Genomic DNA, 57,671 nt, shown 5'->3' with positions numbered 1-57,671 from the left:
GCAAGAACTCGGCAGGGACCGTTCCTTGCTGGCATTTCCGTTCGGCTCCTATGACGAGCTCGTTTTGGAGGAAGGGGCAAAAGCAGGGATCGAGCTGTTCTTCTCCGTGGAGGAGGGCATTAACGTTCCCGGAAGCCGGATCGTTAAACGAATCAATGCCGGAGAGCCCTATATGACATCGGATTATTTGTGGAACCGGCTAACTGCATTTTTTTGAGTTTATCAGAAGTATAACGCCTTAGACGAATAAAAAAATTTGAACCGCAAGCGGCTCTCTTGCGCCTATATAGAGAGACTGGGGGAGTTGCAATGGATTTGGAGCTCGAGCGGCGCTTGATTGAGGATATTCGAGGCGGGAGCCAGGAGTCGTTCCGGACCCTGGTAAATCCGCTGATCGCCAAAGCGTATCGGTCGGCCTTGGCGATTTTGGGGTCGTCGCCGCTGGCGGAGGAAGCGGTGCAGAACGCGCTGATCGAATCGTATTCCATGATCATGAGCGGAAAAGAAATTCGCCATTTTCAAGGATGGTTCAGCCGCGTCATCGCTCACCGGGCGCTCGATACGGCGAGAAAAGAAAAAAATTACAAATACAGTCTCGACATTCAGCAGCTGGACATCCGGGATCATGCTGATTCACCGCTGGAAAGCATGCTCAAAAAAGAGCAGTCCGAACGGCTGATCGAATCCGTCATGGCATTGGAGCTGGAACAGCGCGCCGTCGTCGTGATGTACTATTTTCAGGAGCTCAAAATCGAGGAAATCGCCGAGCTGCTCGGCTTAAAGGAGGGCACGGTGAAATCGCGGCTGTATTACGCCAGATTAAAGCTGAGCCGAAAGCTCCATAGCGCGGATTTGATGCCGCAAACGAGGGAGATGATGATATGAAACGGGATGATAAGCTGAAACTTCAAGTCGAACGATCCATGGAGCACATTCCGGTTCCCGATTCGTTATTCCGGTTTGCCGAGGAATTGCCCGATAGGTTCGCGAAGGGGGAGCTGGAGCTCGATTCCGTCTCAGTCGCCTCCGCATCTGCGCCTGTCGAACGCCGCAATCGGCGTTTACGGCCGATGATTTACAAAAGCGCGGCGGCTGCCGCGATTCTGCTGTCCTTTTTTACGGCGGGAATCAAGATTTCGCCTACTTTTGCCGAACTGGCCAAAGGGGTACCCGGCATTGATATCGCAGTGGAGTGGCTGAACCGTGCGAGGGAGCATGACGGCGTCCAAACGGCGATCGATAACGGCTACATGCCGATAGAGCCGGTTACGAAACAGGTCGGCGGGACGACGATTACGATCGGGGATATGTATTTGACAGACGAGGAGCTGCTGTTCAAAACGTTTATCAAGAGCGACGATTTCGATGTAGCCGACGCCGGCGGAAATGCTCGTTTGTTTGTGTATCCGGAAAACTTGTTTGGGGGCGGCTCGACGACAGCCTCCTCGGTCATCACGACTACGGACGGCAGCGGTGAACTCGTCCTGCAGGAAACCTACAAATACCAGCTGAAGGACGGCGCGGCAAGGGCGTTTTTGAAAAAGGGAGAAGAGCTTCTGCTGTCCGTAAACAAACATACGGCGGATATTGCGGTAAAGCGGAGCGAGACGATCCATATCGCGCAGATCGGCGTGCCGATCGAACCCGGCAAGCTGCTGCATGACCGTGTGCTCGAGCCGAACCTGACTCTCCCCTTTGCCGATGGGGATTGGAGTAGTCTGACCTTGGAGAAGCTGACGATTCAGCCGACGACGATGAACCTCGTTTTGAACGGGCAAAAGGGATGGAGCTACGATTTTCCGAGAGAGGACGGTGCTGCTCCTTACTTGAAAGACGATAAAGGGAAGGTGTACCGCTTTGATCCGTCCGGTCCCGGGCTAATATTGGAGGAAGGGAAGCTGCAGCTGCCTTTTTCGTCTTCCGTGTATTTCGATCGAGACGTCAAGTCGCTGACCTTGCACATCGGAGAGATGACCGTCAGCGAATGGGAGCCAAGCGGAACCTTAGAGTTGAAGCCGGACGGGCCGTTTCCGCAGAAGGTTTCGTTCAAAGGCCGCGAGCTCGTCATCGAAGGAGCCGAATACGTGCAGGAAGGGTATCTCCGTTTGAAAATTAAGAAACAATTTCCCGACCAGCGGTATTTGGACGGCGTTTTCTTCGATATTGCCGAGAAAGAGGATTTGAACGAGAAATTCGAGAAAGATCCGGGGGCGTACGACGCCTATGTCCTCAAGCATAGGAAGGACAGGGAAACGTTCAACGTAAGCGGCTTCGGAATCGCGGAGGACTACCACATGAGGCCGTATCTGAGCGTGTTTATTCCGGGGCCCAAGCTTGACCGGTATACCGTAACGCTAGCCCGTGCCGGCGATAAGATCGATATCGACCGTGATTATACGATTCCGCTCAAACGTTGAACTGAACGCGCATCGATTATTTCAAAAGCCCGGCGGTTATCCTCCGGGCTTCTTAATCGTCTTTACAAACTCTTCATAATGCGATGACAATTCCTTAATAATGATGGATTATGATGGTTTTCGAACATAATTCGCTACATCAGGAGGAACACATGAAGGGGAAAATCGGAAAGGTCATCGTTTCCACGGCTGCCGCTATCGGCGTAATGGCGAGCCCGTTTTACGGCTTGCTGCAGCCCGAACCGAAAGCAGTCGCGGCTTCGTCACCGGATATGCTTATTACGGAGCTGTCTCCGAATAATTCCGGCGCCGACGATTACGAATTTATCGAACTGTACAACCGCTCCGACCGAGACGTGTCGCTGTCGGATTTTTCGGTCATTTATAGGGCTCCGGGATCGGACAGGCAGCTGACGTTACCGGCAAGAACGATCAGGGCTAACGATTCGGTCGTGCTTTGGTACAACAAATCGTCCAAGACGGCTGCGGATTTTAACGCGAAGTACGGCGTGAGCTTGCCGGACGAACGGCTGATCGCCTTTACGCAATCCGTGCCCTCGGGCTTCGCCGGCATGTCGAATACGGGCAGTCGCTCCGTAATTGTTAAGGATGCCGCCGGCAACGAGCTCGTCTCGGCCGATTACAATGACGGAGAGACGAACGATAGCGGCTTGGACGTCCACTATAAAATACCGGGCGACGGCTACAAGACGATGGCGAAGCTTGCCGTTCTTGGAGCTCCTACGCCTGGAACGGTCGATCCGCGCCAATATGCGCCCAATATGCCGCCGATCATCGCGCACACGCCGTTTGCAAACGGCAGTGCCGATCATGATGCGCGCATTCAAGCGGATATCACATCGGACGACTTGATGCAGGCCAAGCTTTATTATCGCACGGCTGCGGACATGCAGTACCGTTCCGTCGCGATGACTAGCGTTACCGGCATTACATATGAGTCAATCGTGCCGAAGGAGCAGCTGTGGACATCGTCGCTCCAATATTATATCGAGGCGACGGACAACGCGAATCCGGCTGCTTACGGACATACTGCGGCGAATCCGGTTTCGGCGGTTATCGCGCCTAGTGTCTCCGTCCCCGATTACAATGCCCTTCCCAAGCTGCTTGTAACGGAACTCGTGCCGGACGGAGCCAATATCGGAAGCTCGGACGCCTACGAGTTCATCGAAATCTATAACAATACGGACAAGCCGGTTCGCATGAACGATTATCAAATTTTATACCGGTATCCTGCTGCCGACAATAAGGCCGACGTGAAGCTCGAGCTGACGGAAAACAAAATCGTCGGTCCGAAGGAAAGCTTCGTCGTCTGGACCAAGCCGTCCGTCACGCCGGAACAAACGTTGGCCGATTTCAACGCCGCTTACGGGACGTCGCTGGATGAAGGGCATGTAACGGCGATAAGCTGGGCCGGCATGCATAACACCCAGGAACGTACGGTCATTCTTGCCGACAAGCTTGGCAACGAGCTTTCCTCCGCACGGTATTTGGAATCGGCGGACGCGAACGAAGTAGCGGAAGGCAAAGGAATCGTTTATAAATACCCGAATGGCAGCATCGCTTCGATCAAGCTGGGCACGATGGAAAATGCGACGCCGGGACGCGTGCTGGAAGGTCAAGTGCCGGCTGTGCCGGTAGCCGTGCCGGATGCGCCGAACCCCGCTCCGGTTATCGGCCATACTCCGGTAACAGCCGTATCGGGCGACCGGGATTTAGCCGTAACGGCTCAAGTAACGGACGACGAGCAGGCTGTGCAGCTCAAGCTGTTTTACCGCTTGGATTCGCGTTCCGCTTACAAGTCCGTCGAGATGACGGCGAAAGACGGAGGACAATACGAGGGAATCGTGCCGAAGGCGGAGCTGTGGTCGAATTCGTTCGCTTATTACGTAGAAGCGAGAGACGCGGCGAATCGGGTTACGGCACCGGCAAACGATACTTTGCCGTATACGGCGCCGATTTCGCATGAAGGCGATGCGGCCGATACGGACAAGCTGCCGAAGCTTCTCATTACCGAGCTTGTGCCGGATACGGTCAACGTAGGCGGTTCCGACGCTTACGAATATATCGAGGTGTACAACAATACGAACGGTACCGTCAACATGAAGGACTACCAAATCGTATACCGGTATCCGGAAGCCGATAAGAAAGCGGACGTTCGGATCGATTTGACGGAGGATAAAATAATCGGTCCGCAGGAAAGCTTCGCCATATGGACCAAGAACGACAAAAACACGTCCCTGACGGCTGCGGACTTCAACGCCAACTACAAGTCCTCGCTGGATAGCGGTCATTTGACCGGCGTAACATGGGACGGCATGGCGAACGGCTCGGAGCGGACCGTCATCATCGCCGACGATTTCGGCAAGGAAATCGCTTCGGCAGCTTATAACGACGGGACATCCGACGTTGCCGAAAATAAAGCGATCGTCTACAAATACCCTGCCGAGGGCAACCGGATGCTGAAGGTGGAGACGAAGGCAGCCGCCACGCCGGGAACGATGCTGGACGGCCAAGTGCCGGCGAAGCCGGTATCGGGCTCGCAGGATGGTGTCCCGCCGGTCGTTGCGCATGAGCCCGTTACCTCGGTTGCTGCCGGGGCAAAAGCGTTCTTCACTGCGAACGTTACCGACAACAGCAAGGTGGAGCGCGTGACGCTTTATTATAAGCAGACCGCAAACATGCCTTTCGAAACGGCTCAGATGAAAGAGGATCCTGACCGCAAAGGCGTATTTACGGCTGAGCTGCCGGCCAGAATGCTGTGGACGAACGAGCTGACATACTTCATCGAAGCGTCGGACGGAAGCAACTTGACTAAAACCGCAGAAGCGGTCGCTAGCGTAACGCACGGGGAAACGGATTTCACGAAGGTGCCTCAGGTGCTTGTAACGGAAATCGTTCCGGATTCCGCGAATGTCGGCGGCTCGGACGGTTATGAATTCATTGAGATTTATAACAATACCGACCGGGATTTGAAGCTGGACGATTACAAGATTCAATACCGTTATCCGGACGAAGGCGCAGACGGCGATTTGATTTGGGCGCCGGACACGGACGGCCTCGTGCTGAAATCGCAGAAGACGATGGTATTCTGGATCATCAACGGTCCGAACGAAAGCAAGACAGTCGCGGATTTCAACGCCAATTACGGATCTGCGCTTGTCGAGAACGCCGATATCGTGCGGATGCACAATAACGGCATGGCGAACGACAGTCATCGCGGCATTGTCGTGGCGACGAACATCGGCAAGGAAATTTCCAAAGGTTTTTATTGGGATGAGCATAGCGACGATACGAAGGAAAACAAAGGCATTCTGTTCAAATATCCGGTTGACGGAACGAACAATTTGATCAAAATCAGCAGCGGCCAGCAGCCGGCGACGCCAGGCAGCTTGCTTGCCGGACAGGTTCCGGACTTGCCGGTCATGCTGGCGGACGACAAGGTGCCGCCTACGGTTACGGATAAAACCTCGCAAACGGAAGCCGCTGAGACGGACAACATTGGGCTATTTGCGGCCGCTCAGGACGATGTGGCCGTCAAAACGATGACGTTGTTTTACAAGACCGACGATCAAGCCGATTTCACGAAGGCGAACCTGCGGCAGGATTACGGGGACAAGCAGTACTACTACACGATCTACTCCCCCGAGCTGCTCGGCAAAAGCTCGGTAACGTATTACTATGAGGCGAGCGACGGCACGAATACGGCGCGCAGCGGGACGAAGACGATCGCGATCCGTTCCGACCGGAGCGAGAAACCGCTCAGGCTGAACGTTAAAGCGGATCAGGTCGTGACGGGTACAACGCTGCTCAAGGGGACGTCGTCGGAATCGTCTCCGGAGTCTCTGGAGCTTTATGTAGACGGCTCGAAGATGGACTCCACTTATGGAGCTTTGGAAAGAGAAGCGTATTTCGCCTTCGAATTAAAGAAGACGAATCTCTTTTTCAAGAACGGCGTTACGATGGGGAACGACATCCTGAAGATATACGATGACGGTACGGATCAATACGTGACTTTGTCCGTTCCGGTGGAGCCGGAGCGGCTGGTCAAAGGTGAGAGAAACGTCATCTCGATCCGCTCGGGAACGAAGGTTTCTCCGTTCGACACCGATTCCGAAGAGAATCGCGACGATTTCTATGTGCGCAACGTACGGCTGGTGCTTGCGGACGGAACCGTTATAAGGGATTCGGCTTATGCCGATCCGAATAAGGAATTGTCCGTAGGCGACGGGGCGGGCGCCATGCCTGTAGTCGATTTCGGCTTTACGATACCGGACGGGAAGTTCAATTCCAAAGCGTTTATGTGGGATACGAAGCTGGTTGCCGAAGGGCCTCATACCGTTAAAATCGCAGATCCGACACAGCAGCCTGCCGGTGAAGAGATTGCGACGATAATGGTGGATAATACGGCTCCCGTCATTATCCCGAGTCTTGTAGAGGGCGGCGAGTACAAAGGCCCGATCGTTATCGACGCACAGGTAACCGACGCCATCGCCGGAGTCGGCAGCATTGAAGCGACCCTGGACGGCGAAGCCATCTTGCTGCCGCTGCAAACATCGTCCGCTTTGCTTGCTCCGGGCAATCACACGCTGGTCGTCAAGTCGACAGACAAGGCAGGCAATAAGGCGGAAGCGGCCGTTCAGTTCCGCGTAGCCGAAGAGATGCCGCATAAACCGCAGCTCGTTTCGCCTAAGGCCGGCAAGTCGATTTCCGGAACCGCCGCCGCCTTGCAGGTGAAGGTAACGGATCCTACGGGCGATGCGATGGACGTTTCGTTCTATCAAGGCTTTCATTACGATGCGAACGATCGTGCAAGCGTCAAGGCGTACGCCAACGCCGTAGACAGCGAGCCGCCGCAGCAGCAAAGTCCCGATGGGGAGGCCGCGTTCTCGGACGAGGAATATCGTAAAGTACAGGCGCTTGACAACGATTATTTGGTCAGCGATTCGATGACGCAATTTCCGTACCAGCGGTTCGAGGTGAAGCTCGACCAGGCGGTCGACGAGACGGACGATGTCGAGCTGATTTGGAAAGGAAAATCGCTGGATGGCCGCAAGGTGACCATGTATGCCTGGAACCTTAAGGAAGGGCGCTGGATCGCGATCGATCACCGCGTTGCCGGCACTGAGGATTTTACGCTGCAAGGACATGTGAAGACGGCTGACTACGCAATTGGACAGACGATCAACGTGATGGTCCAGGACGAAATCCCTAGCAGTCCGGACCAATACGATTACACCTTCGTGTGGATGTCGGATACGCAGTATTATTCGGAGAGTTATCCGCATATTTACCGCAAGGAAGTAGAGTGGATCAAGGATAACAAGGATAATATGAACATCAAGTACGTGTTCCATACGGGGGACATCGTCGATAAAAGCTATCAGGAATTCCAATGGATCAACGCCGATACCCAAATGAAAGTGCTGGACGAGGCGAATATTCCGTACGGCGTTCTTGCCGGCAACCATGACGTCAACCATAAAGATGAGGACTATACGAAATATTCCCAATATTTCGGAGAGGAGCGTTTCAAGGACAAGCCCTATTACGGGGACTCTTACAAAAACAACCGCGGTCATTATGATCTGATTTCGACCGGAGGCAACGATTATATCATGCTGTACATGGGCTGGGGGATTACGGACGAGGATCTCGCCTGGATGGATAAGGTGCTGAAGGATTATCCGGACCGGAAGGCGTTTCTCAATTTCCACGAGTATTTGCTTGTGTCGGGCAACCGCAGTCCAATTGCCAATAGCATTTACGAGAAAGTAGTACTGCCGAATCCGAACGTTATCGCCGTTCTCAGCGGTCATTACCACGACAGCGAAATGATGGCGGACGAGATCGACGACAACGGCGACGGCAAGACGGATCGTACTGTGTATCAAATGCTGGCCGATTACCAAGGCGGTCCCGAGGGCGGCCAAGGGTATATGCGCTTGCTGCATTTCGATGTCAAGAATAATAAAATCATCGTAAATACGTATTCGCCGTATATGAACGATTACAATTTCTACGATACCGACCAGTATCCAGGCAAAGACGAGTTTACGATCGACGTCGATCTTCAGCCGAAGCTGAAACGCGTGGCAACCGACTACTTTGCGGTCAACGTGTACACTGACAAGTCGGTCGGTCAAGCGGCCCAGACGGCAAGCGGCGCCGTCGCTTCGGCAAACTGGACAGGTCTTGCGGCGGGCAAAAAATTCGAATGGTACGCTATTGCGGCCGACGGCTTCGATGGCGCGGCGCGGTCGGACATCTGGAGCTTTATCGCCGGTGACGGAGGCTCTAACGGCAGCGACGGAGGCACGAATAACGGTACCGGCGGAAAGCAGCCGGATCCGAAGCCCGAGGGCAACGAAACGGCGATCCGGATAGACGACAAAGCGGAGATCGCGAAGCTGGAAGGCTTGACGGACGAACGCCTCGTAATCGAGCTTGGATCGGCGGTTCATGGAAGTGCTCCGGTCAGCATCGAAATCGGAACGGCTGTACTGAAGGCAGCCGGAGATAAAGAGGTCGATATCACGTTCCAAGCCGGGAGCTTCTCAGTTACGATTCCCGCGAACGCAATTCCGGCGGACAAGCTGGCATCGGGAACGCTGAAGCTGGTAATCGACGTTTCGGGGACGAACGCGCAAGCGCAAGCTGTGATCGCTGAAGCAGCTGGCCGGGATGGAGCTTACCGTCCTACCGGAAGCTTTATCGATTTGAAGCTGTTCGCGGGCTCCGAATCGATCGCCAAATTCAGCCGGAAGCTGACGGTGGAAATCGAGCTGAGCGAAGAGATTTTGAACCGTATCAATCCGGATCTCGCAGGAGTGTACTTTGTGAACGGCGGCAAAGTCGAATATGCCGGGGGCAAAATCGAAGGCAAAAAGGCGCTCTTCCAAACGGACCATTTCTCGACGTTCGCCGTTATGGAATACGAGAAGCAATTTGCCGACATGGCGGGTCATTGGGCGGAACACTACGTCCGGATGCTTGCGGCCAAGCATATTGCCCAAGGTACGAGCGAACGGACGTATGCGCCGGACGCAACGGTTACGCGAGCTCAATTCGCCACGCTTATGGTGCGTGCGCTAGGCTTTGTGCAGCCGCCTGCATTTGAGGCTGCGTTCGAGGATGTGGAAGAAGGCAGCTACTACGCGGGTTACGTTTCCGAAGCGGTGCGGCTCGGAATCGTCGAGAAGGATACGGCGTTCCGTCCGGAGAGCTCCGTTACCCGCGAGGAAGCGGTCGTCATGATGATGCGGGCTTATGCGCAGCTAGTCGGACATCCTGCGAATAAGGTGCGGGACGCCGATTTTGCAGATTGGGGATCTCTCTCCGAATGGGCGCAGGATGCCGTAGGCCAAGCGAAAGCTCTCGGCATTTTGGAAGGCAGAGGGGGAGGCGTCTTCGCGCCGAAAGCGACGCTTACCCGCGCCGAATCCGCTAAGTTGATCTTGGAACTGCTGAAGCAGAAATAAAGGTTTAACGGTTGACGTAATAGGATCAGGGGCGGTGCCGATAGTTTATTGATGACTTCTGGCATCGCCCTTCGATATTGCTCATCGCAAGCGGATTTTTCAGATGCCGTTCGCCGGAAAGATCCGTTGAAACGATTGTCCCCGCTTGACTTCCTTCCGTATCTTCGACTATGATGAGCGTAACCACAATATCGGGGGAATTTTGATGTCTGCGTTGGTTCTTAACTAATTAGAATTTCATAGGTTGACGCGGTTTTATGCTGCATGAAGCTAAGCGAGGGCCCTAATCCGGCCGAGGCTGCATACGGGAAGAGGCCGGTTGCGATGTAATTATTTATTGGCGCAATCGGGCGAATTTTTCGGGATACCTGCACCTTTCTTTCGCCATGCTTTCGCCGGCGTTCTCGAGTCAACGGAAATTAGTTAAGAATAACGGTTCATGACGAAGCCAGGATATTGCCTATCGTGAGCTAGCCGTGCGTTCTTTGCGCATGGCTTTTTACATTTTTGCGGGATTTTTGCGTCCTTGCGGAGCGATTGGCATTCCCCCAAACAGGCAGAGGATGACACTGTTCATCTTTCTGTCTATTTTTTTGCCCAAAATTGAAGAAACGAAGGAGCGAACCCGAATGAACGCCAACACGATGAAACGTTTGGAATACGACAAAATCAAAGAAAAGCTGGAGGAATACGCCATCTCCTATATCGGCAAATCGCATGTCCGCATCATGGAGCCGTCGGACGACAAAAAGCGGGTCGAACGGATGCTGAACGAGGCGGATGAGGCAAGGATCGTCCTCGACCATGGCGCCAGCGTGCCGATCCCGTCGATGGAGGGGCTGGAGCCGGTCATGCAGCTGATCGGAACCGGCTACGTGCTCAGCGAGAACGAATTGACGCTCGTCGCACGGCTTATCGAAAGCACGGTACAACTGATGCGGTTTATGGAGAAACGGGAGCCGGTCGCCCCGACGGTAAGCGGTTATGCCAAGTCGCTGCACGAGCTGAAGGGGCTGCGAAGCGAAATCGAGCGCTGCATACGCCATGGACGGGTCGATGACCATGCGAGCAAGGAATTGGCCAAAATCCGCAGCAAAATTACGATCGCGGAGGAGCGGGTCAAGAAAAAGCTCGAAAGCGCGATGAACAAATACCGCTCCTATTTGCAGGAAAGCGTTGTGAGCATGCGGAACGGGCGCTATGTGCTGGCGGTCAAGAAGGAGCATCGCAAGCTGGTGGCGGGAACCGTGCTGGACGAATCGGCAAGCGGGCAGACCGTGTTCATGCAGCTGCACGATATCGCCGGGCAGCAGCTGGAGCTGGCGGAACTCCGGGCGGAGGAGGCGATCGAGGAAGGCAAGGTGCTCGGCATGCTGACGGGGCTTGTTGAAGAGAGCAAACACGAGCTGTCCGTCAATATGGAGACGCTCGGCTATTACGACTTCCTGTTCGCAAAGGCGAAGCTGGCCAAAACGTATGACGGACGCAAAGTGGCCCTCAATACCGAGGGGCGCATGGCGATCAAAAGCGGCCGGCATCCGCTGCTCGGCGGGAAAAGCGTGCCGCTCGATTTCCGGATCGGCGGCGCGTACCGGACGTTAATCATCACAGGGCCGAACACCGGCGGCAAAACGGTCAGCTTGAAAACGATCGGGCTGCTGACGCTTATGGCCCAATCCGGCCTGCTCGTGCCGGTCGGCGAAGGCAGCCGGCTTGCGGTTTATACGCATGTAGCGGCCGATATCGGCGACGGTCAAAGCATCGAGCAATCGCTCAGCACGTTCTCGTCGCATATTCGCAACGTGATTGAAATTTTGAAGACGGCAGGGCCGTCCACCCTTGTGCTGCTTGACGAGCTTGCGACCGGTACCGATCCGGGCGAAGGCGTCGGCTTGTCGATCGCCGTGCTGGAGGAGCTTCATCGACGGGGAACGACTGTCGTGGCGACGACGCACTACAACGAAATCAAAAATTTCGCCGAACGCACGCCGGGTTTTCAAAACGCTCGGATGGAATTCGACACGGAGACGCTGCAGCCCCTATACAAGCTGCGCATAGGCGAAGCCGGGCAGAGCTACGCGTTTTTTATCGCGCAGAAGCTGGGCATGCCGGAAGCGATCGTCGAACGCTCGCGGGAAATTGCGGCAGGCGCAGGCGCTGCAGCGGCGGCCGATAGAGGCGGGGAAAGCGAGAGACTTTCAAACGGGGCGGACGCGGAGCGCGCCTCGCAGGACGGCGATTGGCCGGAGAGCTGGGAGGATGACGGCGAAGCCGCGGAAGCGGATGCCGGATCGGCGGACGCTGCAAAAGCGGAACCTGCGGAAGCCGCGGCTGAAGAGAACGAATCCGCCGATCGGCCGCTTCAAAAGGGCGATTGCGTGTGGATTCAGTCGCTCGGCCGCACGGGGATCGTCAGCGAGCTGCCCGATGCACGCGGCAATGTTATCGTCCTCGTGCAGAAGCAGCAGGTCAAAATAAACGTCAAACGGATTTCCCTCTACATCGAAAGCAGCAAGCTTTATCCGGGCGACGATTACGATATGGACATCGTCTTCGAATCGAAGGATGTCCGCAAAAAGCGCAAGCTGATGAGCCGCAAGCATGTCGAAGGACTGATGATCGAGAAGCCCTACGAAAAATAAATTTTATAGGAAATCGGCAGGAAAAATAGGCTCCCATAATGAATTGGTATAGCTGTATGAAACTGGGACGTTAGTCCCGGTTTCCGCCTATGCTACCCTTAAGCAGGAGTCGATTATCGTCCATGAAGCCATCCGTTTTTGAAGCGCCCCTGCAGGCGCTGCTTCGAAGGTTTTCGTCAGACCGCGAGGAATATGCCAAAGCGTTCCTCCTGTTCGGCTATTTGTTTTGCGTCGTTTCAGCGTCTACGATCGGCAGAACCGCGGCGGATACGCTGTTTTTAAGCCATTTCGACGCTTCGCGGCTGTCTTTCATGTATTTGCCGCAGTCCGCCGCGCTGCTGCTTGCGGGGATTGCCTATCAGCGCTACAGCGGCAAGCTGCGTCCGGACCGGCTGAACCTGACCGTCATCCTGGCGGTTTCGGGACTCGTCATCGTCACCCGGATGCTTGCCGGCATCGGTTTCAGCTGGATATATCCGGCGATGTACATCGGTTACGATGTGTTCAATTTTCTCATGATCGTCTGCTTTTGGCAGCTTGCGACATCGGTGATGGACCAGCGCAAAGCGAAGCGGATGATCGGCATCGTGGGAAGCGGGGGAATCGTCGGCGGAATCGTCAGCGGCTTCGGCCTGAAGGCGCTCGTTCACCCGCTCGGGACGTTGAATCTGATTTTCGTCTACGCGGCCTTGCAGCTGCTTTGCTTGCTGTGGGTGCGTTTGCTCGTCCGCCGTCTGTCCGATCCCGCAGCTGTGTCCATGGCGGCGGCGAAGCCGGCAGACCGCAAGAGGGAGAGGGCCAAACGCAAGCGCGAGGATAACGGCGGCTTGTTTCGCAGCGTGCCGCATCTCAAATATGTCGCTGTCATAGCGGCCGCTCTCGTGCTCTCGCTGACGATTGTCGACTATCAATTCAAGGTCGTTCTGCGAAGCACGCTGCAAAATGAAGCGTTAGCCGGGTTTATGGGTAATTTTTACGGCATATCCGGTATTTTGGCGCTGCTCGTGCAGCTGTTCGTCTCCGGTAAAATCATTTCCCGTTTCGGGGTGATGACCGCATTACTCGTGTTTCCGGCCGTTTTGCTTGTCGGCGCCTCCGCTCTGCTCGTTATGCCGGTGCTGGCCGTAGCGGCGGCAGTCAAAGGCAGCGACAAGGTGATCGGGGATACCGTCTACTCGTCAGTCAGCCAGCTTGTGCTGTTCCCGATTTCTCCGGATCACCGAAGCCGTTCCAAGGCGTTTTTGGACGGCATCGTCCGGAACGGGGCCAAAGGGATTGCGGGTGTGAGCTTGATGATCCTGCCGGCTTTTTTGGACATTCGGGAGTTCAGCTTCATCGTGCTCGGGTTGCTAGCGCTGTGTATTCTCGCCGCTGTCAAAGTCAAACGGCCGTATATGGAAACGCTGCTTTCGTCGCTGCAAACGAGGGAGCTGGATTTCCAAGAGACGGACGTCGATTTGATGGACGGCGCCAGCCGCAAAGTGCTCACCGATGCGCTGCAGAGCCGGGATCCCATTCAAGCGGCATACGCATTCAAAATATTGCAAAGCATTCATGCATTCGACTTGGCGCCATATGTGCCGGATTTGCTCCGGCATCCCGCGGCTGAGGTTCGGGTGGAAGGGCTGAAATGGATCGAGCGTCACGCGACGCTTGGTATGGAGCCGCATGTGGAAGCGGTATGGCGGTCGTCCGATACCGGTGTAAAACCTTATGCCGTAATGGCGCTTGCTGCATATGGCCATGCGGAGCAATTGGAGCGAATTGCCGCTCTGCTTGTAGAAAAAGAAGTAAGGATGAAAGCGGCGGCGATCGCCGGACTTATCAAATATTACGGAATCGAGGGCATGTTCCGCGCCGTCGGCCCGTTTCGCTCGATGCTGGAAAGCGAGAGGGAGGAGGAACGTGCGGAAGCCGCGCTTATTTTCGGCCAAATCGGAATCGCCGGTTTCTACAAGCCGCTTCTCAATCTTCTTTCGGACCGATCTTCTAACGTGAGAATGGCCGCGCTGGAGTCGGCGGGCTTGCTGCGCGTCCCGGATATGATTCCGGCGATCGTTCCCCTGCTGAAGCGGAGCGAAACGCGCGACCAAGCCGCGCAAGCGCTTGCCGGCTACGACGAGAACGAGCTTCTTCCCAGGCTTGAGCTTTATATGAGACAGGGAGCGGACGAGGGCCAGACTTCGGCGGATATTGCCGTGTATTTGCCGAATGTGCTGGAGCGGGTCGGGACGATTCGCGCCTTCGAGCTGCTGCTCGGTCACTACGAACAGGCGACGGCGGAGCTGCGTTCCGTTTATTTAAGCGCTTTGACGCGTCTATTCCGCCGCGTGAGCGGAATAGACCGCGTCTTCGTCGAGCGGCTTGTTTTGCAGGAGGCGGCCTTGTTCGCCCACTATGCGGAACAGGGCGAAGGCCTGCAGGGAATAGAGAGCTTTCGCTACGCAAACGAGACCATACAGGCGAACAGGCTGCAGACGGTTCGCCGCGTTTTTCAACTGCTCGCTCTACTGTATGATCCGAAAACGGTGCAAGCCGTTCATACGGGCTGGGAAAAGGGCGATGCACGCAGGCAGGCGAACGCGGCCGAAGTGGCCGACCAGCTTCTGCACGGCGCTGTCCGGACGGCGGTTCTAAACATGCTGGCCTACGCTCCTGCTCCCGAGCGGCAGCTGCCCGCCAAGGCTGTCGACAGCCGGTTGGCCATGCTGTATGAAAGGGATGGCGAATGGCTGCGGACTTGTATCGCGTACGGCGTTTTCAACTCGCCGGACAGCGGCGCGTGGACGGAAATCGGACGGCACTTGAAAGACTTTCCGCAAGAAAGCCGGGAGCGGATAGTCGAGCAGGTCGAACAGGTTGCGCTTCTGCGGAACGTCGGCATCTTTGCCGGCTTGTCGGGTAAAGACTTGTCGGTGATTGCAGCCTGCTTGCAGCAGATCGATGTGGAAGCGGGAGAAGCGATCATTCGCGAATTGGAGGAAGGCGACTCCTTGTATGTCATTCGCGAAGGGACGGCGGTCGTTTCGAAAGGGGGGACGGCGCTAGGTACGCTGCAGCCCGGCGAGTGCTTCGGTGAAATGGCCGTACTCACGCATAGCGTCCGAATGGCTACCGTGCGGGCGGAATCCCCCATGCGGCTATGGCGGCTGGAGTCCGAGGCGTTTTACGGGATGGCTTTCGACAAGTCGGAAATCGCGCTTGAGCTCATGCGATTATTATCCGGCAGGCTGCGCACCGTAAACCGGAAAATCGGAAGTTCGCAAAGCCCTGTGATGCCGGAGGATGCGTCGGCCGGTTCCTTCGCGGCAGCGGCCGCGGCGGGCATATCCGAAGAGGCGGGCAAACGCGAGCGGCCGGCGGAGCAGCCGCAAACGGATAGCGGCATTTTGCTGCGGCGCATGCTTGTTCTGCAAAAAATCGCGCTGTTCGCTCATGCGTCGCAGGAAGACATCATACGCCTGGCGCACATGGTCAAGGAAACGGTTTACGAATCCGGCGAGACCGTTTGCGCCGCAGGCGAAGAAGGCGACGCGCTGTTCGGCATTATCGAGGGCGGCGTCCGCGTTCATCGCGGAGCGGAGACGCTGGCCATGCTCGCAGTAGGCGAGAGCTTCGGAGAAATGGCGATCATCGACGACGAGCCGCGTTCCGCAGACTGTACGGCCGAAGGCCGGACCGTACTGCTGGAGCTGACCAAGGAGCAAGTGCTGGCTTTTTGCTTCCGTCATACGGGCGTTTTGAAAAGCATGATGCGCGTGCTCGCCGAACGGCTGAAAGATACGCAATCACGCAGTTGAACGTGAGAAACCGTTCGGTTTGAGGGATTGGACACCCCCTTGGCCGAACGGTTTTTCAACATACATATCCTCCGCTGCTTGTTCGTGCTTTTTCCGCCTTTGAAAGGGGCTGTCCCAAAAGGAGCAAGCCTAATAGCCCGAAAAAGTCGGGCTAAATCGTAGCCGCAGCTAGGAGCGGGCCGAATAGCCCGAAAAAGTGGGGCTAAATCGCTGCTGCAGCTAGGAGCAAGCCGAATAGCCCGAAAAAGTCGGGCTAAATCGCAGCCGCAGCTAGGAGCGAGCCGAATAGCCCGGAAAAGTGGGGCTAAATCGCTGCTGCAGCTCGGAGCGAGCCGAATAGCCCGAAAAAGTCGGGCTAAATCGTAGCTGCAGCTCGGAGCGAGCCGAATAGCCCGAAAAAGTGGGGCTAAATCGCTGCTGCAGCTAGGAGCGAGCCGAATAGCCCGAAAAAGTGGGGCTAAATCGCTGCTGCAGCTAGGTTCAAGCCGAATAGCCCGAAAAAGTCGGGCTAAATCGCTGCTGCAGCTCGGAGCGAGCCGAATAGCCCGAAAAAGTGGGGCTAAATCGCTGCTGCAGCTAGGAGCAAGCCGAATAGCCCGAAAAAGTGGGGCTAAATCGCTGCTGCAGCTAGGAGCGAGCCGAATAGCCCGAAAAAGTGGGGCTAAATCGCTGCTGCAGCTAGGTTCAAGCCGAATAGCCCGAAAAAGTCGGGCTAAATCGCTGCTGCAGCTCGGAGCGAGCCGAATAGCCCGAAAAAGTGGGGCTAAATCGCTGCTGCAGCTAGGAGCAAGCCGAATAGCCCGAAAAAGTGGGGCTAAATCGCTGCTGCAGCTAGGAGCGAGCCGAATAGCCCGAAAAAGTGGGGCTAAATCGCTGCTGCAGCTAGGTTCAAGCCGAATAGCCCGAAAAAGTCGGGCTAAATCGCTGCTGCAGCTCGGAGCGAGCCGAATAGCCCGAAAAAGTGGGGCTAAATCGCTGCTGCAGCTAGGTTCAAGCCGAATAGCCCGAAAAAGTGGGGCTAAATCGCTGCTGCAGCTAGGCAGCTCAGAGCGGGCTGAATGAGGCTGAGTGAAAAATCAGCAAACAAATAAGCTTCCAATCCCACATTTGCAGTGGAATTGGAAGCTTATTTGTTTAATTTTTGGGACTGGCCCATTCTGCACTACCCTTTTGGGACAACCCCTTTTTTGTATTCGCTCGGGGTCAGTCCGGTTATTTTTTTGAACACCGTGCAGAAATGAGGGTAGCTGACGAACCCGATCTTCTCCGCCAGCTCATAGTTTTTGAATTTTGCCGATGCCAAGTATTCCTTGGCTTTTCCGATGCGCTGCAGCGTGACGAAGTCGAGAAAATTGTCCCCCGTCGCTTCTTTAAAAAGATGGCTCAAGTAGCTTGGGTTCATATGGATATGTTCGGCGACCCGCGTTAAGGTGAGGTTCTCTCCAAGATGCAGGAAGATAAAATCGACCGCCTTCTGAATATCGGGGTGAAGCCCCTCGTACATTGCCGATGCGCTGCGGGGCAGCCTGACCAGAAGCGTCTCCAGCGTTTCGAACCAAGTCTCCATGGCGGAATTGTCGGCAAGCGCAATCCAGTCGTTGCGGTTTAAGGAAATCGAGCCCGTTTCTTCAAGCCACTGCGCCACTTTTCGCTTTAATTTGTCAGGGTGCGGACGACGAGCATCGACGAACGCCCTAAGCTCGCGCAAGCCTTCAAGCCGTTCTTCGACGGTTTGGGAATTCCATGATGCGCGGGTTTTGTTCTCAAGGAGCATCCAGTCCTGTTCGTCGATAAGGTCCCGCACTTTGGTCTGAAAGTCGATGTGCCGATGGATCAGTCCTTGCTCGTAAAAAGCGACCTCGGCGGCCAATATGGCCTCCTGGAGCGTTTTTGGCAAGGAGGCGATGCCGGAGGAGGCGGAGCCGATGCCAAAAATAACCGATACGCCGAAATACTTGTTCAGCCAATGAGACAAGCGGTTATGCAGCTGCTGCACGATTGCTTCGCTCTGCGCGTTGCCCTCGTAGGCGGGCAAGCACAGGACAAGCATCGCTTCTCCGGGCCGGTGGGGCAGAACGGTGCCGTCGGCCAGTTCCCGAACGATCTCGAATGCGGCCTGCAGCATTGTATAATCGAGCAGCGGCCGGTCCGATTCGGGGTAGCGGGCAAAGAATTGATTCCGCCGCTGCAGCGTCATGCAGATACCGATAACGACCGGTTTGGCGGTCGACCGGGCGAGCCATGGAAACAGCTCCCCGAGCTGCCGCTCGCCGATATGCATCCCTCGCAGCAGATCCCCCAATGCCCGCCGGCGAATTTCCCACATATGCTGCGCCATCATTTGCTCGGCATAGCGGGCGCGGCTGTGCAGGCTTCTCTCCATGCGGATCGTTTCGCCGCAAGCCTTCAGCGAATGCTCGATTTCCTCGGTATTCATCGGCGTTTTCAGCAAATAACTAAGCGCTTTCATATCAACCGCACGCTTGGCATAGTCGAACTCCTTGTGAGCCGTAAGGACGGCGAACCGTACGTCGGGGAAATCCCGTCTGAGCGTTGCGATCAGCTCCAGTCCGTCCATCACCGGCATCGTAAGATCAGTGACGATCAGCTCGGGCTTATACATCGCGCATTTTTCAAGTGCTTGCTTTCCGTTGGCGGCTGTGGCGACAACCTCCATCCCGAGCGTTTGCCACCGGACCTTGGAGATTAGGGTATCCAGCACCATATATTCGTCGTCAACAAGTAAAACCTTCAGCGGGGGCTCGGTATCATGGGGAGCAATCATGTGCTTGCCTCCTTCCAGGTTGTCGGTTTAGGGCGGTTTGCAAAAACGTATCGGCAGCTAGGGCGTGTCTGAAAACTCACTCAGGGTCATCTTTCACCGCCTTTTCGCCCTATGCTTCGTTCCGTTTGCTTGACGTACCCCCGGTACGCCTTCACAAACGCGCCTTGCCTAGAACAAAAATTCGGCAAAATCTGCTCCCCTCGGAGTATTCAGACACGCCCTAGCGAAGCTTTCATTCATCAGGGTCATTACGCTTGGGCACGCGCATTTCGACGACGGTTCCCCCGCCAGGCTTGCTTTTGACCGTTAATCCGTAACCCGGACCGTAGTACAGACCCAGTCGATCGTGAATGCTCCGCACGCCCATGTGATAATAGCCGGGAGTTCCGCTCCCGCTCTCCTCCGCCAGCAAGACCGACAGCTGCTCTTCGCTCATACCGACCCCATCGTCCGCCACGCGAATCAGTATGGCGCCATCCGTTTCCTCGCTGTTTACTACGATCGATCCGAGCGACATGGAAGGCAGAATTCCGTGAAAAATGCTGTTCTCGACAAGCGGCTGGACGGAAAACTTAGGCACGAGCACCTGCAGCGCTTCCTCCTCGATATCCAACTCCAGCACGAACATATCCGGGAAACGCACGGACATCAAATAGCCGTAATGCCGGACGCCTTCGATTTCTTGGGATAGCGGGACCAATTCCTCTATCTTATCCAGGTGAAACTGCAGCAACGCCACCAGGCTCGTAATCATCTGGTCGACCTCGTCCGACTTGCCGTGCCGGGACAAATAACTGATCGAATTCAATGTGTTATACAAAAAATGAGGTTGGATTTGCGATTGAAGAACTTTCAGCTCGTAATGCTTCTTAGCCTTTTCCGAGCGGATCAGGTCGTCCATCAATTGCTTGATACGCCCGACCATTTTATTGAACGTTCTGACCAAGATGCCGAATTCGTTCCGGTAGCTATTCTCCACCGTCGTCTGAAAATCGCCTTCGCTCACTTTGTTCATCTGCCGGGTCAACAGCTTCAGCGGCCGGGTAATGGATCGGGATAAGTAGAACGAGATGACGAGAGACAAAGGAATGCCGAGCAGGCCGATGGCAAAAGCATACGTACGGATCCAGCGGACCGATTGGTGGAGCTTCTCTTCCTTGAGCACGGCCATAACCTGCCAGCCCCATTTGTTGCTGGTCATTCGCGTGACGTAAAGCGGATTCCCCTCCGTGTCCCGAAATTTATGCGCCTCCCTGCTCGTCCGTTCGATCAGATCGGGAGGGAGTCCTGTAATGTCGTATTCCTTCCGGAACACATCGTACGTGACGTAAGGATTGTTGGTGGTGAGCGGCTTGTTTTTGGCGCTGAGAATAAGCAGATCCTCCCGCGAGGTATAGGTCCAATCCCCATAGGCAGCCAAAATCCCCTGAATATCGAGATCGGCGACCAGGACGCCGCGAAACTCGCCCTTGGAACCAGTAAGCCGTACGACGTAAGAAATCGTATAATCGGAAACCGGCGACATATACGGCTCCGTCCAGTAAGGCGACGCAGGACCCGTCCGATCGTTCTCGAGAATCGCCTTGACATGATCATAGCCTTTGATTTCCCATAAGTAGCCCGACGTGCCGGTCATCCTTCCATCGGGGGTGATGATATATAAATTTTTGACGTCGTAGTTCCAGAACAGCCGATAGTTTTCCAACAACTTGATTGCTTCATCCGTACGCTCCGACAGCAGCCGCTCGTCTTTGGACAAGACCAGCATGTTGGCCTGCAGATCTTTCATGAATTGGTTGAGCAGCAGGTCGGTGCGCTCGAGCAGATGGGAAACATAGCGGGTCTGTTCGTTCGTAAACTGGCGGAAAACGTACTGCTGCGAGCCGTATCCGAGCAGCAGGATCAGGCTTGCGATAGGGAGGAAGGCAAGCAGGAAAATTTTGACGCTGAGATTGGGCCGATTGAGCAGATGCATCTTCGTGCAGTCGCCTCCCCGGAATGAAGTTGATCCATTATACCTTGTATCGGAGAATAGCGGTTACGAATTTTTTAGATGTTCCTTCGCATTTTTTGGAACGTTCCGGGCCCATGCGGACATCGCGGAAACATCAAAAAAATAGAAATGTTTTCAGCAAAAATGCAAAAGTCTGCACGCTGCGCTTTCGTCTACACTGAACTCACGGACATCATACCTCAAACAAGCAAGGAGCAATTCGGATGGATTGGAATGAAGCGACGATTTCATCGAGGCAAACCTCGGCGAAGCGCAATGTTGGCAGGCGTTTTCTGGCCGTCTTGATCAAATACCGTTACCGGTATTTATTGATCGCGCCGGGGTTATTGTATGTTTTGCTGTTTCGTTACGGCCCCATGTACGGCATCATTGTCGCCTTTCAGAATTATAACGGATTCAAAGGCATTAGCGGTAGCGAGTGGGTCGGATTCAAATGGTTCCTGACGTTCTTTAACGGTCCGGATTTTTGGCATCTGATGCGCAATACGCTGGTGATCAGTCTGATGAAGATCAGCTTCGGCATGGCGCCGGACATCGTCATGGCGGTCTTGTTGAATGAGGCGAGAAGCCGCTGGTTCAAACGAAGCGTTCAGACGCTCACGTATATGCCCCATTTCTTATCTTGGATTATTATTTACGGCATTGTTCTGGCGTTTTTGTCCACGAGCTCCGGGCTCGTCAATCACTGGCTCAAGGATTCGGGCTTCAACCCGGTCCCGTTCCTCACATCTAACGAGTGGTTTCGTTGGATTCTGGTGTTCACCGACATATGGAAGGATCTCGGATGGGGAGCGATTATTTATTTGGCCGCCATTGCGGCGATCGACCCGCAACTGTATGAAGCGGCGGTTATGGACGGGGCGAACAAAGCGCGGCAAATGTGGCATATTACGCTGCCCGGCATCCGCAACATCTTTATCCTCATGCTGACCCTGAGACTGGGTAATGTGCTGGATGCCGGCTTCACGCAGATTTTTGCGATGTATAATCCGCTAGTGTACGACTCGGTGGACATCATCGATACATGGGTATATCGCGCCGGAATTATCGAGAACAGGGTCGGTCTGGCGACGGCTGTCGGTCTGTTCAAGTCGGTGATCGGCTTGATTCTCGTCATAAGCGCCAACCGAGTAGCCAAAAAATTCGATTCGCAAATTTGGTAGGAGGGGTATTGCTTGAAGGCTACGAAAGGCGAGAAGCTGTTTTACGGTCTCAATTATTTATTTTTGGCGGCATGCGGCTTGTTGGCGGTATTTCCGTTCCTTTATATCGTCGCCGTATCAGTGACGCCGTATGTGGAAGTGATCCGGCACGGCGGCTTTATCATCCTGCCGCGCCAGATCACATTCGAGGCGTATCGGCAGCTGTTCGCCGAATCGGAAATTCCGCGGGCGTTTCTCAATTCGGTATTCATCACCGTGACATCCACGGCGCTCGGGCTTGTGCTGACGACGATGCTCGCCTTCGGGCTGGCCAAGAAATCGCTGCCCGGACGTCAGACCATTTTGCTGCTGCTGCTCTTTACGATGTTTTTCAGCGGAGGGCTCATTCCGCAATATTTGCTGATGAAATGGCTGGGGCTGTTGAATACGTACGGCGTGCTGATTTTGTCAGGGACTTTGTCGGTGTTCAATATGTTCGTCATGAAAGGCTTCTTCGAGAATTTGCCCGACGGTTTGGAGGAGGCTGCGCTGATCGACGGCGCTTCGGAGCTGCAAACGCTTTGGAAGGTGATTTTGCCGCTGTCGCGGCCGGTCATGGCTACGATCGGGCTGTTCTATGCCGTAGGCCATTGGAATTCGTTTTTTGAAGCGGTTCTGTATGTCCGCGATACGGCGAAGCATCCGCTTCAGCCTGTGCTTCAGAAAATGCTGATGGTTCCCGACGCGTCAGAAATTCTTGGCAGCATTGAGGATTACGTGCCAAGCGAAGCGGTGAAAATGGCTGCCGTCGTCGTTTCGATCCTGCCGATCCTGCTTGTATATCCGTTTCTGCAAAAGCATTTTACGAAAGGGGTGTTGCTTGGCTCGATCAAAGGCTAAGATGGTTGTAACCGCAGCGTAGTGTAACAGGGGTGGAAGGTTTGGAAGGAAAGCGGATGGAATAAAATGATGATGAGCGGGGGAATGGCAGTCCATGCGAAAATCAGGTGCTGTATTGATCACAATGAGTTTGCTCGCCGCGCTTTTTGCCGGGTGCTCCGGAAGCGGCAAAAAGCCGGAGGAAACGGCGGCAACGTCTACGCCCGGCGCAAGCGCCGGCGCCGCCAGTCCTAGCCCGGCCAAGACGCTGACGCCGCTAACGGTCGAAATCGACCGGTGGTATCCGTCAACGGTGGACTTCCCGGCGCCGGAAAAAAACGTGCTGCTGCAGCAAATCAAAAAAGATTTGAACATCGATTTGAAATATACGATTACGGGCGGGAAATCCGACGACTGGCGGGCGAAGCTCGGTACGCGGGTATCCGCCAACGACTTGCCTGACGTCATCTATTTCTTCAACATGGCGGATTACCGGACGGCAAGCTCGCAAGGGTACGTTATTCCGCTGAACGACCTTTTCAACGACAAAAATTTGCCGGAAAATATGAAGTGGGTAACGCCCGCCATGTTGAACTCGATGACGGACGACAACGGCAACTATTATGGAATTCCTGTACGTCCGTCACCGGCTATTCTCGGCTACTTCATTCGCAAGGACTGGTTGGATGCGCTGAATCTGAAGGTGCCGGAGACGGTCGAGGACTTTGCCAAAGTAGCCGCCGCATTCGCCACTCAGGATCCGGATAAGAACGGGAAGAACGATACGTATGGCTTTACCGCGTCCGGCTGCATGACCTGTCAGGATTACTGGGGACTGATCGCGCCGTTCACCGGCAACATCAGCCCGGATGAGTACATCGCGGACGGCGATACGGCTATCAAAGGCGGATTTACTTCTCCAGAGCTGAGGGCTTACTTGCAATACATGAATAAATTGATGAAGGACGGCGTGCTGGATCCGGACATCGCGACCAACGACGGCAACCGCAAAACGCAAAAAATCGAGCAAGGGCAAGCCGGCATTTTCATGTACACGGGCGATTACCCGCGCGGGATCGAAGCGAATATGAAAAAGCTGAATCCGAATGCGGAGCTCGTCTACGTTCCAGCTTTGACCGGTCCTGCGGGGAAAGCGTCACCGGCGCCGAAAGCGGGCGTAGCCAATGCGATCGGCATTACGCTGAAAGCGGCGAAAGACCCTGAGAAAGTGAAGCGGATCATCGAGATGATCAACTGGTCTTACGGCGGAATCGGCCAGGAGCTGATGCTGTTTGGCGAGGAAGGCGTGAATCATAAAAAAACGAACGGCAAAGTATCGGAAATTATCGACGGCAAACAGAACGATTATTTATCCGTATACGGCTTGACCGGAGGGATTTCCACCCTGTTCGGCGATCCCGATGTGCTTAAGCTGAAATATAAAGACCCCAAAGAAATGGCGGTTATCGAGAAGATGATCGCAAGCGTCGGCAAAGTGTCGTCCGTTTACAGCATCGGGGCGAAGGAACGGCCCGACTTGATGAACGATATTAAAAAGTATCGTGAGGAGATGATGGCGAAATTCATTTACGGCACCGTTTCCACGGACGATGCGGGCTGGAACGAATACGTCAAAACGCATAACGAGAAATACAAAGGCAATCAAGTGCGCGAAGCGATGATGAACGATTTGAAAAAAGCGGGCGTCATCAAGTAGCTCACAGCCTCCAAAACCACAGGTACACAGGTACAGTGGGATTGGAGGCTTTTTGTATACGAAAGAAGCCTCTCAAACATTGTAAGAGAAATAGGCTTCCTGTAGACTGATTGAAAGGCTTGCTAAGGGGGAAAAGGAATGTCATCCATGTTAATCAGTCATGTACGCCTTATCGAGAAAGACCGTATCGTCGAAGGAAGCTTGCTCGTGCGCGGCGGGCGTATTGAGTCCGTTCATAGCGGCTCCGATTCGCCGCCGGCTGTGGCAGCGGATACCTTCATCGACGGCGAGGGACAGCTGCTCATCCCGGGCATGATCGACGTCCATATCCACGGGGCCGACGGCTTCGATATGATGGACGGTACGCTCAGCAGCGTGGAGGCCGTCTCGAAGGCGTGCGCCCGGACGGGCTGTACGTCTTTTCTCGCGACTTCCGTATCGTCGTCTCTTGAGGATCTTCTTGCAATGATCGATAACGTTGTCAAGTTGGCCGGCAAAGAACCGGGTGCCCGTATTGCGGGCCTGCACCTGGAAGGTCCTTACTTGAACGTTAAGCGCAAGGGCATGCAGAACGAGAAGCATCTGCGCCATCCTGACAAGGAAGAAATGGAGCTTGTGCTTCGCAAAGCAGGCTCCCTTGTCAAGATGGTGACGCTGGCGCCCGAGCTGCCCGGCGGGCTCGACTTGGTCCGGATGCTGACGGAGCGCGGCATCGTTGCCGCCATAGCGCACACCGACGCTTCGTACGAGGAAGCCAAGGAAGCGTTCCGCGCGGGAGCGAGCCACGTGACCCATTGCTGCAACGGGATGCGTCCGATTCATCATCGCGAGCCCGGACCCGTCGTGGCGGCGTTCGAAGAGCCGCATGTGAGTGTTCAGGCGATCGTCGACGACGTTCATTTGCATCCGGCGATGGTGCGGCTGCTGTACCGGGAAAAAGGCGCGGACCGGATGGTGCTTATTACGGACGCCCTTCAGGCGATGGGCATGGGCGACGGCGAGTACTTGTTCGGCGGGCACAAAGTGCGCGTATCGGGCGGAATCGCCACGCTGCAGGACGGCACGCTTGCTTCCAGCACGGTGACGATGAACGAAGCGCTGGCCAAAGCGGTCAAAGCGGGCATTCCTTTGCCGGATGCCGTGCGAATGGCGACGGAGACCCCTGCGGACGTGCTCGGCCTTACGAGTAAAGGACGGATCGCGCCTTTGGCGGATGCCGATCTCGTGCTGTTGAACGAGCGGTTCGAGGTGATTCGGACGATAGTCGGCGGCAAAACGGTATTCATGCGCTGATCCGAGCTTCGTCGCTAGACCGTACGGTACTTGGCGCAATGGGCGATGGTCCCCGGTAAACGGTATTCATGCGCTGATCCGAGCTTCGTCGCTAGACCGTACGGTACTTGGCGCAATGGGCGATGGTCCCCGGTAAACGGTATTAACGCGCTAGTGCGAGCTTTGTCGTTCGACCGTAGGGTACTTAGCGCAATTGACGATAGTCCCCAATAAACAGTAATCACGCGCTGGTGCGAGCTTCGCTGTGCCGATTTTGGCAAAAAGACGAAGGATCGGGACGGAAAGCCTCCCGCCGCTCAAAGTGCGCGTTTTTTGCTTTGCACGATCTTGCGGTTTGGGTGTATAGTGGAACAAGGAACTCGGTATGCCGCCAACAAACCGGTCCGTATCATAAAAGCCACTGGGAGGTTTTACGAAATGAACGAACTGAAGATGAAAATTCTTGACCTACTCAAGGAAGACGCACGCAGAAGCGCGGATTTGATCGCGACGTTGCTGGGCGTGGATCGAGCGGAGGCGGCGGCGGCGATAGCGGAACTCGAACAAGATCACGTCATAGTTAAATATGCGACGGTAATTAACCAAAGCAAAGTGGACGATGAGAAAGTCACCGCTCTGATCGAAGTGCAAATTACGCCGGAACGCGGCCGCGGCTTTGATGCGATTGCGGAACGCGTCTATTTATATCCGGAAGTGAAATCGGTCTATCTGATGTCGGGCGCATACGATCTGCTCGTCGAAGTCGAAGGCAGAACGCTGAAGGAGGTCGCTTCGTTCGTATCTAACAAGCTGTCCCCGATCGACCGCGTCCTTTCAACGAAAACGCACTTTATTCTTAAAAAATACAAGCAAGACGGCATCATCTTCGAGGATCATGAAGAGGATCACCGGATGCTGATTACGCCGTAGGGGGAATCTGTCATGGAGAAGACGAAAACCATGCAAGATTATTTATCCCCGCTCGTGCGTTCCATACCGCCATCGGGGATTCGGAAATATTTTGATTTGGCAAGCGGCAGCAAGGATATTATTACGCTCGGAGTCGGCGAGCCCGATTTCGCAACGCCTTGGCATGTCCGCGAGGCATGCGTATATTCGCTTGAGCGCGGATTTACGAAATATACGTCGAATGCCGGGATGCCGGAGCTTCGCGAAGAAATTGCGGGCTATCTCGAAGGCAACTTCAATGTGAAATACGATCCGTCGAGCGAAGTGATCGTCACGGTAGGCGGAAGCGAAGCGATCGATTTGGCGTTTCGCGCGCTTATCGAGCCGGGCGATGAAATTTTGATTCCCGAGCCCTGCTTCGTGGCGTATTCGCCGATTACGTCGATCACCGGCGGCGTGCCCGTGGGCATCGAAACGTTCGCGAAGGACGGCTTCAAGCTGACGCCCGAAATGTTGAAGGCGCACATTACGCCGAAATCGAAGGTGCTGCTTCTCAGCTACCCCAGCAATCCGACCGGCGGCATCATGACGTATGAGGAAATGCTGCCGATCGCGAAGCTTGTCGAAGAGCATGACCTGATCGTCATTTCGGACGAAATTTACGCGGAGCTTACATACGGCCGCAAACATGTCAGCTTCGCGTCGCTGCCCGGCATGAAAGACCGGACGATACTCGTCAGCGGCTTCGCCAAGGCGTTTGCGATGACGGGATGGCGGCTCGGCTACGTGTGCGGACACCGTGAGCTGATTGCGGCGATGCTGAAAATTCATCAGTATACGGTCATGTGCGCGCCGGCGATGGCGCAGGTTGCCGCGCTGGAGGCTTTGCGAAACGGCATGGAGGAAAAGGACCGGATGATGGAGTCGTATAATCAGCGCCGCCGCTTGGTCGTGAAAGGCTTCCGCGACATCGGACTCGACTGCCACGAGCCGGAGGGCGCCTTTTATGCTTTCCCATCGATTGTCTCTACAGGAATGACCTCAGATGAATTTGCGCAGCGGCTTATTGTTGAAGCCAAGGTTGCGGTTGTTCCGGGACATGTATTCGGAAAGGGCGGGGAAGGTTATATCCGTTGCTCCTACGCTTCCTCGGTCAGCCAGCTTACGGAAGCGATCGATAGAATGGGCAATTTTTTGAAAAAACATAACTGACGATCGGCGCGTGCCGAAAGTAATGAGGATCTGTCCGCTCCCTAGCTGGGGCGGGCGGATCTTTTTTTGTAGTAGGGAATTCTCTTCGCGAGTTATGTCGCGGGTTGGTCGGCTGATGACGATTAATGTTTGATAGAGGACTTGCGCACTCGTCAAATCGATCGATATCTCTTACATTATTGGTATAAATATACATTGTTCAACAAATATTCACATCTATGAATTCATTATTCTGGCTTTTAAACTCATATTCTGGTATTTAATCCGGAAAAATGATAGAATGATTAATAGGACAAGCTCACTTTCGTTGGAAACCTATGGTTTCGCGATTCGCTCGTTCTGTACAAAATGATTAGGGAGGGGATTGCGATGGCATTGGTTCAGCATTATGTTACAGGTTCCAAGTATGTTCCTCTCATCCGCGAGAAAGACCCCCAGCCGCCTAGTTTGTACAGCAACACCGCTAGACGAACGCCGGAAGCGCTTTTGGAGGAGGAACTCGATTTTCTTCGCAACCAGCTCGCGCAGATGATCCGTAAGGAAAATTCGCTTACGTCCGAAGCCGTCGTTGAAGTGAGCAGAATGCTTGATATTAAAATCAATGAATACAATCACTACATAAATAAACGTTCAAAAAAAATCGATTAGATTTTGTCGAAGGTCCGCCCGCCGGGGCGGGCTTTTCTATGTCGAAATAGAGGCTGCTGCATACGTTAGTGCAGAGCTCCCGCTCATTGATTCGCCGGAACGGGATCATACCAAAGTCACTTGATGTGCAATAAACATATCTTTGAGATGAATGAGTCTTGCGAGATCAGCTCTTTTGACGTTCTTCATACAAATAAGCTCATCAAGATGCCTATTCCTAAAGTGAAGATGAAACGGCGGCTTTGCCCCGAACCCTCCGTAAAAACAGTCTTCGACACTGTCTAAACAAAAGCCGTAATATCCGCCCGGTCCGTTCATTGCTTCTCCCAAGGCGCAATAGAAGGATAGAATATCCGTTACATGAGTCATATCCAAATAAAAGTGTTCATTTTCGGCATCATTATTGCGGTACGTGTTGAACCGGGAGTGGAGGCGAACAACTTCCGACCAGCCTAATCTTTGTTTCTGTGACATACCGGCCCAGGTATTGATGACCGTTGGCTTTGCAATCATCCATTTCTTCCAAATTTTCATCGCTTCATAAGAAGGAGCAACCGAGAATCCGCCTGATAGCGCCAAATTCATTTTCTCCTGAAAGTTCGCGTTTTTAGGAAAAGAAAAAAGTTTGTGCGGAAAGAAACAATACGAGCCTATTCCCTTCCCGTCCTTCCCCAGTATATTTAGATTGAACCCCGATATTGTTATTTTGGATTTGGATGATAAGCAGTGCAAAATATACGCTTCGTCTACCCGCAAACCGACTAACGTTATGTCATAATGGTTGTCGGTAATTTGTTTTAGCTCGCTACCTGAAAGTCCGATAATATCCGTGCATTTCCCAATAATAAGACCGCTGACATCGTCAATAAGCAAATATTTGTTCATAACGCTCCTCCATCCGGAAAACGCGGACCGAAGATACTCGGGCAAACCTGAGGTGTAAACGAATCGCGCTGTCAACCGCCAAATCCCATATGTTACTAGTATAACGGATGCCGAGGAAAACGGTATGATAGCCCACTCAAAATTCCCCTCGTTAAATCGTGAAATTCCAAAAAAATAAGCTGCGCAATCTTACCGGGAATCAACTGGAATAATTGGCGGCGGGATGCGGATTTATGCTATTCTAGTGATAGCGGAAATTGAGGAGAAGGAGAGCATACGAGAGATGAGAAAGAAATGGCTGACGGGGGTTTTGCTCCTTGCCGTTATGGCGGTCGCGCTTGTTGGATGCGGCGGTCCGAAAGCGGATGTAATGGTTTTCATCATGACCAACAACATCCCTGTCGACGGAGACAAGCTTGCCGAGGATTTGAAGGCGAAGGTTGGCGAAACGCCGACGACCGACGTGATGACAAGCCCGATGTTTTCGATGGACAAGCTCTTTGTCGAATTGGCTGCCGGCGACAGCGATTTATTCGTCGTACCGAAGGAGCAGTTTGAAGCGTTTGCGCGGCAAGGCGGCCTTGTCATTTTGGATGAGGTTTTTAAAGCGGAGGATTACCCGGGCGGCGTCGTTGAAGCGCCGGTTGACACGGGCAGCAAGGATTCGAAGCAGGAGCCGAAGCTGGAAAAGCATCTGTACGGCATTCCGATGAACGATACGAAATGGCTTAAAGACGGCGGCTACCGCGGCAAAGAAGAAATGTATGCGTTCGTCCACCCTCGCTCCAAGCAAGTGGAGGAAACGAAGGAAATCTTGAAAAAACTGTCCGTGAAAGAGTAGACGGGCTGTTAAAATAATCATTGTCACCCATGCGGAAGTGTCCTATAATCGGGGATGAAGATTGGACGCTTGAAAGCAGTTGAATAGCGATTGTCGCCGAAAGGTGCGTTGCAGCCGCAGTTGTAACGCTTAATAGGGAAGCCGGTGGAAATCCGGCACGGTCCCGCCACTGTAATACGGGGATAGCTTCACGATGCCACTGTTCGTACCGGATGGGAAGGCGAAGCTGTCAATAAACCCGTAAGTCAGGAGACCTGCCTTTCGGAGCTAGCTTGCGAAATCCTTCGAGGAAAAGGATCCGGCTTAACGGAAAGTCTGTACGCGGCCGTAACGTTTCGCCGCGGCAGTTACTTTATCCCTGTTTTGTCGTTCCCTCTGTCCTTACGGATAGAGGGTTTTTCGTTTTAATGCTCATGCACGTTCGCACGCATTCAATCGTTTATCAGGCTCCTCTCGCCATTATAGATCGATGAGAAGGAGAGAAAGCGCGAATGAAAGAGACGAATCAAGTAACGAAGCAACAAACGCTCCCGGCTTCGGGACGCAAAAAATGGACGACCGGCAAAGCGATCATGACTGTCGTGCTTGCCCTCGTTCTGGCCCTGAGCCTGTTCGGCTGCGGCACCAAAGAGGAACCAAAAGGGGAGCTCAGCTCGCCTGGCAAGTCGGCGGCAAGCGCGTCGCCTAGCGCATCGCCAAGCGCGTCGGTGAAGCCTGCAGCTGCGCAAACGAAATATCCGCTGACGATTAAGGACGCTTCGGGCGTGGAAGTGACGTTCGAGAAAGCTCCTGAGAAGGTCGTTTCGCTCGCGCCGAGCGAGACGGAAATTATTTTCTCGGTCGGAGCCGGCGATAAAGTGATCGGCGTCGATAAATTCAGCAACTTCCCGGAGCAAGCGAAATCGAAGCCGCAGGTCGGCGACACCAATACGAACCTGGAGACGCTGATCGGAATGGCGCCGGATGTCGTATTCGCCAACTCGATCAACAAGAAAGTCGTCGATAAAATACGCGAGCTGAATATCAAGGTGTTCATGGGCGATCCGAAAACGCTGGATCAAACGATCGCTCACATCGAGGAAATCGGCACGATTATGAACAAGCAGGATGAGGGAAAAAAGACGGCCGATAAAATGCGCGCCGACAAGCAAAAAATCGTCGATGACGTGAAAAACGCGCCGAAGAAAAAAGTGTACATGGAATTCAATCCGGGCTGGACGGTCGGAGACGGCGAATTTATGGATGAGCTCGTAAGGCTTGCGGGCGGCGAGAATGTCGGCGCCGGCAAAGCGGGCTGGTACAAAATCGACTCGGAAGCGATCATCAAGAAAAATCCGGAAATTATCGTGTATTCGGCCGGCGGAAACGTGAAGGATACCGTGCTTGAAGACATTCAGAAGCGTCCGGGCTGGGATCAGGTCGATGCCGTTAAGAACAAGAAGCTCGTTCCGATTAACGAGGATATCGTAAGCCGCGTAGGTCCCCGTCTGACCGAAGCGCTTCTCGAGATCGCTAAAGCCGCACACCCGGATCTGGTGAAATAACCGAAACGATGTTGGTGACAAGATGAAAAGAAAGCTGTTTATTTACGGAGGAGCCGCTATCGCGCTCCTCTTGTTTTCCATCGTGGTCAGTTTATCGTTAGGCTCCGCCAACCTGCCCCTATCGGAGGTATGGCGCATTTTGCTTAACAAAATACCCGGACTCGGAAGTTTGATCACGCCGGATTGGCAGACAACCAGCGAAACGATTATTTTGAAGGTGAGGCTGCCTAGACTGGCGCTGGCACTGGTCGTCGGCGCGGCGCTAGCCGTGGCCGGCGCCGGCTTTCAGGGCGTGCTCCGCAATCCTCTGGCCGACCCGTATACGCTGGGGGTCGCGACAGGCGCATCGGTCGGCGCATCGGTCATTATTTTAACGGGGATGCAGACGGCTTTGGGGCAATGGACGGTCCCGCTCGTGGCGTTCGTGACGGGGATATTAACGCTCGTCATCGTATTCAGGCTTGCCGGTACGCAAGGAGTCATGCGTCTTGAGACGCTTATTTTATCGGGTGTCGTCGTGCAGGCGTTTCTCGGCGCCTTCGTTTCGTTCATGGTGACGCTGTCCAAAAGCGTCGTCAATGAAATTTTATTCTGGCAGATGGGCAGCGTTGCGATGCGCGGCTGGTCATACTCCGGCGTCGTGCTTCCTTATTTGCTGGTCGGGACGGCGATTCTCCTCTACTTCGGCAGATCGCTTAATTTGCTGGCGCTCGGCGAGCGTCAAGCGGCGCATCTGGGCGTCAACGTCTCGCGCACGCGGCTGGTCGTTCTGATCGTATCTACGCTCATGACTGCCGCGGCCGTTTCCGTTTCGGGTGTCGTCGCTTTCGTCGGTCTCGTGATTCCTCATCTTGTCAGGCTTGTGGTCGGACCGGATTATCGGCTTATTATCCCGCTGTCCACGATCGTCGGCTCCGTTTATTTGATCTGGGCCGATACGCTGGCGCGCTTGGTGCTGAGCCCGAAGGACATTCCGCTCGGAATCGTAACGGCGCTGCTGGGCGCTCCTTTCTTCGCATATTTGCTCAGCAGGCAGAAGAAACGTTTAAGCGGTTAATGATGACGAGAGAGGGGGAAAACGGATGATTTCGTTTAGCGACGTGCGAAAATCGTTCGGAGGCAGACCAGTGCTGAACAGCGTTAGCTTTAACGTGAGGCAGGGCGAGATGCTCGGCATTATCGGTCCGAACGGCGGCGGCAAATCGACGCTGCTGCGAATCATGTCCGGGGTCGATGCCCCTACGGCCGGCGAAGCCTATCTGGAAGGAAAGCCGGTCGAACGCTATAGCCGCAAGGAATTAGCCCGATTCCTTGCGGTTCTTCAGCAGGATGCGCTGCCGCCCGTCGGCTTCACGGTACGCGAAGTGATTGAAATGGGGAGGTACCCGTTTCAAAATTGGCTTGGAGACGATGAACGCGACGCCGCGGATTCGATCGATCGGATCATTGAACAGCTGGGGCTGAATGCACTATCGGACCGGACTTTGGAGCATCTGAGCGGCGGCGAACGGCAGCGGGTGGCGCTGGGCAAGGCGATGGCGCAGGAGCCCAAGCTGCTTCTGCTGGACGAACCGACAACGTATCTGGATATCGGGTATCAAGTTCAAATGATGGATTATATTAGAGGTTGGCAGAAGGAGACGGAGCTGACCGTCATCGCGGTGCTGCACGATCTGAACGTGGCGGCGCAATATTGCGACCGCCTGCTTGTGCTCCATGACGGCGGAGTCGCGGCGTTAGGGGCGCCGGGCGATGTGCTTGACGCGCCGCTCATTACACGCGTATATGGAACGGAGCCGTTGATCGTGCCTCATCCGGTAAGCGGCGTGCCGCAAATTTTGCTGCAATCGAGGCTTATGGCTTAGAATAGAAGCTGCAAGAATCGGCCAAAGGAGGAATCGATAATGACAATCGAGGAGATGATCGCCCGTATCGGCCCGTTAGATGAAGCGGCGATGGCCGAAGCGGCCAAACACGCGGATCAATTGACGAAACCGCCGGGCAGTCTCGGCAGGCTTGAAGCGGTAGCCTGTCAGGCGGCCGGAATTACGGGGGACAAAATTCCCGCCCTCGATCGCAAGGCGGTCATCGTCATGGCGGGGGATCACGGCGTTTGCGCGGAAGGGGTCAGCGCGTTTCCGGCTGAAGTAACGGGGCTGATGGTCGCGAACTTTCTGAACGGCGGCGCGGCCGTTAACGTTTTTGCGCGCCACGCCGGCGCAGATGTCGTATGCGTCGATATCGGCGTCGATGCGGACGTGAATCATCCTCGGCTCGTCTCGCGCAAAGTCAGACGCGGGACGGCCAATATGGCTCAAGGACCGGCGATGTCGCGGGAGGAAGCGATGGCGGCGATCCGGGTCGGCTACGATATTGTCGGCGAGCTGGTTGACGAGGGTTATCGGCTGTTCGCGACAGGCGAGATGGGAATCGGCAACACGACGCCGAGCTCGGCGATGCTGGCCGTGTTAGCCGGGCTCGACGTATCAGCGGCCGTAGGCCGGGGCACGGGCATCGACGAGGAGCGTTTGAAGCATAAGCAGGAAATCGTGCGCCGCGCGATCGCAATCAATAAGCCGGATGCAAGCGATCCGCTCGATGTGCTGGCTAAAGTCGGAGGATTGGAGATCGCAGGCCTTGTCGGCGTTATTTTGGGCGCTGCGGCAAGACGTTGTCCGGTCGTCATCGACGGATTTATTTCGACGGCGGCGGCTCTGGCGGCGAGTCGTCTGGCGCCGCAATCGGCGGCGTACATGATCCCGTCGCACTTGTCGAACGAGCAGGGACATGCCGCCGCGCTGGAAGCGATCGGTCTGGCGCCGATGATCCAGCTGGACCTGCGGCTTGGCGAAGGAACGGGCGCGGCATTATGTTTTCTTTTGGTGGAAGCGGCTTTGAAAATGATGCGCGAGATGGCGACGTTCGAGAGCGCGGGCATTCCGGGAGCATAAACCTGTAATGGACGCGGCGTGAACGCTTATTTTTGAGCGGAAGGCAGTAAAGGAGAGCGGTCGGAATCCCATCCCCCGTTCCTCCCCACGCGCTAACGTAATTTCGCTCCGAATACGCCGTTTTTCTTGTATAAAAGAACATAAAGTATGCCGGGAGGCTTGAACATGCTCGTATTGATAACCGGGGGCGCAAGGAGCGGCAAAAGCTCGTTTGCGGAACGTTACGCGGCGCATCTCGGCGGCAGCGGTACGTATATCGCCACCTGTCAATTGTACGATGACGAGATGCGCGAACGGGTGGATCGGCATAAGCGGGATCGCGTTACCTCCGGCTTTCCTTGGACGACTGTGGAAGAGCCGTATGATTTGGCTGCACGGCTTGACGCCATAAGCGCCGTCGGGTCGCATGAAACAAATCAACGTCCGCTCGTTCTCGTTGATTGCTTGACACTCTGGCTGACTAACTGGCTGTTGACCGAGGAGAACGATCCTGGAGCCGAGAGAACGACGGCCAAGATGAAAGAACTCGTGGAAGCGGCCGTACGTTTTGACGGAAATTTGCTATTGGTAACGAACGAGGTCGGCAGCGGCATCGTGCCGGAGTACAGGCTAGGACGGGTGTTTCGCGACTTGGCAGGGCAGCTGAACCGTCAGTTGGCCGCCGTAAGCGATCAAGTGTTTCTCGTTACCGCCGGCATTCCGCTGGAAATCAAGAGCAGGGCGTTCACCTTCGATTGACGATGGCGAATCGGCAATACGAGTAATGACAAAACGGGGAGTGGCGGCAAGTGCTGCTGTTTGGATGGAACGAAATATTATGGATGACGGCAACCGCCATCGTAATCGATATGTTGATCGGCGATCCGCGCTGGCCGACGCATCCGGTTATTTGGATCGGCAGGCTGATCAAGCGGCTGGAACGACTGCTGCGGCGGGGGCAAGAGACGACAGGCGGCGAGGAGCCCGCTGCTCTTCGCCGTAAAGGAATGATTCTCGCGGCGGTTACGGTAGGCTGCTCGGGCGCCGCCATGTGGCTTCTCGTCTGGGTTTGCAGTCTGCTGCACCCGTGGCTCGGCTATGCGGTCAACACCTGGTTCATATCGACCACGATTGCGATTAAAGGCTTGAAGGATGCCGCCTATTTGGTGTACCGTCCGCTGACTGACAACCGTTTGGAGGAAGCCCGCAAATATGTCGGTTATATCGTCGGCAGAGATACCGAGCGAATGGACGAACCGGAAATAACGCGCGCTGCCGTAGAAACCGTAGCCGAAAATATTGTGGACGCCGTCGTGTCGCCCCTTTTCTTCGCGCTTTTGGGAGGGGCTCCGCTGGCGATGGCTTACCGCGCAACCAATACGCTGGATTCGATGGTAGGTTACAAGAATGATAAATATTTGTACTTCGGCTGGTGCTCCGCCCGGCTCGACGATGTTCTGAATTGGCTGCCCGCCCGTTTGACCGGCGTTCTGCTTACTTTATTGGCCTTCGCCGACCCGCGCCTTTCCGGCGCGCGCGCATGGCGGGCCATTCGTACGTTTGCGCATCTGCACCCGAGCCCGAACAGCGGTATTCCGGAGTCGGCGGTGGCCGGGGCGCTCGGCGTCGAGCTTGGCGGACTGAATTACTACGGCGGGGTCGCAAGCGACCGAGCCCGCATGGGCTGGCCGCTTAAGGAGCTGAATCGCGAGCATATCGTCATGACAGTGCGTCAGCTGTACGGGGTCGGCTTGCTGTTATTTATGGGAGGGCTGTTGTGGGCGCAACTGCTTGGCTAAAACAATGGATGCATGCGGCAATCGCCGCTTTTCAATTGCTGACAAGGCTTCCTTTGCCAATCGCGATCGACTATACGGATGCCGTATTTCGCCGGAGCGTCGTCTTTTATCCGCTCGTAGGCGCGTTTCTCGGCCTCCTGCTGGCCGCCGCGGGCACGGGGCTGCCATATGCGCTTCCGGCTTTTCCCTCCGCAGTGCTGCTTCTCGGCTTATGGATCTATGCGACGGGAGCGCTTCACCTCGACGGTCTGATGGATACGGCGGACGGCATATTCAGCAATCGCCCGCGGGAGCAAATACTCGAGATCATGAAGGACAGCCGGGTAGGGGCGATGGGAGTCGTAGCGGGCGTTTTCATTTTGCTGCTGAAGCTGTCGCTGCTGACTGCTCTGCTGGATGCAGGCTGGCGGCAAGCTGTACCGTATATAATCTGCATCCCGCTGTGGAGCCGCGCTTTTATGGTCGTCTCGATCCGCTGCTGGCCTTATGCGCGGCAGGGGCAAGGGATGGGCTCGTATTATCGCGGCGTAGGGACGAGGCATACGGCTGCGGCATTGCTTGCAGCGGCCGCGATGACGTTCGCGATCGTTTTGACCGCGCAGTTTTGGGATATGGAGCACGCAGCGCCTGCGATCCGAACGGCCGCTTTCGTCACCTGCGGATTCGGGCTGGTTTCCTTGGCGAGCGGTACGCTGTTGAATAGGCGGATGTCCGCAAAGCTGGGAGGATTAACAGGCGACACCTACGGAGCGGGTAACGAGCTTGTGGAGACGGGCCTGCTGCTCGGTGTGGCCGTCTGGGCAAGATTGGGCTTAGGCCTATAGTTGATGGGGGCGGCTTACGCATAACAAACCGCTTCCAATCCCCGTATGCAAAGATAGTGAACGAAATTGGCGGGGTCCTGTGCGCAGGCATTTTGAATGGAGAAAGGTGGCTGCAGCATGCTGGAGCGATACGGACATGGCGGCGATTTGCTGACGGCGGCGGAGACGTTCGGTTTGTCGGCGAAAACGTTTCTCGATTACAGCTCGAATATGAATCCGTTCGGTCCGCCGGCGGCGGTAAAAACGATTTTTGAGGAGCGCTGGGCGGATATCGCGGCTTATCCAGATCCGGCTGTAAGGGAGCTGCGGCAGCAAATCGCCGACAGGTACGGGGTGCCTGCCGAAAGCGTGCTGGCAGGCAATGGCGCCGCGGAGTTGATCGATCTTGTCGTCCGCGTCCTGCAGCCGAAGGTGACGGCGCTTGCCCGCCCTTGCTTCGTGGAATACGAGGAAGCGGTACATAAAATTGGCGGAAGCGCAATTGACATCCGTTTACGCGAAGAGGAAGACTTCGAGCTGTCGGAGGCCGCGCTGAGCGAAGCGATAGAGGGCGCCGACCTGCTGTTTCTCGGCCATCCGAACAATCCGACGGGACGGCTCATTCCGCAGTCCGTTCTGGCAAAAGCTGCCGCTTCGGGCAAACGGATCGTGCTGGACGAGGCATTTATCGATTTCAGCCCGGAGGAAGAGGAGAGAAGCATGATCCGGCAAGCCGCCGTTTCGGAAACGCTGTTCGTTATCCGCTCGATGACGAAGTTTTTTGCGATTCCGGGCATCCGGCTAGGCTTTATCGTCGCCCATCCGGATTGGATTGCGAAACTGCGCGCGCTTCAGGTCGCCTGGAGCGTGAATACGATTGCGCAGCTGATCGGAACGGAAGTGCTGGCCGACCGCGATTATGCGCGCCAAACGCTGGAATGGCTGCTGGCCGAACGCCCGAGGCTGGCATCGCGGCTCGAGGCGCTCGGCATCAAGACGTATCCGAGCGATACCAATTACATGCTGCTGCGGCTGCCGCATCCCGAAAAGCTCGACGTCAAGCAGCTGCAGCGGAAGCTGGGCGGGCGCGGGGTGCTTATCCGGGACGCTTCGCTGTTTAAGGGGCTCGATCGCGCTTACCTTCGCATCGCCATCAAGCTCCGCGGCGATAACGAACGTCTCGTTTCGGAGCTCGAGCGGGAGCTGAACGGCTTGCAGTAAGGGAAAACGCGTATATGCTGCCGGAGAAAGGAAGCGGCATGTTAACGCTGCATGGGAAGTTGCGAGGTTTGACAACAGCCATGTGACCGGGTACCGCGCGACGGGAGTCGCGCACGGTACGGAAAAAACTGCTCAGATTTTCATCGTCAAATCATGATGACTTTGCAGTGATTGTAAAGGAGGTATGGAATGGACGCGTTTCACGATAAGCGCCGCGGGCGAACGCTGATGGTTCAAGGCACGGCGTCGGATGTCGGCAAAAGCGTCGTCGTCGCCGCGTTATGCCGCATATTTTTGCAGGATGGGCATCGGGTGGCGCCGTTCAAATCGCAAAATATGTCGCTTAATTCCTATGTGACGCCGGACGGCAAAGAAATCGGCCGCGCTCAAGGGATGCAGGCCGATGCTTGCCGCATTGCCGCGACAACCGACATGAACCCGATTTTGCTCAAGCCGACGAAGGAAATGGTGTCGCAGGTCGTCGTTCACGGGAAGCCGCTGAGAGATTACGATGCCAGATCGTACCGGGAACACTATTTGCCGAAGGCGGAATCGATCGTCAAAGAAGCGTTGGAAAGGCTGCGCGGCCAATACGACGCGATTGTCATCGAAGGGGCGGGCAGCCCTGCAGAAGTGAATTTGAAGGACCGCGACATCGTCAACATGCGGCTCGCCGGTTGGGCGGATGCGCCGGTCGTGCTCGTGGCCGATATCGATCGCGGAGGCGTGTTCGCCGCGATTGTCGGGACGCTCGACATTTTGGAGCCGGAGGAGCGGGACCGCGTCAAGGGTTTCATCATCAACAAGTTCCGCGGCGATGTGAGCTTGCTGAAGCCCGGACTCGACTGGCTGGAGCAGCGCACGGGCAAGCCGGTGCTGGGCGTCGTTCCTTACCTGCATGATCTCGGACTCGAGGATGAGGATTCCGCTTCGCTCGATGCCAAGAGACAGCGCGGCCAGCTGGAAGGCAAACGCCGTTCCGCAGCGTCGGATCGAGGCGAAACGGATGCGGACAATGCCGAGCGGCTTTTGGATATCGCCGTCATCAGGCTGCCGCGGATTTCGAACTTTACGGATTTCGATCCGCTGTTTGCCGAAGACGACGTTTCCGTGCGTTATGTTACCGCTCCCGAGCAGCTTGGCAAGCCCGATGCGATCCTGCTGCCCGGCAGTAAAAATACGGTGGAGGATCTGCTGTTTTTGAGGGAGACGGGGCTCGAAGCGCATATTATGAATTATGTGCTGCAAGGCGGCCGGCTTGCCGGCATTTGCGGCGGCTACCAGATGCTTGGCCGGACGCTGCATGACCCGTATGGCGTAGAATCTTCCCAAGAGACGGTATCGGGACTGGGGCTTTTTCCTGCAGTAACGACATTTGCACGGGACAAAAGAACGGAACGCGTCGCCGGTTTCGCGGACGGATGGGGGGAAGCGGCTGAGCCGCTTCCGATCGACGGCTATGAAATCCATATGGGCGAAACGCGTTTTGTCGAGCCTGTCGCTCACCCGTTTCGAGTCGGCCTGGAGCGAGAAGCCGGTCCCGACCGCGATCTGCATCCGGAAGGGTGCATGTCCGGGGACGGGAAAATATGGGGCACTTATGTCCACGGGATTTTGCATAATGACGGGCTGCGCCGCGAGTGGCTAAACCGGCTGCGTGCCGATAATGGGTGGGAGCCGCTGCCCATCACGCTTTTCTATAGGGAGAAGCGGGAAGCCGCTTTCGACAAGCTTGCGGATCATGTGCGAAGTCATTTGGACATGGAGCGCATTTATGCGATGATGGCTGTAGAAGCAACGGAATTGTAACGGTAAGGAACAACGGTTAAAGCGGTTAACAAAGGCTTCGCCGAAAGCCGATTATAACCTTGGGAGGGTGCAGACATTGAAAATATATACGAGAACCGGAGATGCCGGAAAGACGAGCATTATTGGCGGCCGCGTGGATAAAGACGACGTTCGGGTAGAGGCGTACGGAACCGTCGACGAGCTGAATTGCTTCGTCGGCCAGGCGATGTGCTTTCTGAATCCCGACACGAATGCCGACCTGCTCGGCGATTTGCTGCAAATTCAGCATGAGCTGTTCGACTGCGGGCACGATTTAGCGATTGCGAAAACAGGCGTGCGCGAATATAAAGTAACGGCTGCGATGACGACGAATCTTGAAACGCTTATCGATAAATACGATGCGATGACACCGGATATAACGAAGTTTATTTTGCCGGGGGGGAGCCGGGCTTCGGCTTCGCTGCACGTTTGCCGTACCGTATGCCGCAGAGCCGAACGCTGCGTCGTAACGCTCGCGCGTACCGGAGATATTAACGAAGACGTGCGCAACTATTTGAACCGGCTTTCCGACCTGTTCTTCACGGTGGCGCGGACGGCCAATCATCGCGAAGGCGTCGAAGACGTGAGCTATGCGCGCAGCAGCGACGTATTCAGACGGAAATAATGGAGTATTACGCGCCATTATCCTATCTTGTCCCGGCAGAGGAAGACGGCATGCTGCTGAGGACGATTTTGCAAAACCGGCTGAACGTTTCGCGCAAGCTCCTGTCTCGTCTGAAGCTGACGGAGCGGGGCATTACCGTCAACGGCGAGCGCAAATACATTACGGTTCGCGTCCAAGCGGGAGATCTCGTCGAAGTGCGCATGGAGACGGAAACGTCGGAGGATATTTTGCCTCAAGCGATACCGCTCGACATTATACATGAAGACGATCATGTGCTGATCGTTAACAAGCCGGCCGGGATGATCGTCCATCCGACGCATGGCCATTATGTCAATACGCTGGCCAACGCGGTCGTTTACCATTGGCAGGAGCGGGGCGAAGACGTCCGGTTTCGGCCAGTTCACAGGCTGGATCAGGAAACGTCGGGCGTGCTGGCGATCGCCAAAAATCCTTATGTGCACCAGCAAATATCCGATCAAATGCAGGCGAATACCGTGATGAAGGAGTATTTGGCGCTCGTACACGGCCGGCTGGACAAAGATTCGGGAACGATCGAGGGTCCGATCGACCGCGACCCGGCGGCGCCTCATTACCGGATTGTGACGCCGGACGGCTACCATGCCGTGACGCACTACTGGACGGAGGAGCGCTTCCGGGATGCGACGCTTGTCAGGCTGCGTCTCGAAACCGGCCGCACGCATCAAATTCGCGTCCACATGCAGCATATCGGCCACCCGCTGATCGGCGATAAAATGTACGGTCCAGGCGCAAGGGAAATGGCGGAAGCAGCTTTGCAGCCGGAGAATGGCGGATCTGGCACAGCGTTATACGGCGCGGGGGGACCGAACGCGGAAGGCGGCGCGGCCGGCTGCCAAGCGGAATCGGCGGCTGAACGTCCGAATGCAGCCGGGCAGTTCGGCCTCGAGCGGCATGCGCTGCACGCTTCGAAGCTGGCGTTTGATCACCCCGGTACGAGAATGCGCGTCGAATACAAGGCGGAGCTTCCTGCGGATATGCGGGAAGCTCTGGAGCGGCTGCAAAACGGCGGGGCCGACGGGACCGAATAGTCCCTTTTTCACTTGACTTTGCATGCCGAATAGCAGAAAATGGATAGAGTTTGAACGGGAAATAAAGGAGAAGTCATCAAGATGAAGCTGAAGATGTATGGATACCCGAAATGCGGGACATGCCGCGATGCGTTGAAATGGCTGCAAGGCAAAGGGCATGACGTTGACATGCACGACCTGTTCGAGCAAGCGCCGCCTGTTTCCGTATTGCAAGATTTGGTCGAGCGCAGCGGCCTGGACGTGCAGAAATTTTTCAATACGTCGGGCGAAGTATATAAAGAGATGCAACTGAAGGACAAAGTGAAGCAAATGCCGTTCGACGAGAAGCTGGCTTTGCTGGCTTCGAACGGCAGGCTGATCAAGCGTCCGATTGTCGATGACGGAACGAAAGTGACGGTCGGCTTTAAAGCCGCCGATTACGAGAACGTTTGGAGCCGGTAATCGCTCGTTTGTCCGGAACGGAGTGGAACGGAACGATTGAGAAAAGAACGCAACGCGAATAAGAAAAAGCCCTTATGGGTACTCGGTGCCATAGGCGCCTTTTTTTTGACGAAAATTAAAACGCTTCTGCCGCTCATGAAGCTCGGCACCGTCGGCGGCGCGGTTATCAGCATGATGGTTTCGGTCGGCGCTTACGCTTTGATCGCCCCGCTGCAGCTGGCTATCGGGTTCGTCCTCCTGATTCTGATTCATGAGCTCGGACATGTTTTTGCCGCACGCCAAAAAGGGCTGCCGACTTCAGCTCCGGTTTTTATTCCGCTTATCGGCGCTATCGTCAATATGAAACGGCATCCGCGCGATGCGGAAACCGAAGCCTACATCGCCATGGGCGGGCCGGTATTGGGCAGCATCGGAGCCCTTATTGCCCTGTTGATCGGTTGGCAGTGGGATATTCCTCTGTTTATGGCCCTCGCTTATATCGGCGTATTGCTCAATTTGCTCAATCTGCTGCCCATCCAGCCGCTCGACGGCGGGAAGATCGCGATCGCGGTAAGCCGCTGGCTGTGGCTGCTAGGTCTTGTCGTCGGCATTGTCGTCATCGTATGGTTAAAGCTCTATTTCTTGTTCGTTCTATGGGCTTGGTTCGCTTGGGATTTGTACCGGAAATACATAGCAAGCCGAACCGGCAAGAAAGGGCATTCGACATGGGCGAGCTTCGAGATACCGGCTTCGCAGATCGAAGAAAGGGGCGGCTTCCTTCCCGGAACGGATCATCGGCGCGATTTGGAGTTTACGACATTCTCCGAATTAAACGGAAAGCAGAAGGTTGTGCTGTACTGGGAGCAGATCGGATTTCGCGGTCTCGTGCCGTTGGCGGAGCAGGGGCTTATTACGCAAGCGTTCGTACATAGAGTCGATAGGCGGAAGAAGGAAGGCAAGCTGATGCTCGTCATCCGCGTCCAGGTCGATTACGATTCTTATGAGAACGACGCTTATTATGAGGTGCCAGTATCGTCGCGCTGGAAATTCGGCTGCGCTTATGCGCTGCTCGCATGTTTGCTGCTAATTTTGATGTATGTGGTGGCCGACATCGGCATGCCTCTGACACGCAGATAGGAAATCAGGAACGGAGGAGCACACCGATGAAGGTAGTCGAATCGAAAAGGCTGCAGAAGCTCGGCTCAGCCATTTTCTCGGAGATGGCGGGGTGGAAGGCCGAAGTGCGGCAAAACGGGCTCGACATTATCGATCTTGGTATCGGAAGCCCCGATAAACCGCCGTCCGAGACGGTGATCCGGGCGCTTGAGCAAGCGGTCCGCATCGGAGCAAACTACGGCTACCCTACATCGGAGGGGAGCTTGCGGTTTCGCGAAACGGTTTCGCGCTGGTATAGGCACCGCTTTGCGGTGGAGCTTGATCCGGAGTCCGAGGTGCTGGCGCTTATGGGCTCCCAGGACGGGCTGGCCCACTTGGCGCTATCGATTACGGATCCCGGCGATACTGCGCTAATCCCGGACCCGGGCTACCCGATCTACGCCGCGAGTCTCGTCATTGCGGGAGTTTCCCCTCATCCGATGCCGCTCCGCGCGAAGAACGGCTTCCTGCCGAGGTTGGAGGACATACCGGCTGACGTGGCGCGCAAAGCGAAATTTATGATGCTCAATTACCCGGGCAACCCGCTGTCGGCTGTGGCGGACCGCGCTTTTTTCGAGGAGGCGGTCGCCTTTGCACGCGAGTACGACATATTGATCGTGCACGATCTTGCGTATTCCGAGATGGCGTTCGACGGCTGCCGGCCGGAAAGCATCCTGCAAATCGAAGGGGCCAAAGAAACGGCAGTCGAGTTTCATTCGCTTTCCAAGGCGTTTAATATGGCGGGCTGCAGGCTTGCTTTTATGGTGGGCCATCCCGAGGCGGTGCGGGCGCTTCGCACACTAAAGTCGCAAATCGACTATGGCGTTTTCCTTGCCGTACAGGAAGCCGGCATTGCCGCATTAGAGGAAGACATGCGCGCGCCGGATGTCGAAACGAAGTCGAAGGTGTACGAACGCCGCCGCGATATTGTAATCGAGGGGCTTCGAGATTATGGCTGGGACATACCGAAGCCGAAGGCGACGATGTTTATTTGGGCACCGATTCCGTCCGGATGGACGTCTCGACAAATTTCCCGGGAAATCCTGTACCGGACAGGCGTAGTCGTCATACCGGGGGATGCTTTCGGCACTGAGGGCGAGGGTTATGTGCGCATTGCCCTCGTTCAGGATGAAGAACGGCTTCGCGAAGCGGTACGCCGGATCGGCGAATTTTTGCAGAGCTAACGGGAAAACCGGCTAACGATGTTGGACTATATCCCCGAAGCTATTTTTTGCCGAATTAGATCGAAAGGCGGCGTTCCTATGGGATGCGGCCTTTTATGTCGTTGTGGAGTCTTTCACACAAATGCTTTCCTTCGAGGCTTCGGTCGATAAGCAGACTTCGAAGATTTATCGTAACCTTTCCTCGGTTTGCATCTCTCCTAGCACCACTATCCAAATCATCGGATGCTCATCCATGTTCCGCATTTACGCGTTACGACGCGAATTCGGTTTTGAACCGAAAGCGACGCGACGATAGGCTTCCGGCCGCTGGTCTGCCGCTTGTTTCCTCGCATCCTACGTACCCTTCTCTATCATGTTTCATAGAATAATAGAGAAAGGGGGGATTCCCATGTCTAATAATAACAATAAGAAACACGAGTTTTGCAAGCTGATCGGCAGGCCCGTCGGCGTTGCCTTGGTTAACGGGCAAGGAGTGGCCGGCATTTTATGCGATGTTAGAAACGGCGAGATTTTCCTGCTCCAGTTTCTGTTCGGTACCCAGTTCGCTACCTTCCGCTTTCCGCTTAGACAAGTGCGCACCATTACACGGTTCCCAAGCTGCAACAGCTAATAATAAAAAAGATATGGGAATAGCGATCGTATAACAAAAAAAGCGGCCAGGCGCGGCAGTGCCGGCTGCTTTTTAATGGAAACGAATATCCTCCGTTAAAATGTGCCTAAAAAAGCGTTAAGCCGTAAAAATAAACATATCCGCCCAACAATTATCTTTTGGTGTTTCACTTGTACAGGAAAGCGGGAGCCACCGTGCATCCGTTCGTTTATTTTGCCTTTTTCAAATAAGTGTATTAATATGGGAATCAACATTTCAATTTGCCGACACTTTAAATAAATCGGAGGATTCCCGTATGACAATTGACTCGCCTAACGATATCGAAGGACTGAAACGGATCGGTTATGTCGTTGCACGGACTATCGAAGAAATGAAGAAGCATGCGAAGCCGGGCATGACGACGAGAGAGCTGGATGCGATCGGCGACAGCGTCCTCAGCAAATACGGCGCTACCGCAGCTCCGAGAAAGCTGTATCGCTTCCCTGGGGCGACATGTATCAGCTTGAACCGCGAGGTAGCGCACGGGATTCCGGGCAAGCGCAAGCTAAAAGGCGGCGATCTGATCAATATCGACGTTTCGGCCGAGCTTGACGGTTATTATGCGGATACGGGACATTCCTTTCAGATTCCGCCCTATGAGGAACGGATCGTAAAGCTTTGCGATTATACGCACCGCACGATGATGCAGGTGATTTCCCAGCTCAGAGCCGGCGTGAAGCTCAACCTGGTAGGCAAAATCATACAAGCCGAAGCGCGAAAAGGGGGCTACCGAGTCATTCAAAATCTTTGCAGCCACGGTATCGGACGCGCATTGCACGAGGAGCCCGATCAAATTTTACCTGTATTCGACCCGACGGACCGCAGAGTTTTGAAGGAAGGCCAGGTTCTGACGATCGAGCCGTTCTTATCGACGGGCGCGAATTTTGCCGTAGAGCAGGCGGACGGCTGGACGCTGTCCGTGCCGGATCAAAGCTACGCCGCGCAGCATGAGCATACGATCATCATCACCAAAAAAGAGCCGATCATCGTGACTACGACGGCTGCCGGATTTTAAACGAATCAAGCATGCCGCCTTGACAGGCGATCCTGTCAAGGCGCTTCTTTTTCCCAGTAAGCCGAATGGCCAAATTATGCTATAATAGAGCTAAATTGACTTATGGGAGTTGGAAGATTTGCAATCTAGCGTTTCACAAAGCGTCATGCTGGTCGACGGGATGGCTCTGCTGTTCCGCGCCTATTATGCCTCTGCTTACAGCGGCTATATTAAAAAAACGAGCGCCGGCGTGCCGACCAATGCCGTTTACGGCTTCGTTAAATATTTTTGGGATGCCGTCGAGAGGTTCGAACCGAGTCACGTGGTTTGCTGCTGGGACATGGGGAGCACAACGTTCCGGACCGAGATGTTCGGCGCCTACAAAGGAAACCGCGACGAAGCGCCGGAGGAGCTTATCCCGCAATTCAGCCTGGTGAAGGAAGTGACCGAAGCGATGGGCGTGCCGAACGTCGGCCTTGCCGGCTATGAAGCGGACGACTGCATCGGAACGCTGGCCCGTACATACAGCGAGCATTCGCAGGTGCTGATTTTGACCGGCGACCACGATATGCTGCAGCTTGTGGATGAACGTACGAACGTCATCATCATGAAGAAGGGACCTGGCAATTACCAAGTCTATACCCCCGATGTCCTCTTGGAGGAAAAAGGGCTGACCGCACAGCAGATCGTCGACTTAAAAGGGCTCACCGGAGATACGGCGGACAATTATCCGGGAGTTAAGGGGATCGGCGAGAAAACGGCGGTCAAGCTGCTTAACGAGTTCCTGCATATCGAGGGCATCCTGGAGAACCTGGCGCAGCTGCCGAAAGGCGTCCGGACCAAAATCGAAGCCGAGCTGGATATGCTGCATCTGTCGCGCGATCTTGCCCGCATCCGCTGCGACGTGCCGGTTGCTTGCACCATGGAGGATTGCCTGCTTGATGTGGATCGGGACCGGGCGATAAGCAAGTTCGAGGAATTGGAGTTTAAAGGGCTATTGCAATTATTCAAATAAATAGGGCTGTTTATGCAGCAAGAAGGTCTCGAGGGATAAGTTCCTCGGGATCTTTTTTAATAGAAGCAGCCTCATTTCCTTCCCGCATACGCGTCCCCGCACCCCACTTCAGGGAGTGAATAAAGTGATTAAGGAAGATAGAGACTAAAGGAGATCATCCATAGAGATTGTTCTTATTCGAAAATATAGGGTAGGGGAGTAATCTTTTTGTTGACAGAATATACTGTAGGGGGGTATACTAACATCAAGACGAAGCGAAGCCCCGGTTCAACAAGAAGATGAGGGGATCGCCGAATGAGCTAAAAACCGTAAACCGGTGAATTCAAAATATACGAAGGTAAAAGGAGAGGTTGTTCATGACAAACGTAACGATCCAGGTTGAGGGGATGTCTTGCAATCATTGTGTCAATTCCATCGAAGGCGCTCTTAGAACTTTGGGAGCGAACGGACAGGTCGATTTGGCCAATGAGAAGGTCGCCGTAGAATACGACGAAAACAAGCTTTCGCTGGACGCCATTAAAGAGGCGATCGAGGAACAGGGATATACAGTCGTATAATCGCATCCGCCGCTATCGAAGCGGCTTTTCTTTAAAAGAGAGCTTCCCGTACTATAAGGCGGAAAACAAAAAGCATTTATTATAAGCAAGACTTAACGAGGTGTTGATCATGCAGGCTCAAGAGCTGGAGAAGAAACAAGCGTCCTTGCAAATTACCGGTATGACATGCGCGGCTTGCGCCAACCGGATTGAGAAAGGGCTAAGCAAAGTGGAAGGCGTAGAAGATGCCAATGTCAATTTTGCTTTGGAGAGAGCGACTGTCACTTACGATCCGAAGAAAGTGGATATCGCTCAAATGGAGCAAAATATTCAGAAGCTCGGATATGGCACTTTGAAGGAATCTATAGAGTTGCAAATCAGCGGCATGACTTGTGCGGCATGCGCGACGAGAATCGAGAAGGGATTAAACAAACTCCCTGGCGTGACGCAAGCGACTGTCAATTTCGCCCTGGAAACCGCTCACGTACAATACTCCTCCGGCAGCGTAACGCTTTCCGATATGCAGAAAAAAGTGGAGCAGCTCGGCTATAAAGCCGTCCCGAAGCAGGAACAAGGGGACCCGGCTGAGCATCGCCGGAAGGAAATTTCCCGCCAAAAACGGAAGTTGCTTGTTTCGGCGATTTTATCGTTCCCGCTCTTATGGGCGATGGTCACTCACTTTTCCTTTACATCATGGATATGGATGCCGGAAATATTCATGAATCCGTGGTTTCAATTAGTGTTGGCTACTCCGGTCCAGTTTATGATCGGCTGGCAGTTCTATGTGGGCGCTTATAAAGCCTTGCGCAACAAAAGCGCGAATATGGATGTGCTTGTCGCGCTCGGAACGTCCGCCGCATATTTCTACAGCTTGTATTTATCGATCGATTGGGCAACCATGGCGTCAATGCCGGGAATGGGAGGCCATCACGCGCCTTCGATGTATTACGAAACCAGCGCCGTGTTGATTACGCTTATTTTGTTAGGGAAATTGTTCGAGTCTCTGGCTAAAGGCCGGACATCCGAAGCCATTAAAACATTGATGGGCCTGCAGGCCAAAACGGCGCTCGTCATCCGCGATGGCCAAGAGCTTAGCATACCGGTAGAAGAAGTGGCTGCGGGAGACGTATTGCTTGTCAAACCCGGCGAAAAAATTCCGGTTGACGGAGAAGTTATCGAAGGAAGCTCGACAGTCGACGAATCCATGCTGACAGGGGAAAGCATTCCGGTTGACAAGAAAGCCGGAGATAGCGTTATCGGAGCTACGATCAATAAAAACGGTTTGCTGAAAGTGAAAGCGACGAAAGTAGGCAAAGAAACGGCGCTTGCTCAAATTATCAAAGTCGTGGAAGAAGCACAAGGCTCGAAAGCGCCGATTCAGCGTATTGCCGATGTCATTTCCGGCATTTTTGTCCCGATTGTGGTAGGTATTGCGCTTGCCGCCTTCCTCGTTTGGTTTTTCATAATCGAGCCAGGCGACTTTGCGAGCGCGCTTGAGAAGGCTATCGCGATTTTGGTCATCGCTTGTCCTTGTGCGCTTGGGTTGGCTACTCCGACTTCGATCATGGCAGGCTCCGGGCGTGCCGCAGAGCTCGGTATTCTTTTCAAGGGCGGGGAGCATTTGGAGGCGACTCACCGTATCGATGCGATTATTCTCGATAAAACCGGAACGGTAACGAAAGGAAAGCCGGAGCTGACGGACGTGATCGTTCAAGGCATCGATGAAGCGGATTTCTTGCGTCTGGTGGGCGGAGCCGAAAAAAACTCGGAGCATCCGCTTGCGGAAGCGATCGTTTCCGGTATTGCCGCAAAAGGGATTTCCGTTCCGAGCTCGGTGGAGTTTGAAGCGATTCCCGGGTACGGCATTCGCGCCATCGTAGAGGGCAAAGAGGTTCTGGCCGGAACGCGCAAGCTTATGGCAAAATTCGATGTACCGGCTGAGGCGGCTTTTGAAACGATGAACAGTTTGGAGCAATCGGGCAAAACGGCGATGCTGATTGCCGTCGACCGCCAATATGCCGGTCTGGTAGCAGTGGCCGATACGATTAAAGAAACGTCCAAAGAAGCCGTAACAAGATTGAAAGCGCTCGGTATCCAAGTCATTATGATAACCGGGGACAACGAGCGTACGGCTAAGGCTATTGCAAAGCAAGTAGGCATCGATCATGTACTTGCCGAGGTACTGCCGGAAGGAAAAGCCGATGAAGTCAAAAAGCTTCAAGCGCAGGGCAAAAAGGTCGCGATGGTCGGCGACGGCATCAATGACGCCCCCGCTCTCGCAATGGCGGATATCGGCATGGCGATCGGTACCGGAACCGATGTGGCGATGGAAGCTGCGGATGTAACCTTGATGCGCGGCGATCTGAACAGCATTCCGGATGCCATTTATATGAGCAAAAAAACGATGGGCAATATTAAGCAAAACTTATTTTGGGCGCTAGGATACAATACATTGGGAATCCCGATCGCGGCGATCGGACTGCTGGCGCCTTGGGTTGCCGGAGCGGCCATGGCATTGAGCTCGGTATCGGTCGTATTGAATGCGCTGAGACTGCAGCGGCTTAAAATCAATCATTCCGAATAAAAGTTGAGGGAACCCTGGATGAAAACATCCGCCGGGTTCCCGTCTTCTTGTTTTTTTGCCGAAATGGATGCAAACACTTAATTTGAAGCGGGGAACGCGATGAGCCGATTTTTCAACGATCATTACGATGCGCTGATGCAGCCTCTTGAGTATATGGGCTTGCGGCAAATGCGCGAACAACTTCTGCAGAAGGCAAAAGGAAGCATTTTGGAAATCGGTTCGGGAACGGGAGTGAATTTTCCCCATTACAGAAACGGTGAAAGAATAGTCGCGATCGAGCCGAACCGAACCATGCTGGAGATATCCCTTGCGCGCGCCAAGTTATCAAATATACCGATAGAAGTGGAAAGAGCCGGGGCCGAGTGGCTGCCGTTCGAGGATAACGCATTCGATACCGTAGTGGGTACGCTGGTTCTGTGCACGATTCCCGATCCGCAAAAAGCGCTTATGGAAATTCGCAGAGTGTCCAAGCCGGGCGCCGTATTATTACTGATGGAACATGTTCGAATCGACCGCAGTATTCCGGGCAAGCTGCAAGACTGGCTTACTCCCTGGTGGAAGCGTATGTGCGACGGCTGCCATCTTAACCGCAATACGGCTGAGCTCGTTCGGCAAGCGGGTTTTCAAACGAAGCAAGTGGAATGGAAATTCGGTAAACTGCTTATGATTTTGGAGGCGGTAAACGAGAAGTGACATCTCTTTCCTGCTAGACGGGTCAAAGCGGCATGTTGATTGCGAGAAATGCAGAAGTTTTTTTGCAGCGAGGAAATTAGCTCTTTGAATTGTTAAGGTATACTAATTGCTTTATAATATGGAGCAAACATACCAAGACTATTCAACAGGAGGAATTCTCCAATGCCGGACATGCTCGTCAAACTGTATGAACTGCCAGAGAAAACAACGCTGATCAACCAGCTCGCCGAGTCGGGAATCGTCATTCGCCGCGGACTTGCGCCAGAGAAGCATATTGTGAAGGAATGGGTGCGTCAGACGTTTAATGCCCATTGGGAGAGCGAGGTCGACGTGGCGTTCTCGCGCCAGCCGGTTTCGTGTTTTATCGCAACGGAAGAAGGGAAGGTCGTCGGCTTCGGCTGTTACGAGGCGACCTGCAAAAATTATTTCGGTCCGACGGGAGTCGACCCTTCCATGCGAGGCAAAGGCGTCGGCAAAGCGCTGCTGCTGGCGTGCATGCATGCTTTGCGTGACGAAGGATACGCCTACGCGATAATCGGCGGAGCGGGTCCGACCGAGTTTTACAGCAAAACGCTGGGAGCGATTCCGATCGAAGGCTCGGTGCCGGGCGCTTACCGCGGCATGCTCAAGTAAACGCTGGCGGGAAAGCCGGCTGCAAACCGATTTCCGTACATACATACCTATCAGGCTTTTGGCAAGGCTTGTCTGCGATCATGCGGGCAAGCTTTTTTTATTGTCTAAACGTATATCCTCATTCAAGCGGGCAGATGATAAAGGGTGATTCCTAGTTATGAAGGGAGCTGGGCAAGTGAATATGAAGCGCTTTGCAATCGTACTTATCGCCGGCTGTTTAGGACTTTCCGCCGCCGCTTGCACTGCAGGCAAGCCAAAAACCGCCACCGACAAAAATATGCGGGAGTACGGCTCGAAAACGACGAGCGATACCCGTATGCTCGCTACGGATCAGCCTCCTCAGAACCGGGTTGGAGCGTCGAATCCGACGCAGCTCCACAACAACGCGACGGCTGTACACGATCCGCAGCTGGCTTCCCGAATTGCCGCGATGAACGGCATTGAAGGAGCGGGAGTCGTCGTTACCGACCGAAACGTATATGTGGCTGTGCAATTGAACGATTCCGGGTTAAAGAAAACGCAGCACGGCAATCCGGGCAACAAGGGCAAAATCGGGCCGAATTCGGTTCCCGACAACCGCGATAGCACGGGGCAGGCTTACCAAGGACTTTCGCTCGATATCAATCAAGCGATTATCGACATGGCGCGATCGGCGTTTCCGGATAAGAGCGTTTATGTGACGGCGGATCGTGCTTTTTATGAAAAGCTGAACCCGGATAGCGGCCCGATTGTGCGAATCGACGATTTTAACCGGCTTGCGGAACGCGTTTTCCGGACGAACAACAATTATAGAATGGGCCGCTGATCATAAATAAATAGCCGATCAAACGCCGATAGCCGCCTCGCTGACACCGTGGCGGTTGTTTTCCGTTTATGCGCCTTTTTTGCTTCCGGCCTTCGGAAACAGCTTCTTCCGGATAAGGTATGCGGCAGCTGCGAGCGAGGGGATGATCAAGCCGGTGAAATAGTGATAACCCGGAATCGTGAACAGTACGAATGATTTTTCCTGCTGACTGTCGCGAAAAAGAAATACGCTGCCTGCCCAGAGCAGCATGCCGATACTCCAGACGATCGTCTTATGATGACTGAGACGGAGCAGCTGCTGCAGCCCGCAAGCGATACAGTAGTGCAGCACGGTCAAGTTGACGAAGATGGTGACGATCAGCAAGCTGACGAAAATCGTATCCAGACGTTCGACAAAGCTGCCTATTCGAATCGTCCGCACGACTTCCAGAAGCGGGTAGCTGGAAGACCCTCTGGTCTGCCCGAGTACGAGCGTGGTCGCCCCTTCGATAAAAACGCCCGTAAGCCCGACGCAAATGCCGGCCAGCATAAGGGTTCGCCCGAGCTTCCCCGCTTTGTTCAGGGTCGGAACGAGGAATAACGCGACGATAAACTTCATTCCTGCCGCCCATGGAAATGCAGAGCCCCGCAGTACCGGCGACATGCCGTCGGCAAGCACAGGCGTGACATAGGAAATATGCGCATTTTTGAGCGCCAGCAAAAAAAGCAGCATCGTTAGCGCGACGCCGACGGGAGAAATAATTTCGGCCAGACGCCCGAGCACTTCGACTCCCATATAAACGGCATAGGAAATCGGGATGATAAACAGCGCGGTGATGACGTAATTGGGCGTATTCGGAAAGAGGGTCGTATTGAGGAACAAAGTCGTTTCGAGCGCATCGATACAGGCGACAAGATACAGCCAGAACAATACCCATACCCCGAGAAGCGACCCCAGCCACGAGCCGAAAGCGGAGCGGAGTCCGGAGATCAGCGTTTGACCGGGAAAGACATGTGCAAACCAGGCGACGACTACTGTCACGAAGGCCGCTGCAATCATATAAGTAAAGCCTACCAGCCAAGCGTCGCGAACGACCGACTGTCCGATCGTAATGGGATATACGAGAATGCCTAGTCCGATGACTTGGAAGTACAGGAAAAAGCCTAACTGCTTGTGCGATATTTGCTGCATCCCGGCCTCTCCTTTACATGATCTGATACAGCCATTTGGTTACCGGTCTAAAAATGGCGTTAATCCAGCCGAGCGGATCGAATGGTAATTGTACGTTAAGCTGAACGAGGAAAGCCATGACCATGGAAGCGGCTATGAAGCTCAGTTGAACGATCCATTCCTTCCAAAGCTTTTTCCGCCATAACGAGCGCCACTCGAGAGCGATACCCGCGATAAAAAGAACGCCGATCAAGATCAAGGTCCCGATTCCTCCCAATTAAACTTCGGCGCGCTGCTATTCGGATCGTACATACGGGGCAGCGGCTTGGAAATCATGCCGGGATGCGTAATTTGAATGTCGATCGAATAATCGGTCTTGGCGTTTGTAAAATGCTCGGGCCATTCTTGGGACAGTTTGCGCCATCTCCGAGGATCTTTTGCAAAAAGCTTGCTGCCGAACTGAACGGCGTCCGTCTTGCTTTTTTGCAGGTAGGCTAACGCGCTCGCCATTTCATCTTCTATAGCTTTGGCGAGCTTGACTTCCATCTCTCGAACCGTGCGGCTTTCGAACTTCTCGTTCGTGCACATTTTTTTGACTTCTCCCTTTCCATTGACGCGTACTTGATATTCGGGCTCGTCATGGCCGTTGACCGGGGAAACCTTGACTTTGATTTGGCGCACCTCGATCATCGCTCCGCTGCCGGTGTGCTTCGAATTTTCGCAAGGAAGCTCCAACTGAGCCCGTTCGACTTTGTTCAAAAACCAGAGCACGCCCCGCGACTTCGTGCCTTCCAGCAAACCCGCCAGCCGGTCGCCGCGAAAGACGCCGATTCCTTTGACGACCGCTTCGTTTTTCGCATTCGTATCGACCCAGCTTAGAATAGGGGCATGGGATGCGGACAGAAAATCATTATCGAACAGCAGCTCGCTACTTTCCAGCGACACCGAAGTGTTTCCTTGATTGATCACGAGCTCTAAAATACCCTTCGCGCTTATCGATTCTACGCCGGTAGCGCCTTTCAGCGTTTCGACGGCGGTCCCCCCGGTAACGGCGAGATGCTGAACGCGGCGGAAGTCGCGGTTCCTTTCAAAATACTCGAGTGCTTGCTCCAGTCCGTGCTTGGCGTAATCCGCACCGAACACGACGATGGCAATATGCGAAAAAAACATGCGCCGCGCCGATTTCCCGAAAAAGTCCTGCATGGCTTCTTCCAGCGTCGGCCCCTCTTCTTCCAGAAGGAGAAACGATTTTCCTTCCTGCGTATTGCCTTTGGATGCGCCAGATCCGGACGTATCGATAATTTGCGCCGTCACGCGAGTCGAGCCGTCCGCTTTCCGGTCGATTCCCATACCCATAATAATGGACATTTCCTGAAGCTCGACCCGGTCCCAGCAGCCGGATAAAGCCGAACACAGCAGCGTGATCATTCCGTACCGAGTGAAGCGGCGAAGCCATCGTTTAGCAGTCATTAGCGCTCATCCCTTGATTCGGAATCCGATACCGGATTGTTTTGTCCCCGTTTCGCATCTACAGGCTCGAACATTTGAGGGCGCGTTCTCATTTTCCACCAAGGCACGCGCACGAACACGTCTTTCATATCTTTGCCGATAGAGGGAGCTACAGGGGCGAAATACGGGACGCCGAAGGAGCGCAGCGATACCAGATGCGTCAGTAAAATAAGAAAGGCGATGACGATGCCGTACAAGCCGAACGCGCCGGCCAGCAGCACGAACGGGAAGCGCAAAAAACGAACCGATGAGCCGAGGTAGAAAGAAGGAACCGAGAACGAGGCGATGCCGGTCAAAGCCTCGACGATGACGACGAGCGGCGATACGATCCCCGCATTAACGGCGGCTTCTCCGACGACGAGCGCGCCGACGATACTTACGGACTGTCCGATGCCGCGCGGCAGCCTGACGCCGGCTTCCCGCAATATTTCGAACGAAAACTCCATCAGAAGCATTTCGACGAAAGCGGGGAACGGGACGCCCTCCCGGCTTTTGACCAGCGTCACGAGCAAGACGGTCGGAATCATCTCCTGATGATAGGTTAGCAATGCCACATATAATGACGGCGTCAGCAAAGACAGCCAGAAAGCGCAATGGCGCAGCAGTCTTACCGCAGATGCCGTAATGAAGTTCTGATAGTAATCTTCGTCAGATTGCAAAAGTCCGAAGAAGCTTACCGGCACCAGAATGACTAGCGGAGTTCCGTCAATCATGATCGAGACGCGCCCCTCCAGAAGACCGGCGGCAACGCGATCGGGCCGTTCGGTCGACTGCACCGTCGGAAATAACGAATATGGCTCGTCTTTGATCAGCTCGTCCACATAATTGGCGTCGAAAATGCCGTCGATACAAATGCGTTTCAGCCGTTTGCGCGTTTCTTCCACATATTCGGGTTTGACGACACCGTCGACGTATAACATGGCAACCTGCGTTTGAGAAATCGTTCCGATCGTCGAAAATTCCATTTTGACGCGGGGACTGCTGAGTCTTCGCCTTAGGAGGGCGATATTGCTCTGAAGGTTTTCTACGAAAGCGGCCTGCGGGCCGATAACGCTGGGCTCGAGATCCGACTTTTCGATGGGACGCTCCGTAAAGCTGGCAACATCGATGATAACGGCTTGCTCCCCATTTTCTACAAGTATGGCGGCCATTCCGCTGCCGACCGCTTGATTGAGCTCCTGCAATTTATCGGTTTGCCGGTAAGAGGGGATGGGCAGCAGCTGCTCCAACGCCTCTAGACCGGTTATCGGCTCTTTAAGACGAATAAGCGGTTCCACGATTCCCGTTTGAACCAACAGCTTGTCGATCAGCGTGCCGACCCAGAAGATCGTCACTCTCGTATCGCCTGCCCGGATATCTCTGAACTCCACGTCGTCGCAGTTCGACCATATCGTGCGAACCAAGCTGCATGCCTCGTCGTAAACCGAAGGGATAACATTAGGGCTGAGCTGCTGGTCGTCCGACCAAACGTAGCGAGTAGGCGGTGTCGGTTTTCTGCGTATGAATTTGATACCGCATGCCCCCTTTTTTAAGAAACTCCCTATGATGTGCAAGGCATCACCTGTCATAATTCCCAATGCATGCATCCTTTATCCGAAATGCCGGGCTGTCCGTGCTTCGTTTCTTGCTGCTGCTGGGGGACTGCGGTTGAAGCGGGGCTGATAGGGAGGAGATTGGCCGATTTAAAATAAATGTAGAATAATGTCGGAAAAAGCTTGACCTGCTTCCGGAACCGTGCTATTCTAAGGTTCCTGCTTCGGACAACTCCTTTTGCAAGAGAGGCTGAGCACGAGGTCAGGAAAAAAAGTTTTAAAAAAAGCTTGCATAAAGATTTGAAACATGATAATCTGTAATTCCGGCCGAGAGA

General features: G+C 54.5%; 43 protein-coding genes and 1 riboswitch (1 of these 44 running past the window's edge). Of the genes, 36 read left to right on the top strand and 7 right to left on the bottom strand.

The genetic code is table 11. The features are described 5' to 3' along the window. The 6 genes from DQG23_RS33810 to DQG23_RS33785 all read left to right on the top strand — a co-directional run. On the top strand, nt 1-217 hold the final stretch of the coding sequence (locus DQG23_RS33810) for a polysaccharide deacetylase family protein (RefSeq protein WP_113035456.1). It extends 656 nt beyond the left edge of the window; the window shows 217 of its 873 coding nt (coding positions 657-873); its start codon lies beyond the left edge, outside the window; its stop codon occupies nt 215-217. Between the two features lie 92 nt (nt 218-309). Beyond that, nucleotides 310-885 (top strand): RNA polymerase sigma factor, encoded by a 576-nt coding sequence (locus DQG23_RS33805; protein WP_113035455.1) that lies wholly within the window; start codon nt 310-312, stop codon nt 883-885. Continuing rightward, nucleotides 882-2,417: a DUF4179 domain-containing protein gene (locus tag DQG23_RS33800; protein WP_113035454.1), complete on the top strand. Its 1,536-nt coding sequence runs from the start codon at nt 882-884 to the stop codon at nt 2,415-2,417. Before DQG23_RS33805 ends, DQG23_RS33800 begins: the two co-directional genes overlap by 4 nt. Before the next feature lie 152 nt (nt 2,418-2,569). After that, complete coding sequence (locus tag DQG23_RS33795; RefSeq protein WP_158560834.1) at nt 2,570-9,916, top strand: lamin tail domain-containing protein; 7,347 nt, start codon at nt 2,570-2,572, stop codon at nt 9,914-9,916. Nucleotides 9,917-10,545: 629 nt separating this feature from the next. Next, entirely contained in the window at nt 10,546-12,558 is a 2,013-nt protein-coding gene (locus DQG23_RS33790) for an endonuclease MutS2 (RefSeq protein WP_113035452.1), read from the top strand. A 122-nt stretch (nt 12,559-12,680) separates the two neighbouring features. Continuing rightward, a complete protein-coding gene (locus DQG23_RS33785) occupies nt 12,681-16,358 on the top strand; it encodes an Npt1/Npt2 family nucleotide transporter (protein ID WP_158560833.1) in 3,678 nt (1,225 codons plus the stop codon). Nucleotides 16,359-17,520: 1,162 nt separating this feature from the next. On the opposite strand, the gene DQG23_RS33780 is transcribed toward DQG23_RS33785, so the two are convergent. Continuing rightward, the gene (locus DQG23_RS33780) at nt 17,521-19,143 is read right to left on the bottom strand and encodes a response regulator (RefSeq protein WP_113035450.1); all 1,623 of its coding nucleotides are present in this window, start codon (nt 19,141-19,143) and stop codon (nt 17,521-17,523) included. A gap of 232 nt (nt 19,144-19,375) precedes the next feature. Further along, a complete protein-coding gene (locus DQG23_RS33775) occupies nt 19,376-21,118 on the bottom strand; it encodes a sensor histidine kinase (RefSeq protein WP_113035449.1) in 1,743 nt (580 codons plus the stop codon). A 242-nt stretch (nt 21,119-21,360) separates the two neighbouring features. Between DQG23_RS33775 and DQG23_RS33770 the strand changes: the two genes are divergently transcribed. From DQG23_RS33770 to DQG23_RS33740, 7 genes are all read left to right on the top strand, one after another. Beyond that, entirely contained in the window at nt 21,361-22,320 is a 960-nt protein-coding gene (locus DQG23_RS33770; protein ID WP_113035448.1) for an ABC transporter permease, read from the top strand. A gap of 12 nt (nt 22,321-22,332) precedes the next feature. Then, complete coding sequence (locus DQG23_RS33765; RefSeq protein ID WP_113035447.1) at nt 22,333-23,199, top strand: carbohydrate ABC transporter permease; 867 nt, start codon at nt 22,333-22,335, stop codon at nt 23,197-23,199. Nucleotides 23,200-23,293: 94 nt separating this feature from the next. Then, entirely contained in the window at nt 23,294-24,895 is a 1,602-nt protein-coding gene (locus DQG23_RS33760; RefSeq protein ID WP_113035446.1) for an extracellular solute-binding protein, read from the top strand. Nucleotides 24,896-25,033: 138 nt separating this feature from the next. Beyond that, nucleotides 25,034-26,188 (top strand): N-acetylglucosamine-6-phosphate deacetylase, encoded by a 1,155-nt coding sequence (nagA, locus tag DQG23_RS33755; RefSeq protein WP_113035445.1) that lies wholly within the window; start codon nt 25,034-25,036, stop codon nt 26,186-26,188. Nucleotides 26,189-26,605: 417 nt separating this feature from the next. Further along, complete coding sequence (locus tag DQG23_RS33750) at nt 26,606-27,097, top strand: Lrp/AsnC family transcriptional regulator (protein WP_113035444.1); 492 nt, start codon at nt 26,606-26,608, stop codon at nt 27,095-27,097. Between the two features lie 12 nt (nt 27,098-27,109). Then, a complete protein-coding gene (locus DQG23_RS33745; protein WP_113035443.1) occupies nt 27,110-28,288 on the top strand; it encodes an aminotransferase class I/II-fold pyridoxal phosphate-dependent enzyme in 1,179 nt (392 codons plus the stop codon). A 369-nt stretch (nt 28,289-28,657) separates the two neighbouring features. Next, nucleotides 28,658-28,936, top strand: a complete 279-nt coding sequence (locus DQG23_RS33740) for an aspartyl-phosphate phosphatase Spo0E family protein (RefSeq protein ID WP_113035442.1) — start codon at nt 28,658-28,660, stop codon at nt 28,934-28,936. A gap of 105 nt (nt 28,937-29,041) precedes the next feature. Here the strand turns inward: DQG23_RS33740 and DQG23_RS33735 are convergent, their stop codons facing one another. Beyond that, complete coding sequence (locus DQG23_RS33735) at nt 29,042-29,821, bottom strand: barstar family protein (protein ID WP_113035441.1); 780 nt, start codon at nt 29,819-29,821, stop codon at nt 29,042-29,044. Between the two features lie 283 nt (nt 29,822-30,104). Between DQG23_RS33735 and DQG23_RS33730 the strand changes: the two genes are divergently transcribed. The 23 genes from DQG23_RS33730 (at nt 30,105) to DQG23_RS33620 (ending at nt 53,146) form a co-directional block, all read left to right on the top strand. After that, nucleotides 30,105-30,662 carry an extracellular solute-binding protein gene (locus DQG23_RS33730; protein ID WP_113035440.1) on the top strand — a complete coding sequence of 186 codons (558 nt, stop codon included), beginning with the start codon at nt 30,105-30,107 and terminating at the stop codon, nt 30,660-30,662. Nucleotides 30,663-30,746: 84 nt separating this feature from the next. Then, nucleotides 30,747-30,938: riboswitch (cobalamin riboswitch) on the top strand. A 215-nt stretch (nt 30,939-31,153) separates the two neighbouring features. Further along, on the top strand, nt 31,154-32,206 hold the full coding sequence (locus tag DQG23_RS33725; protein ID WP_238178163.1) for an ABC transporter substrate-binding protein: 1,053 nt from the start codon (nt 31,154-31,156) through the stop codon (nt 32,204-32,206). Nucleotides 32,207-32,228: 22 nt separating this feature from the next. Beyond that, nucleotides 32,229-33,263: a FecCD family ABC transporter permease gene (locus DQG23_RS33720; RefSeq protein ID WP_113035439.1), complete on the top strand. Its 1,035-nt coding sequence runs from the start codon at nt 32,229-32,231 to the stop codon at nt 33,261-33,263. A 25-nt stretch (nt 33,264-33,288) separates the two neighbouring features. After that, nucleotides 33,289-34,071, top strand: coding sequence for an ABC transporter ATP-binding protein (locus DQG23_RS33715; RefSeq protein WP_113035438.1), 783 nt, complete (start codon nt 33,289-33,291; stop codon nt 34,069-34,071). Between the two features lie 39 nt (nt 34,072-34,110). Then, nucleotides 34,111-35,157, top strand: a complete 1,047-nt coding sequence (gene cobT / locus DQG23_RS33710) for a nicotinate-nucleotide--dimethylbenzimidazole phosphoribosyltransferase (RefSeq protein ID WP_113035437.1) — start codon at nt 34,111-34,113, stop codon at nt 35,155-35,157. Between the two features lie 165 nt (nt 35,158-35,322). Next, nucleotides 35,323-35,895 (top strand): bifunctional adenosylcobinamide kinase/adenosylcobinamide-phosphate guanylyltransferase, encoded by a 573-nt coding sequence (cobU, locus tag DQG23_RS33705; protein WP_113035436.1) that lies wholly within the window; start codon nt 35,323-35,325, stop codon nt 35,893-35,895. A 50-nt stretch (nt 35,896-35,945) separates the two neighbouring features. After that, complete coding sequence (cbiB, locus tag DQG23_RS33700; RefSeq protein WP_420330266.1) at nt 35,946-36,935, top strand: adenosylcobinamide-phosphate synthase CbiB; 990 nt, start codon at nt 35,946-35,948, stop codon at nt 36,933-36,935. After that, nucleotides 36,914-37,759 (top strand): adenosylcobinamide-GDP ribazoletransferase, encoded by an 846-nt coding sequence (cobS, locus tag DQG23_RS33695; RefSeq protein ID WP_238178162.1) that lies wholly within the window; start codon nt 36,914-36,916, stop codon nt 37,757-37,759. The genes cbiB and cobS overlap by 22 nt, the downstream gene beginning before the upstream one ends. A 117-nt stretch (nt 37,760-37,876) precedes the next feature. After that, nucleotides 37,877-38,959, top strand: a complete 1,083-nt coding sequence (gene cobD / locus DQG23_RS33690) for a threonine-phosphate decarboxylase CobD (RefSeq protein WP_113035435.1) — start codon at nt 37,877-37,879, stop codon at nt 38,957-38,959. 189 nt (nt 38,960-39,148) lie between these two features. Then, nucleotides 39,149-40,768, top strand: a complete 1,620-nt coding sequence (locus DQG23_RS33685; RefSeq protein WP_113035434.1) for a cobyric acid synthase — start codon at nt 39,149-39,151, stop codon at nt 40,766-40,768. Between the two features lie 76 nt (nt 40,769-40,844). Continuing rightward, nucleotides 40,845-41,411 carry a cob(I)yrinic acid a,c-diamide adenosyltransferase gene (locus tag DQG23_RS33680; protein ID WP_113035433.1) on the top strand — a complete coding sequence of 189 codons (567 nt, stop codon included), beginning with the start codon at nt 40,845-40,847 and terminating at the stop codon, nt 41,409-41,411. Continuing rightward, entirely contained in the window at nt 41,411-42,478 is a 1,068-nt protein-coding gene (locus tag DQG23_RS33675) for an RluA family pseudouridine synthase (protein ID WP_113035432.1), read from the top strand. Before DQG23_RS33680 ends, DQG23_RS33675 begins: the two co-directional genes overlap by 1 nt. 81 nt (nt 42,479-42,559) lie before the next feature. Then, nucleotides 42,560-42,919 carry an arsenate reductase family protein gene (locus tag DQG23_RS33670; protein ID WP_113035431.1) on the top strand — a complete coding sequence of 120 codons (360 nt, stop codon included), beginning with the start codon at nt 42,560-42,562 and terminating at the stop codon, nt 42,917-42,919. 105 nt (nt 42,920-43,024) lie between these two features. Next, the gene (locus tag DQG23_RS33665; protein WP_238178161.1) at nt 43,025-44,035 is read left to right on the top strand and encodes a site-2 protease family protein; all 1,011 of its coding nucleotides are present in this window, start codon (nt 43,025-43,027) and stop codon (nt 44,033-44,035) included. 26 nt (nt 44,036-44,061) lie between these two features. Beyond that, nucleotides 44,062-45,237 (top strand): aminotransferase class I/II-fold pyridoxal phosphate-dependent enzyme, encoded by a 1,176-nt coding sequence (locus DQG23_RS33660; RefSeq protein WP_113035429.1) that lies wholly within the window; start codon nt 44,062-44,064, stop codon nt 45,235-45,237. Between the two features lie 388 nt (nt 45,238-45,625). After that, nucleotides 45,626-45,847 (top strand): hypothetical protein, encoded by a 222-nt coding sequence (locus DQG23_RS33655; RefSeq protein ID WP_113035428.1) that lies wholly within the window; start codon nt 45,626-45,628, stop codon nt 45,845-45,847. A 295-nt stretch (nt 45,848-46,142) separates the two neighbouring features. Then, entirely contained in the window at nt 46,143-46,901 is a 759-nt protein-coding gene (map, locus tag DQG23_RS33650; RefSeq protein WP_113035427.1) for a type I methionyl aminopeptidase, read from the top strand. Nucleotides 46,902-47,046: 145 nt separating this feature from the next. Next, nucleotides 47,047-47,895 (top strand): 5'-3' exonuclease, encoded by an 849-nt coding sequence (locus tag DQG23_RS33645; protein ID WP_113035500.1) that lies wholly within the window; start codon nt 47,047-47,049, stop codon nt 47,893-47,895. Nucleotides 47,896-48,251: 356 nt separating this feature from the next. Further along, the gene (locus DQG23_RS33640; RefSeq protein ID WP_113035426.1) at nt 48,252-48,452 is read left to right on the top strand and encodes a copper ion binding protein; all 201 of its coding nucleotides are present in this window, start codon (nt 48,252-48,254) and stop codon (nt 48,450-48,452) included. Nucleotides 48,453-48,561: 109 nt separating this feature from the next. Further along, on the top strand, nt 48,562-51,015 hold the full coding sequence (locus DQG23_RS33635; RefSeq protein ID WP_113035425.1) for a heavy metal translocating P-type ATPase: 2,454 nt from the start codon (nt 48,562-48,564) through the stop codon (nt 51,013-51,015). Nucleotides 51,016-51,114: 99 nt separating this feature from the next. Further along, nucleotides 51,115-51,708 carry a class I SAM-dependent methyltransferase gene (locus DQG23_RS33630; RefSeq protein WP_113035424.1) on the top strand — a complete coding sequence of 198 codons (594 nt, stop codon included), beginning with the start codon at nt 51,115-51,117 and terminating at the stop codon, nt 51,706-51,708. Between the two features lie 162 nt (nt 51,709-51,870). Next, nucleotides 51,871-52,341 carry a GNAT family N-acetyltransferase gene (locus tag DQG23_RS33625; protein WP_113035423.1) on the top strand — a complete coding sequence of 157 codons (471 nt, stop codon included), beginning with the start codon at nt 51,871-51,873 and terminating at the stop codon, nt 52,339-52,341. Between the two features lie 181 nt (nt 52,342-52,522). Then, nucleotides 52,523-53,146, top strand: a complete 624-nt coding sequence (locus DQG23_RS33620; RefSeq protein ID WP_238178165.1) for a YhcN/YlaJ family sporulation lipoprotein — start codon at nt 52,523-52,525, stop codon at nt 53,144-53,146. Between the two features lie 66 nt (nt 53,147-53,212). Here DQG23_RS33620 and DQG23_RS33615 read toward each other — a convergent pair whose 3' ends face one another. Genes DQG23_RS33615 through DQG23_RS33600 form a run of 4 tightly spaced genes read right to left on the bottom strand, consistent with a single transcriptional unit; the run spans nt 53,213 to nt 57,207 of the window. Further along, on the bottom strand, nt 53,213-54,316 hold the full coding sequence (locus DQG23_RS33615; protein WP_113035421.1) for a GerAB/ArcD/ProY family transporter: 1,104 nt from the start codon (nt 54,314-54,316) through the stop codon (nt 53,213-53,215). A 13-nt stretch (nt 54,317-54,329) separates the two neighbouring features. Further along, nucleotides 54,330-54,554 carry a hypothetical protein gene (locus tag DQG23_RS33610; protein WP_113035420.1) on the bottom strand — a complete coding sequence of 75 codons (225 nt, stop codon included), beginning with the start codon at nt 54,552-54,554 and terminating at the stop codon, nt 54,330-54,332. Continuing rightward, entirely contained in the window at nt 54,551-55,765 is a 1,215-nt protein-coding gene (locus tag DQG23_RS33605; protein WP_113035419.1) for a Ger(x)C family spore germination protein, read from the bottom strand. Before DQG23_RS33605 ends, DQG23_RS33610 begins: the two co-directional genes overlap by 4 nt. Then, on the bottom strand, nt 55,765-57,207 hold the full coding sequence (locus DQG23_RS33600; RefSeq protein ID WP_158560831.1) for a spore germination protein: 1,443 nt from the start codon (nt 57,205-57,207) through the stop codon (nt 55,765-55,767). The genes DQG23_RS33605 and DQG23_RS33600 overlap by 1 nt, the downstream gene beginning before the upstream one ends. Nucleotides 57,208-57,671: the final 464 nt, after the last annotated feature.

It is taken from the genome of Paenibacillus contaminans, assembly GCF_003285015.1.
Taxonomy (GTDB): Bacteria; Bacillota; Bacilli; order Paenibacillales; family NBRC-103111; genus Paenibacillus_V; species Paenibacillus_V contaminans.
This window is presented reverse-complemented; position numbering and strand designations above follow the sequence as displayed.

What these genes read in the sequence shown, in the direction of transcription:
- DQG23_RS33615 (WP_113035421.1), bottom strand. Translation starts at nt 54,316, where the DNA reads ATGCAGCAAATATCGCACAAGCAGTTAGGCTTTTTCCTGTACTTCCAA.
- DQG23_RS33675 (WP_113035432.1), top strand. Translation starts at nt 41,411, where the DNA reads ATGGAGTATTACGCGCCATTATCCTATCTTGTCCCGGCAGAGGAAGAC.
- DQG23_RS33730 (WP_113035440.1), top strand. Translation starts at nt 30,105, where the DNA reads ATGAGAAAGAAATGGCTGACGGGGGTTTTGCTCCTTGCCGTTATGGCG.
- DQG23_RS33780 (WP_113035450.1), bottom strand. Translation starts at nt 19,143, where the DNA reads ATGATTGCTCCCCATGATACCGAGCCCCCGCTGAAGGTTTTACTTGTT.
- DQG23_RS33655 (WP_113035428.1), top strand. Translation starts at nt 45,626, where the DNA reads ATGTCTAATAATAACAATAAGAAACACGAGTTTTGCAAGCTGATCGGC.
- DQG23_RS33720 (WP_113035439.1), top strand. Translation starts at nt 32,229, where the DNA reads ATGAAAAGAAAGCTGTTTATTTACGGAGGAGCCGCTATCGCGCTCCTC.
- DQG23_RS33620 (WP_238178165.1), top strand. Translation starts at nt 52,523, where the DNA reads ATGAAGCGCTTTGCAATCGTACTTATCGCCGGCTGTTTAGGACTTTCC.
- DQG23_RS33740 (WP_113035442.1), top strand. Translation starts at nt 28,658, where the DNA reads ATGGCATTGGTTCAGCATTATGTTACAGGTTCCAAGTATGTTCCTCTC.
- DQG23_RS33805 (WP_113035455.1), top strand. Translation starts at nt 310, where the DNA reads ATGGATTTGGAGCTCGAGCGGCGCTTGATTGAGGATATTCGAGGCGGG.
- DQG23_RS33790 (WP_113035452.1), top strand. Translation starts at nt 10,546, where the DNA reads ATGAACGCCAACACGATGAAACGTTTGGAATACGACAAAATCAAAGAA.
- cobU (WP_113035436.1), top strand. Translation starts at nt 35,323, where the DNA reads ATGCTCGTATTGATAACCGGGGGCGCAAGGAGCGGCAAAAGCTCGTTT.
- DQG23_RS33725 (WP_238178163.1), top strand. Translation starts at nt 31,154, where the DNA reads ATGAAAGAGACGAATCAAGTAACGAAGCAACAAACGCTCCCGGCTTCG.
- nagA (WP_113035445.1), top strand. Translation starts at nt 25,034, where the DNA reads ATGTCATCCATGTTAATCAGTCATGTACGCCTTATCGAGAAAGACCGT.
- DQG23_RS33750 (WP_113035444.1), top strand. Translation starts at nt 26,606, where the DNA reads ATGAACGAACTGAAGATGAAAATTCTTGACCTACTCAAGGAAGACGCA.
- DQG23_RS33640 (WP_113035426.1), top strand. Translation starts at nt 48,252, where the DNA reads ATGACAAACGTAACGATCCAGGTTGAGGGGATGTCTTGCAATCATTGT.
- DQG23_RS33735 (WP_113035441.1), bottom strand. Translation starts at nt 29,821, where the DNA reads ATGAACAAATATTTGCTTATTGACGATGTCAGCGGTCTTATTATTGGG.
- DQG23_RS33785 (WP_158560833.1), top strand. Translation starts at nt 12,681, where the DNA reads ATGAAGCCATCCGTTTTTGAAGCGCCCCTGCAGGCGCTGCTTCGAAGG.
- DQG23_RS33605 (WP_113035419.1), bottom strand. Translation starts at nt 55,765, where the DNA reads ATGACTGCTAAACGATGGCTTCGCCGCTTCACTCGGTACGGAATGATC.
- DQG23_RS33625 (WP_113035423.1), top strand. Translation starts at nt 51,871, where the DNA reads ATGCCGGACATGCTCGTCAAACTGTATGAACTGCCAGAGAAAACAACG.
- DQG23_RS33775 (WP_113035449.1), bottom strand. Translation starts at nt 21,118, where the DNA reads ATGCATCTGCTCAATCGGCCCAATCTCAGCGTCAAAATTTTCCTGCTT.
- DQG23_RS33800 (WP_113035454.1), top strand. Translation starts at nt 882, where the DNA reads ATGAAACGGGATGATAAGCTGAAACTTCAAGTCGAACGATCCATGGAG.
- DQG23_RS33660 (WP_113035429.1), top strand. Translation starts at nt 44,062, where the DNA reads ATGAAGGTAGTCGAATCGAAAAGGCTGCAGAAGCTCGGCTCAGCCATT.
- DQG23_RS33670 (WP_113035431.1), top strand. Translation starts at nt 42,560, where the DNA reads ATGAAGCTGAAGATGTATGGATACCCGAAATGCGGGACATGCCGCGAT.
- DQG23_RS33745 (WP_113035443.1), top strand. Translation starts at nt 27,110, where the DNA reads ATGGAGAAGACGAAAACCATGCAAGATTATTTATCCCCGCTCGTGCGT.
- cobD (WP_113035435.1), top strand. Translation starts at nt 37,877, where the DNA reads ATGCTGGAGCGATACGGACATGGCGGCGATTTGCTGACGGCGGCGGAG.
- cobT (WP_113035437.1), top strand. Translation starts at nt 34,111, where the DNA reads ATGACAATCGAGGAGATGATCGCCCGTATCGGCCCGTTAGATGAAGCG.
- DQG23_RS33645 (WP_113035500.1), top strand. Translation starts at nt 47,047, where the DNA reads ATGCTGGTCGACGGGATGGCTCTGCTGTTCCGCGCCTATTATGCCTCT.
- DQG23_RS33795 (WP_158560834.1), top strand. Translation starts at nt 2,570, where the DNA reads ATGAAGGGGAAAATCGGAAAGGTCATCGTTTCCACGGCTGCCGCTATC.
- DQG23_RS33635 (WP_113035425.1), top strand. Translation starts at nt 48,562, where the DNA reads ATGCAGGCTCAAGAGCTGGAGAAGAAACAAGCGTCCTTGCAAATTACC.
- DQG23_RS33685 (WP_113035434.1), top strand. Translation starts at nt 39,149, where the DNA reads ATGGACGCGTTTCACGATAAGCGCCGCGGGCGAACGCTGATGGTTCAA.
- DQG23_RS33630 (WP_113035424.1), top strand. Translation starts at nt 51,115, where the DNA reads ATGAGCCGATTTTTCAACGATCATTACGATGCGCTGATGCAGCCTCTT.
- DQG23_RS33770 (WP_113035448.1), top strand. Translation starts at nt 21,361, where the DNA reads ATGGATTGGAATGAAGCGACGATTTCATCGAGGCAAACCTCGGCGAAG.
- DQG23_RS33715 (WP_113035438.1), top strand. Translation starts at nt 33,289, where the DNA reads ATGATTTCGTTTAGCGACGTGCGAAAATCGTTCGGAGGCAGACCAGTG.
- DQG23_RS33760 (WP_113035446.1), top strand. Translation starts at nt 23,294, where the DNA reads ATGCGAAAATCAGGTGCTGTATTGATCACAATGAGTTTGCTCGCCGCG.
- map (WP_113035427.1), top strand. Translation starts at nt 46,143, where the DNA reads ATGACAATTGACTCGCCTAACGATATCGAAGGACTGAAACGGATCGGT.